This is a genomic window from Paractinoplanes globisporus DSM 43857, from assembly GCF_000379645.1.
Lineage (GTDB): Bacteria > Actinomycetota > Actinomycetes > Mycobacteriales > Micromonosporaceae > Actinoplanes > Actinoplanes globisporus.
The window spans coordinates 1-56,239 of record NZ_KB903329.1; the positions used below are offsets into that span (position 1 = coordinate 1).

The window sequence follows — 56,239 nt, forward strand, 5'->3', positions numbered from 1 at the left end:
GCTGTCCGCCGGTGTCGGAGCCCCACGCGACTTCCATGGCCCCACACACGTGCGGCGAACTGTCCTGCCGGCCGGGCCAGTATCAGCCCTGCCTGCCCTGACCTGGAGTTACGTCAGGGTCTTACCTGCCAACTGCGTGCCTTGCAGTGCCGAGCGAGCCACGAACGTGGGTCCGGGCCCTGCTTGACGCTCGGTCATCTCGTCGGCGTCTTCACTGATCTCTGCTGTCAACGCCAGAAACGTTAGCCAGAGCTGGCAAGAATGTCTAGTACGTTGGTCATAGATTTTCTCGGCGGCCGCCCGAGCTTCCGGATCGCGTCGATGCCCGCACGGGGGTGGGGGCGCCGCTTCATCGGCATGGCCCGGTGAGCCCGCGAACGCCGGGCCGGCGTTCCCGAAATCGATCAACCACCCGTGCGCTTGCCGCGTGAGCTGGGCAAACGACCCGGCAGCGGGTTGCCGGGAACGACCGTGGGGCGGTTCGCATGGTGCAACGTTCGGCCCACCCATCAGCTAACCTGCGCGGGAGTCCGGGTCGAGTGAGGCATTGCGCGAACCACGCTGTCACCGAGTCGAGTTCGCGACGTGCTCACGACAATCGAGCTGGTGAGGTCAGGCGGTTGTCTCCTGCCACGGGTCGATGAGCGAGATGCCGGTATCGATGAAGTCCTTGGTGTTGCGCGTGGCGAGGGTCGCGGCCTGAGATCGGCAGATAGCGGCGATCTGGCCATCGAAGCCGCTGATCGGGTTGCCATCTCCTTCGCGGCCGGCGACCGCGTCCGCGTAGGCGGTGGCCGCGGCGAGGTCAAAGGGAAGAACCTGGCGGGGGAAGGCGGCGAAGATTTCGTTGGCTGCCTGATTCAGGTCATGCTTGCGGCGGCCGTCCGGTAGCCGTGCGATGCCGTAGCGGATTTCGGCGACAGTGACCGCGGTTGTGTAGAGGCCAGTGCTGGACGTCCGCCGTAGCCATGCGCGCACGGCAGGAGCAGGAGTGGCACGCATGAGCTCGGCGACGACGTTGGTGTCGAGGACGATCATCACTCGCCGAAGTCCGCCGCTCGGGGTGGGGTGGTCCGAGCCGGAACGTCCAGGTCCACTCCACCGAGCTGCGTAAAGCGTTCGGTCAGCGCGCTGAAGAGGTCGGTTCGCGGACGTTCTTCCTCGGTGGCGGCCTCGGTGAGGATCAGGCGAATCTCGGCCTCCATGGAACGGCCGTGCCGGGCGGCCCGGAGACGCAGCTTCTCTTTGACGGAGTCGTCCAGATCTCGGATGCTGAGGGCCGCCATTGCCACATCTCCTCGTCAATCGGGGCTGATAGCAATGCTAGCACACGCGTGCGGCGGGCAACCGATGGTCGCCAGCTACTTGCGGTGTGAGCTGGTGAAACGTCCCGGCATTGGATCGCCGGGTACGGCGGCGATGTGGTTCGCATGGTGCAACGCCCGGTCCAGGAGTCGGCGGTAACGCATCCTTAGATGTTTCCGGCTGACTCCGCGGCCCAGCGCTCGATCTCGGCAACGAGTTCTGGTGTGATCGGCAGGTCGGCGGGGTTCACGTCGACGTCACTGTCTCCGGCGGTCCGAGTCAACGACGAGCTCCCGACACGTGCCATCAGCCTGATCCGAAGGTCGCCGCTGTGTTCAACGCGGTGGTACGCAGACCCCCATATCTCGTTCGCCCCTGCCGCCGGGCTGATGGCTCCCCTCGACGATTCCCTGCATCGTCATACGGGCGAGCGACCAGGCCGCCTCGCCTTGCGCGAAGGAAGGCTGACTCCGAGCTCGTCGAGCGCGCGCAGGAACAGATCTGCCGAGTCCCGGACGTCGGCCGGGTCCTGCCCGGCAAGGACGCGAAGCGGAGACTGTCCACCTTGGAGCACTCTGGCCGGCACGCCCGGACAGCGGCCAAATCCGGTTACTGATGGATGCGACGAGTTCCGTGGGACGAGTGCCTGGGCGTTCGGGGCCGCGGCGGAGCAGAGTCGCGGCGGTGTGCGGCACGTTTTCCATGGGAATGGTGGCGCGCTCCAGCCGTCCGGGTCGGCGGGTGTGAGGGTGCGAAGCGCAAGCCGGACGGCTTTGGGGCCGCGGACGTCGGGAAGGGCGGCGACCCCGCCCCGGGTCAGGCGCACCAGCGCGATCTGCCCGATCGACGAGACCGGTTCGTACGCGGCCGGCCGCGTCCGGCGGCGATCAAATACCAAACACCGGCCTTGAGTACGAGTCCCAGCGTGTGCAGCCGCCGGGTGACCTCACCGGGCCGGGGTGCCCAGCGGCGCGACCAGATCTCGATGACCTGGTCCCGCGAGAGTGCCTCGGCGACGGCGACCAGGTGCGGCACCGCGTCGGATTCCCGGTACCAGCCGTGTGCGTCGAGATGGAGGCGCTGCCGAATCCGCATCGACGCCTCCAGCCGCCCTCGGCTCTGCGGCAACAGCACCACGGACAGCAGTCAACTCGCTTGCACCCGAGACAGTCTTCCAGGCCACTGACAGAAGATGTCAGGGATAGCCCGCCATGATCTTCGCCATGAACGACTTCGACTTCCTCATCGGTTCGTGGAACGTGACCAACCGGCGGCTCACCACACTGTTCGCCGGCAGCGACGACTGGGAAACCTTCCCCGGCACCACCACCTGCCAGCCGATCTTCCACGGCGGTGGCAACACCGAAGAAATCGTCTTCTCCACGCTCGGTAGCCGCGGTTTCACCCTGCGGCTGTTCGACACCGAGCGCAAGGAATGGTCGATCTACTGGGCGAACAGCCAAACCGGACGGCTCTACCCGCCGGTCGTCGGCACGTTCACCGACGGCCGCGGCGACTTCTACGGCGACGACACCCACGACGGCAAGCCGATCAAGGCACACTTCATCTGGTCCGACATCACGCCCACGTCGGCAAGATGGGAGCAAAAATTCTCCGCCGACGGCGGACAAACGTGGGAGTCGAACTGGGTTATGGAGTTCACCCGATTCTGACCGGGAGGGCTCGCCGCGCGGCGGACACGAGAAGTGACTGCCGCGCCGCGCCAGCCTGCGATATCAGCGGCAGAGGATGCCTGTTGAATAGGCTCTCGCCCAGCGTCTGTGGTTGCCAGTAGCGCAGGTCGTGCTGGCTGATTGGCCGCCATTTCGCCATATCGATCGGACCGTCCAACTCCGCGGCGGTCAGCCGACAAGGCGCGCGCAAGCGATGGCCCGGGCCGGCCGAGATCACCAAGCTGCCCGCGCCGCACGAAAGTACACCCCGGCGGCCCGGCGGCTTGACACCCGAGCAGTTGGTCGCCGCCGTTCGCGACCTGACCGCTCCGGCCGGCCGAGCGGTGCTCATGCCGGCCCTGGTCGACTCACTTGACCAGCGGCTCCCTTAGGTCGCCCTCGGGGTCACGGGCAATGCAGATGACCCGGCGGTCGTCGGGCCAGGCGCTCTCACCCGGATACATGTAGGTGAAGTCCAGATTGGGGTGGTCGGTCAGGTAACGGTCGAGCAGCGGTTCGCACGCCAACTCCGCCTGCTCCTTCACCGACTCCTCGCCCGGCCACGGCCCGTACGGCAGGTTGACGATGGCGTAGATCTCGCCCGGATGCGCGGTCGTGCACGAGACCGGGTTCGGCGTCGGTCCGTAGAGGTTGTTCAGGCACTCGCCGAGCTGATAGTCGGTCGTGACCGTGGGTACGGGGCTGCCGCCGACGCTGCTGCTGTCCTGGTTCGCGCTCTCCCGGACGCCCTGGACGAAGCCGTACCCGAGAGCGCCGCAGATGAGCAGCACCCAGCAGGCGGAGATGGCCAGGCCGGCGATGGCCAGGCCGCGGCCGCGCTGCCGGCTCTTGCGGATCTGCACCAGCGCGACGATGCCGAAGGCGACGCTCAGCAGGCTCCCGCCGGGAATGCTGGTGATCAGCGCGGCGATGGCGAAGCCGTTGGTGCCCGGGTCGGCCGGGGGCGGCGGCGGATAGCCGGGATAGCCGTACGGCGGCGGATAGCCGGGATAGCCGTACGGCGGCGGCGGATAGCCCGGGCCAGGGTAGTAGCCGGGCGGAGGCTGGTAGCCGACCGCTTGATAACCCGCCGGGTAGCCCGGCGCTGGATAGCCCGGCGCCGGGTAACCGGGTGGCGGCTGGTATGCGGGCGGCACCGGGTCGGGCGGGACGGTCGGGATTTCCGGCGCCGTGGGAATCGGTGGGGCGGTGGGGTCCGGCGGGGGAGCCGACGCGGATGACGAGTTCTCATCGGTCACGCCGGGACGGTACATAACAGTTGATGGCCTGGCGAATCCCGATGGCCGCGGGCGTCTTGATGCCCGGTTCCGCGGTGCTCGAGCGGCCGGCGCTGCTACCGGCCGCCTGCACGTTCCTCACCGAACGGGAGTGGTTCACGGCGTAGGTGGCCCGGGCGCGGCACTCGCGTCGTCCCGCGGTGCGTCGTCCGCGGCGTCGACCTGTTCGGCCACCTGGTCGAGGTCGATGCTGCCCAGAGCCTCGTACCCCGGGCTCAGCGCCTCCCAATACTCCGGAATCGACATCAGCTGGGACGGCGTGACCAGGCCGTCGCGAAGTTGCTCGCCCATTTCGCGGAGCATCGGATCCTCGCTTTCCGCCAGCATCCTGAACACGAGACGCCGGCGTAATTGGTCGTCGTGGAGCAGCGCGCGATAGCGCGAATTCTCGACCCTCGCGAGGAGCGCCTCGATCGTGCCCGAGCCGGCGATCAACGCGGCACCGGCGGGACCGTCGGGAGCTCGGGCACGGGAAACTCACCGTCGACCTCGCCGAAATGTCCCATGGAACTCTTCAGGGTCGACGTCAGCGCGTCGAACTTGCCGACGTAGTCGATGATCTCGATGACGCCGCGGACCACACGGGACACCTCGACGGCGCCACCGATGGCGGCCAGTGCGGCCAGCGGGAGCCCGATACCGGTGGCTGCGGATCCACCCGCCGTCGCTCCGGCTGCCGCCGCGACGATGGCCGCGTCCGCGATGCCGCTGAGCAGCGACCCGATCGTGTCGGCCAGTTCGAACGCGCCCTGCGCGGCCTCGCTGTACATCTTGCCGAGACCGTCCAACGTGGAAGCCGAGGTGTCGAGGGCCTTCGCCATGGTGAACAGGTACGCGGAGGCGGCGTCGCCGGCGTTGCCCGTCCACACCGATCGGGTGCCCTGGGCCGTCCACGCCAGGTTGGCCGCCACGTCGCGAAGGCACCACTCCAGCTGATTCAGCACGTACCCGAGGCGCGCCATCCCCGCCCAGTCGCCACAGATCGGCTTGAGAACGACCTCGTACGGATCGTATGCCCGGTCGCACATGCCGATTTTCGAAGCGAGCGCGGTCACCTCGTAGATCGCGGTGCGGAGCGCGGATGCAGGGGAGATCATCTCGTGCCACTTCGGCTGGTAGTCCAGGCCGTACGCCGAGTCGTCGAACGGAACATGGCCGAGCCGGCCTCCAGGTTCTCGGACATCGTGCAACGGGGTCAGGTCCCGGTTGCCGGGGCCGGGCTGCGGCGCAGGCACATCCCTGCTTTCCGCCGCCACGTTCACGCCGGGCATCGTGGCGTCAATCTTCTCGGCGCCGGCCTGATCGGTCCGCTTGTAGTAGTTGCGGGCGTCCGTTATCGCTTCCGCCGCTGCGGGTAGTGCGTTTTGCCCGACATTATTGAGGAAAGCGAGAAGGCTCCATCTGATCCGATTGCTGTCGTCTTCGACGATGTTGATGATCCCGTCCAGTACCCAGAGGATCTTCCCGTTCTCGTCGAAATGGTTCCTCGCGGCGAGGACGTCGTCCGCGGCACGCTGCACCATTCCTTCCGCGGCGGTCAGTCCGTCGGTCTCGACGTACAAGGTCATCTGGGCTCGTCACCTCATGGATGTTCGACGTGGGCCGGCCAAGTGATACTCAGCCGCATGGCCCCGACGCTACGGATGACTTGGTAGCCTCAACAGGTCCAAATTATGCGATACCGAGCAGACCAAACTTTTGCCTACGTGTTCTCCCTTTCGGGGAAATGGACGCTCCCGTCCGGGTCGACTCGGCCACCCCAGGAATGCACCACGCCATGCTCATCCACTACGTGACCCCATCCGAGGGGAATCACGGTGAGCAGCGCGGAGGCCAGTGCCGCGTTGGCCGGCTCGGAGACCATCCCGGCGATCCGGGTCAGCAGAGGGGCGGCGCCGGTGATCCTGCGGGCGATCTCGGGGATGACTCCGAGGCGCGAACCGTCGGCATCGACGTACGACGAGAAGCCGACCTCCGGTTCATACCCGCCCCACCAGGCTTCCAGTACCGCCAGCGCGACCCACTGGGGATGGCCCGGATAGCTCTCGGCGACCATCACCAACTTCTCGGTCATCGCCACGGCCGCCGGGTAGACGGTGCCGCGGTGATCGTTGCCGACCGCGAACCGTACTAGTGTCCCGGCGTCAGTCCAGTCCTTCGGGTGCGGCGCGACGACGGCTCGCAGAGCGCTCAGGATCTTTCGCCGGTCGTAGTCGCCCGGATCCGGCCAAGGGAAAGCAGCCCAGTCCACGTCGCCGCCCAGCGGCAGTCCGTCGTGAACGAACTCATCCGGCGGTTTCCGAAACCACCTGGACAGGCCTGACAACGCACCCCTCCGGTCCTGCAATCAACGGCGTGCGCTCATGACAGCAGGCTCACCTCGGTTGGCGCAAGATCGTGGCCACCATCGCGCGCTCCCCTGCCTACTCGGCCGCCTCCAGGTAGGTTGGTGGAATGTCAGCCCGGCTCAACGATGCCGTTCGTAAGCTGTTCGACGATCCGAACCCGGCCGTCCTCGCCACCGTGAACCCCGACGGGAGTCCTCAGACGTCGGTGGTCTGGGTCGGCCGCGACGGTGACGAGCTGGTCGTCTCCTCCCAGGCCGGTCGACGCAAAGAGAGGAACATCCGCCGCGACCCGCGGGTCAGCATCTCGGTCTACGACCGTGACGACCCGCAGAAATATGCCGAGGTGCGCGGCGTCGCCACCATCACCGAGGACATCGGGCGTGAGCTGGCGGTGCGCCTGGACGAGGAGTACGAGGGCCCGGGCGCGGGCGCGGAGTATCTGCAGCTGCCGCCCGAGGTCGTCCGCGTGGTCATCCGGATCACGCCGCTGCGGCTCACCGGCTATGCCGCCGGCTAGCGTCTCGTGAGGGTCCTGCCGCAAGCGGGCGGCCTGGTCACACGCCGTCCGGGCTGAGCCACGAGACTGCTCGCTCCGCCGCGGCGTCGGCCTCGACCCGGCTGGCATAGGCAGCGCTCGAGAAATACGCCACCGGTGTCCAGGCCCCCATATCCTCGGGGTCGCGGCGGAACTCCTCGAAACCGAACGAGCCGTCCGGGCGACGGAAGGTGTCTACGCACCGGAGCCCGTCCACCGACTCCCGGCTGGCGAGGACAAACCAACTCGGGTCCAGACGCGCGGACATGAACGTGAGCCTAGTCGTCACCACGATGTCAGCCACAGTCTCCGTGCAAGGCGCGCAGCCCGTCCAGCAGGGGCGTTGCCGGTCGGCCGATCAGGTGGCGCAGGTGGTCGGTGGCGTCGGCGGAGACGCCGTGGGCGAGGTCGGCGTCCAGCTGGACGAGGAAGGCGATGGTGGGCTCGTCGAGGCCCTGCGCGCGCAAGGCCGCGGCGTGCTCGTCGGACGAAAGGTCAAGGTAGGTGACGACGACGCCGGTGATCTCGGAGATGGTGGCCGCCAGGTCGTGGTAGTTCCAGGCGGTGTCGCCGGTGAGTTCGTGGACGGCGTTGTCGTGTCCGGCGGTGGTCAGGACGACGGCGGCCGCCTCGGCGTAGTCGGACTTCGCGGCACTGGCGACCCGGCCGTCGTGCACGCTGCCGATGATGACGCCGGTCCGCGGCGCCGTGACCAGGTGCGACCGGTAGTTCTCGTGGTAGGAGTTGGTTCGCAGGATGGTGTAGGTCAGGCCCGAGTCGCGGATGATTTGCTCGGTTGCCTTGTGCTCGGCGGTGATGGCGGCCGTGCTGGTGTCCGCGTGCGGCGCACTGGTGTAGGCGATCCGGGAGACGCCGGCGGCCTTGGCCGCCTCGATCACGTTCCGGTGCTGCGTCATCCGCTTGCCGAACTCGTTCCCGGAGACCAGTAGCAGGGTGTCGATGCCGGACAGGGCGGCGTCGACCGCGGCGCGGTCGTCGTGGTCGGCGATCCGGACCTGGATGGACGGTGGCAACACGGCCGCCTTGCCGGCATCCCTGGCGACCGCGACGATCCGGTCGGCCGTGGTCCGGCGCAGGAGATGGTCGATGACAAGTGCACCGAGGCCGCCGGTGGCGCCGGTGACGGCGATGAGATCGGACACGGTCAGGCCAGCCCTTCCTCGAAGCCCTTGCGCCAGGACGGGTAGCGCAACTGCCAGCCGAGCCCGGTCCTGGCCTTGGCGTTGGAGAAGCCGCGCCCCTCGGTCATGATCGTTACTGCCAGGTCTCCGGCCAGCAGCCGGGCCAGCCACGTGGGGACCCGCATCGGCGGCTTCGCTCCCGCGCACGCGGCCAGATGGGGCAGCCATTCACTCGCCGGCGCCGGCTCGTCGTCGACGATGTTGAACACGCCCGTCGCCCCCTGCTCCACGGCCAGGACCGTGGCGCTCGCCGCGTCGTCGAGATGCACCCACGAGCTGGAGCCGGCACCGCTGCCGACCAGCGGGAACTGTCGCTTGCGTACGAGCTCGACCTGGTCGTCGGTGGCGCCCGGCCCGTAGAGCCCGCCGTATCGCAGGACCGTGCCACCCGCCTTGCCGACCACGTCCTCGACGTGGCGAAGCGCCGCCATCGTCGCCTGTGCGGCCGTCCCCTCGTACCGGTCGAGTGGGTCCTGCTCGGTTTTGATCCATCCGCCCTGGCGGATCCCGTTCCAGTTGGCGTAGGCCTCCGCGACGAACTGACGTACGCCGGTCGCCTTCGCGGCGGCCAGCAAGTGGTCCGTGCCCTCGGTGCGCAGCCGGTTGGTGACGGCGAACCAGCGGTCCATGTGCTTCAGATCGGGCTTACCGCCGTGGGCAAGACTGATTCCGGTCATCTGGTGCACGATCGCGTCCGGCCGGGCCGCGGTCACCGCGTCGCCGACCGACATCGCGTCCAGCCCGTTCATCACGGCCGCCTCGGCGCCCAACCGTTCCACCAGGCCCCGCTTGGCCGCGCTCGTCGTGGTTGCCGTCACGTGGTGGCCCCGGGCCACCAACTGCGGGACCAGCCGCCGCCCCAGGACCCCGGTCCCGCCTGCCACGAACACCCGCATGACGATCCCCTTCCCGATTCCGGAACTTGCTCTCGGCGCAATTCCACGGCGCGGCCGTGGCGGAGTCGTCACCCGCAAGTGCCGTTCGAAGTGGAGTCGTGCCGACCGGCGGCGCCGGGCCCGATACCCGAAAGTGGCAGGAGCGGCTACGGGAGCAGGCTGAGCTCGCGGGCGCGGGCGGTCGCCTCGGTGCGGTTGGACGCCCCGAGCTTCTCCAGGATGTGGGTGACGTGTTTTTTCACCGTGTCGACCGTGACGTACAGCTGGTCGGCGATCTCCTTGTTCTGCTTGCCCGCCGCCATCAGCCGCAGCACCTCGAGCTCGCGCCCGCTCAGGCCGGCGACCAGTCCGGGAACGGCCGCGGCTTCCGCGTCCGCGTGCCGGAAGGCCCGCATCAGCCGGCCCACGTACGCCATCGGCACTGTGTCGTTCACGGGGAGCCGGCCGAGCAGCGCGGCCATCGGCGGGCCTTCGTCGGCGAAGACTCTGATGTAGCCCTGGGGCTGGGCCAGCCCGACGGCGTCGGTGAGGGCGGCGAGCGCCTCGGCCCGGCGGCTGTCGGCCGCGAGCGCCAGGGCGCGCAGGGCCTGTATCTCGATGACGCTGCCGATCCGGTTCTGCACGGTCGCCGCCGAGCGCAGCCGGTCGAGGAGCCTGAGTGCCTGGCCGGTCCGGCCCTGGGCGAGCAGCACCCGGGCCAGCACCAGGTACGCGGGCTCTCGCGGATAGCGGGGTTCGTCGTCCGCGTCGACACCGCGTCCGGCTGTCCACCGGGCGGCGGCGTCGACATCGCCCTGGGCCAGCAACAGCCGCGCCCGCTGGGCCGGGACCGGGTTGAACAGGTCGACCAGGTCCGGGCCGGGCGCCGCGGCGACGGCCTCGTCAGCTGCCTCCCGGGAGCCGGCCTCGTCGCCCTGGGCATGCCGGATCCAAGCCAGCGTGGCCAGCGCCCGGGCGAGCGATGGGGTATAGACGAGTTGGCGGCACAACGGGAGGGCGGCGGCGAGGTGCCGCGACGCGGCATCGAGATCGTTCCGCTGGTAGGCCACCTCGGCCAGCCCGGCGTACCCGACGCCCGCGGCGGGCGGTGCCGCGCGGCCGGGCGGCGCGGTCATCTCCACGGCCTGCCGGTACGTCGCGGCCGCGGCGTCCAGGTCGCCCCGGGCCGACTGCACCTGACCTAGCAGGCCGCAGACCCATGCGGTCTCATCGCGTTTGTCCAGCGTCCGTAACGTCGCGACCTGCGAGATCAGCTCGCGTTCGGCCTCGTCGACCCGGCCGCGCAGCCAGGTGGCCATCGTCAGGTGCCCGCGCGCGACCGTGTCCAGCATCCATTCGTCCTCGCCGGCCCCGGCCAGCGCCCGCGTGGCGAACCGGGCCGTCTGCTCGGCGTCGCCGCGCGAATACGCGATGAAGGCATGCTCCACCGCGATCCACGCGGGAACGTTCACCAACAAGCTCGCCGCCCGGGCGACGGAGGGCTCGTACGGCTCGTCGGCGACCGGAGGCCATGCCCGCTCCGCGGCTTCCAACAGGCCTTCGCCCTCGTCCAGCCGACCGGCGAGAAAGGCGTAATGCGCCTGCATCAGCAGCAGCCGGGGCCGTGCGGCGATCAACTCGGCGGGGAGGGCGGCAAACCATCGCCGCACGGTCGCGACCTCGCTCCGCATCTGCAGCTCATCGAAGTGTCGCTCGAGCAACCGCGCGGCCCAGGTCGCGTCCCCGGCGGCCAGCGCGTGCCGCACGGCCTCGTCCACCGAGCCGTGTGCCTCGTGCCAGGCGGCGGCGCTGCGATGCAGCTCACGCTGCCGCTCGGGTCGTTGCTGTTGGAGGCGGGCGCGAAGCAGGTCGGCGAACAGCTGGTGGTAGCGCCACCAGCCGCGCACATCGTCCAACGGGGACAAGAAGAGGTTGGCGCGCTCGATCGCCTCCAGCATCGCCTGGCCGTCGACGCGGCCGGTGACCGCGTCGCACAGCGGCCCGGACAGCCGCTCCAATACCGACGTCTCCAGCAGAAACTCCCGTACGGGCTCGGGCTGGTTGGTAAGCACCTCTTCGGTGAGATAGTCCAGGACGTACCGGTGGCTGCCGGAGAAGGTCGCCACGAAGGAGGCGACGTCCGGCGTGCCGAGCAGCGACAGAGCGGCCAGTTGCAGGCCCGCCGCCCACCCCTCGGTACGGGTCGCCAGCGCCGCGACCGCGTCATCACCCAACCCCGCGTTCAGGTCCGGGCCGACCGCCCCGCGCAGCAGGTCGGCGGCCTCCTCGCCGGTGAAGCGCAGCACGTCGGCGCGCAGCTCGGCCAGCCGGCCGCGGGCGCGCCACCGCGCCAGCGGCAGCGGCGGGTCGGTCCGGCTGGCCATCACCACATGCAGGCCGGGCGGCTGATGGCGCAACAGGAACTCGAGCGACGCGTGCACCGGTGGCGCATCGATGAGGTGGTAGTCGTCCAGCACCAGCACCACGTCGTGGGGCTCGGCGGCCAGCTCGTTGATCAACCCCGTGGCGACCCTCTCGAAGGAGCCCGGTGCCGGGCCGCTCAGGAGGGGCTCGGCCCGTTCGGCAATACCCGGCCGCACCTGCTCCACGGCGGCGGCGAGATGCCGCCAGAACCGCGCCGGGTCGTTGTCGCCCGCATCCAGGGACAACCACCCGACCGGCCGCGGGGAGCGCCGGCACAGGTCGGCCAACAGCGACGTCTTGCCGAACCCGGCCGGCGCGCAGACCAGCACCAACTCCCGGGCCAACCCGCCTTCCAGCAGGCCGACCAGCCGCGGCCGGGTCACGAAACCCGGTGGGAGCCGCGGCACGTACAGCTTCGTCGCCAGTAATCCGCTCTGCGTGTCGGCGAGCGCGTGCCGGGAACGGCTGTCCGACAACTCAGCCATCAGGCACCCCCAGCGAAGTCGCCCACCATTGTCCGGGATCTATGCGGCCTCGGCCACCGCGAGGTGCCACCTTCGGGTACCCGCCGTGTCGGCGCCGCCATCGAATTCCACCCGCAACGCCACATGCGGGTGACGACTGTGCCACGGCCGCGCGGTTGGCTGGGTAACCGTGAACTACGAGATCCGCGTCGAAGGCGTCCTCGACCCGCGGTGGTCGACCTGGTTCGACGAGTTGCAGATCACGAACGAGCCCGGCGACGTCACCGTGATCGCGGGCGCCGTCGTCGACCAGGCCGCACTGCACGGGCTGCTCGTGAAGATCCACGACCTCGGCCTCCCGCTGATCTCCGTGGATCGCATCGACGTACAAGAACAACAAAAATAACAAAGGAGACAATGGTGTACGCAGGGATGAGCGACCTTCAGAGCATGGCCGACCGGGTCGAGATCGAGGCGCTGCGCGGTGAGTTCACCGACGCGGGGATGATGCGCGACTACGACCGGTTCGCGTCGCTGTTCGCGCCGGACGCGGTGTGGCGGATCCCCGGCGTCGACGTCGAGTTCGTCGGCCGCGACCAGATCCGGGCCGGGATCGAGCGGCTGCAGGAGGGTCTCTGGGAGTACCTCGTGCAGACCACCCACCCGGGCATCATCCACCTCGAGGGCAACACCGCTTCCGGCCGCGCGTACGTGCTGACTCTCGGGCGGACGCGCGACGGCGGCTCGCACCTGAACTACTCCGCGTATCACGACCGCTACCGGCGCACCCCGGACGGCTGGAGGTTCACCGAACGCGTCGACGAGATCAAGTACCTGGACACCACACCACTGACGGGGGCGCCGCCGACCGTCCCCGCCTAGGGACCACCCGTCCCTGGTTTCGCCGGCAGGCGCAGGTCGCCGATTTCGACCGCCCAGAGGATGTCGGCCAGTTGTTCGAGGGCCTTGGCCAGGTGGCGGCGGTAAGTGCTCAGCGGCAGGTCGAGGACCTCGGCGGCGGCTTCCTGGGTGGGGGCGGCGCGGAGGTAGGTGCGGTACAGGACCGCTCGGAGTTGGTCGCCCTTGGGTTGAGTGCCGAGGTGGTCGACGGCGGCTTCGATGGTGGCCCGGAGCTGGTCGGTGCTCGGGCCGGCCGGTCCGGTGGCCAGAGCCGAGCCGATGAGCGGGCCGGCGGCGAGTTGATCGGTCCGGTGCAGGCTCTGTAGGGCTGCCTTGACCGCAACGCCGAACTGGCCGCGGTCCAGCGGGGGCGGGCGGAGCAGCGCGGCCGGCGCTGGTCCGGTCAGTCCGGAGCGACCCCGCTCGTGCATCAGATCGAACCAGGCGTCGACCGGGAAGCGGCGCCAGTCGATGCCGTAGATGACGTGCCGCACGCCGCCGATGTCGACGTCGGCCAGCCGGGCGAAGGCGAGGTAGTCGAAGTAGGCGTGCCAGTACTCGACGTCGATGACGACGGTGAACGACCAGGCGAGGGGCCGGGTGAGCCACTCGATGACGCTGGAGACGGGCCCGGCCAGCAGGGCGTACGGGTCGCGTTGATGTGTTTGCGCGCCGCCGTTGTAGCGGACGATGTCGATGCACTCGCCGGGGCGGGCCGGCCCGTGCCGCGCGACATGGTCGAGCGCGGCTCGCACGGCCGGGTCGCGTTGTTCCAGCACCGAGCCGCTGGGGCTGAAGACGTGGTAGGCGAAACCGGCGACGCTGTCGCCGATGCGAATGACGCTGAGGTGTTCGGGTCGCTCGGAGAGCCAGGCCCGGGCGAGGTCGGCGCTCGCCCTTCCCTCGAACTCCTCGATGATCGCGCAAACCTGGGCATGGTCGTCCGGATGGCCCGGCAGGACGGTGGCGGAGCCCTGCGCGCGCAGAGAGGCGTACGCGTCGGCGAAGGGGTTGTTGCGCATCAGGTAGAGCAGTTGCTGGGCGTGCAGCTGCCGGTCCTGGTCGGTGGCAGTGCGGAGGCGGTCCACCGCGTGGTGATAGACAGCCCGGCGGTACGTGCGATAGCGCTCGGACATGCGGCGCTGGAACTCGGCATCCAGCACGTCACGGGCCAGGTCGTGGATGAACAGGCCGCGCGCGCCGACGGTGACGAACGGCCGCCGGGCGAGCCACTGCCACACCGGCGCGGCCTCGGCGCCCACCACTCGTACCAGAAGCTCCTCGGTGGTCAGCCAGGCCAGCGCGCAGGTGGCGAGGCCCGTGAGGTGCGCCTCGCTGGGCACGTCACGCAGGAACGATTCCAGCAGTACGGAGATGAGATCCGGCGCGTCGGCCAGGGTTCCGGGGGTCTGGCCGGACATGGCGAGGTCGGCCAGCAAGGCCATGGTGAGCGGGTGCCCGCGGCCGAGGGCGACGAGATGGTCCCGCTCGGACGGCGCCACGCCGGCGTGGGCGAGCAATTCGGTGCTTTCGCCGAGGTCGAAGTGGTCGAGGCGGTGGACCGCGACCAGAAACTGCCATCCCAGGTCGGTACGCCACGGCGCGGCCGGCGGGTCACGGCCGGCCAGCACGACGATGGCGTCGGCACTGAGCGCGGGAAGGCGTTCGTCGCGGAGCCATCCGTCGATCGGGGTGAGCTGCTCGTAGCCATCGACCAGCAGGACCGCGCCGGCCGGATCGTCCCCAGGGCCGCCGGCGAGGCGGATTGCCGCGTCCAGTCCTTCCGGCGACGGGTCGATGTCGCGGCCGTCGACATGCACGACGGTCCGGCCGGCCGAGCGAGCACGCGCGCGGAACTCCTGGAGCAGGGTGCTCTTGCCGATGCCGCCGGGGCCGTACAAGAACAACAACCGCCGCGGTGTACGCCCGGAAACCGCGTCGTCAAAACTGGCCAGTTCGCGGTGCCGTCCCACCAGGCGCTGCCGACGCGCGGTGTCCAACAGATCGCCGAGCTGCGTCGACACGCCGACACCTCCAACCAAGGTTCGGCTCCACTGTCCACCGCCGGGACGCGCTTGGACAGCGATCGACAACTTTTTGACCTGGATAGTGAGCACCCCGCCGGCCGATCCTCGGGCCACATCGCCATCACCGAGCCGAACGGGGACACGACCATGAATGGACGGGCGGCCGGGTTCAGAAACTGGACTGTCAGCCTCGCCGCCACCGTCGCGTCGAGCTACGCGCTGGACGCCTGCGCGGCGGCGGCCGGGGTCGCGCTGGTCGCGTCGGGGCTGCTCGCGGGCCTCGGCCACGCATGGCTGCTGCTGGTTCTGGCGGCCAGCTACGCGGCCTGGGCCGTCGGGTTGCGGGCCAACCTGCGGGCGAACTGGACCCTGCTGGTGACCACCGGGACCAGCACCAACGTCCTGTCCAAGGCGGCGTACGACCTCGCCCGGCGCACCTCGGGCAAGACCGGCGTGTCGCGACTGGCGGCGGCGATCGGGTACGTCGGCACCCAGGTCGTCGCGGAGGGCATCTACTATGCCGGCGCCTTCGGTACCGCGGCGTTCAGCGACAGCGTCACCAGCACCGACGCGCTCGGCTTCCTCGCCGGCGCCAACTTCGCCGCCGCCCTGTACGAGTACGGGCTCGCCCGCATCACCACCGGCCTGCTGCGTCGCTTCCGCCGGTACGCGTCGTTCGACACCGACTGGGAACCGGCGGAATATCTCGCCGGCTACTACCGCGCGGTGGAGCCGGACGAGGTGGCCACCGTCGCCTTCCTCGTCGACGCGATGCGGCACGCCGAGCCCGGCCGGCCGGTGCTGTTCTTCGGCGTCGGGCCCACCCTGCACCACGTGTTCGCCGCGGCCGAAACCGCCTCCGAGATCCACCTGGGCGACTACCTGCCGGCCAACCTGGCCGAGATCCGGCGATGGATCGGCCGCGAACCGGGAGCCCACGACTGGCGCCCGTTCGTCCGCTACACCCTGCAGTGCGAGGGCATCAGCCGCCCGACCGACGAACAGATCGCCGCCCGCGAGGACCTCACCCGAACGAAGATCACCAAGCTGGTCCAGGTCGACGCCCGGCACCCCCGCCCGATCGACCGTCATTACCCCACGGTGATCAGCCCGTACTGCGCGGACTCCGCCACCGCCGACCGTACGACGTGGTTGCTGTTCATGCGCCACATCACCGGCCTGGTCCAGCCGGGAGGCCTGTTCATCACCGCCGCCCTGCGCCGCTGCCGGGGCTACACCGTCGCCGGCAAGACCTTCCCCGGCGCCGACGTCGACGAACACGACCTCCGCGCGGCGCTGCGGCCCGAGTTCGAACCGCTAGACGGCTCGATCGAAGTCCGGGAGACGTCGCAGAGCGCCGCCCACGGCTACGCGGCGATCCTGCTCTGCCATGCCCGCAGGTGCATCCCGCCGCGCCGCCCGGCCTGACCGGTCGGTCGGCTGCCGATCAGTTCTCCGCCGCCGGCTGACCGGCGCTTGGTGGCACGTTCCAGCCGGAGACGGTGACCACCGGGCGGGCGCCCCGCAGATCGTTGTGCCTATAGGTGGCCGTGATGGTCTGGCTCTCCCCCGGCCACAGCGTGATGTCGTTGTCGCTCCAGAGGATCGGCAGCACCTGGTTGTCGCCGGCAAGTGGAGTGCCGGCGGCATTGCCGCGACGGACGTCGGCGCGGGTCAGGAACGCCGGCGTGGGCCGGCTGCTGACGTTGGTCACGGTCACCGTGGTCACGTCGTCGTCGCCGGCGCGGCGCGTCGTCGTGTGGAGCCGCACGGCGGCCGGGCCGAGCGACCGTAGCCCGGTCAGATCGGCGTAGCCGCCCGGCTCGAAGGCCGCACCGTCGCCCTGATCGATGGTGTCGGCCCAGTCGATCTTGTCGGGCGTCGTGGACAGCCAATAGACGTTGCGGCTGACGGTCTTGCCGGCCTGGCTCAGCGTGAGTCGCAGGAAGTACGTCGTGGAGATTCCCGCCGGGACGGTGGGCGTGAGCACCGTCCTGACGTCCTGGCCGGCCAGCGATGCGATGGTCGCCGAACCCACCCCGCGTACGGTGCCGTCGAGGTCGATGAATTCGGCCTTGGCACGCAGTCCGCGCCGGGTCTGGTTGGTGAGGTTGGCGACCTTGATCGAGCCGTTGTCGTACGAGTACATGACGTGCACGGCCTCGTTGGCCTTCTTGGCGCCGAAGAACACGCCCGACTGGTCCAGGTCGTAGCCGTAGAGCTCCCACTGCAGCGACGGCCAGGCCTTGTTCATCTGCCAGTAGATGAGGCCCGTGCTGGGGTTGGCCGGGTCCTTCGCGTGACCGATGTACGCCTCGAACTCGGCCCGCGTGACCTCGTACCCGCCGGCCTGCGCGGCCGCCTGGTAGGAGGCCATGTCCGACCAGTGCCCGTAGCGGTTCCACAGAGCCGTGTTGTACTGCCCCATCCGCCCGATCGCGGTGTAGTCGTTGAACGGGCTGGTGTGGAAGATGTCGGGGCCGGTGCCGGACCCGTTGGTGCTGCTCGGGTCCCACAGCTGGTTCTGATCGGCGGCCGGCAGGAATCGATTGAGAGAATCTCGCGTCGGTACGGTGTTGCCGGGGCTGGTCTCGGTGTCGAAGCCGAACGCGCCCCCGGCGTTGGTGAACGCGTCATCCGGGTTGCTCATGACCGGGCCCGACTCCCACCAGTACGCCGGCGGAGCGTAGTTGTACGGGCCTTCCTTGTTGCCGGACTCGCCCAGCTGTGCCGAGGCCTTGTACTCGGCCGAGGCGATCTGCGGCGTCGGCCAGTCGGCCGCCGTGAACGCGTCGAGGTAGATCGCTTCCTTCGCGGGGTCGGGCTCGTTGTCGCTGCCCTGGTAGAACGTGAGCACGCTCGGGTGGTCGCGCAGCCATCGCGCGACGTTGGCCGCCTGGTTGGCGGCGCTCGCCTTGATCTCGTCGCTCCACCGGGTGGACGACTGCTCCCACTTGTTGCAGCACTGCCAGCCCGGCAGCGAGAGGATGCCCATCCGATCCATCTGCTGGAACATGTCGTCCGGCGGGAAGTTGCCCTCGAAGCGGATCGCATTGAGACCCATGTTCTTGATGTACGCCAGCTGGTCGTGGATGTTGCGCGGCGAGTACCGCAGGAACAGGTCCTGCGACCAGCCGCCACCGCGCACGACGAAGGGCACCCCGTTGATCGCGTACTGCCGGTAGCCGGCCGCACCCAGCGTCTGGCCGGCGACCACCGGCGTCAGGCGCGAGGTCACCGTGCGGATGCCGAAGTCCTCGGCGTACCGGTCGCTGACGTCGTTCTTGGCGCCGGTGGCCGTCACCGCCAGGTGATACAACGGCTGATTCCCCATCTGGTACGGCCACCACACCGCCGGGTGCCGCAGCCGCAACTGGGGGAAGTCCGCCGGGCCGAGGCTCACGGCGACCGTCGCGCCGGCCGGCACGGTGATCCTCGTGCGGGCCGTGATGCGCCGATCGCCGGTGATGACGGCGGTGAGTTCGGCCGACTGCGCCGCCGCGGTGTTGTTGCGCAGGTCCGCCTTCACGGTCAGGCCGGAGGTGCTCAGATCGGGGGCGTTGGCCTGCACGACGTGGGCGTTGCGCACGGACACCGCGCCGTCCTGCGCCAGTTGCGGAGCGAACTGAAGTCCCGTCCAGTTGTCCGGGGACGGCGGGTTCCAGTCGACCATGTTCAGCGTGAGATAGCCGGTGCGGTTGCTGGTGTCGTTGCGGAAGACGTCCAGCGCGATCGCGTTGGCGCCGTCTCGCACGTACGGGCTGATGTCGTATTCGAAGCGTGAGTAGGCACCCTGCAGCTGGGACTGGTCGGCCACCTTCATGCCGTTGACCCACAGGTTCGCGCGGGACAGGACGCCGTTCATGATCAGCGAAGTGTGCTGACCCGGGCGCGGGTGCAGCGAAAACGCCTCGCGGTACCACCAGTTCACGGCGAACTGGTCGGCCGGCACTGACGCCAGGTTGTTCGAGTACAGAACGTCGGGGTAGCGACCGTTCTCGAGCAGGCCGGCCATCAGCGTCTCGGGCTGCGAGATCGGCAACCACCCACCGGTCGGGTAGCCCGGGTCCGAGATGGCGGCCCCGTCGCCGCCGGCGACCGCCGACGACTGGATCTTCCAACCTGACCGCAGCGTCACCGGACCGGCGCCGACGGGCCCGGCATCACCCCGCCCCGCGGTGATCGCCGGCGCGGCCGCGCTGGCGTACCCGGTGCCGGCCGGGAGGATGGCGAGGCACATGGCCCCGACGCTGACCAGGGCGAGCCCCCGACGCACGACGCTGTACACGACCGCTCCCCTCCACGTGGCAACCGTTGTGGGTGGCGTTCAATGGATAGGCAAACTGTCTAACAGATTGACCGCATGCTATCGACGGCCGGGGAAGCGGGTCAACGGGTCAATTCAGCCGACCGTCGTCGCGCGCTGACGGATGCGACGCAGATAGGTCCAGAGGCTGAGGGCGCCGCCGGCGAGCACGGCCCAGCCGATGACGCGGCCCGCGGTGAGATAGGTGGCGGTCGACATGGTCAATGCCAGGACCAGCTGCACCAGGGCGTGCACGACGAGGAACGCGCCGATCAGGACACCGAGCGTCTCGTCGGTCGAGCGCTGGTCGTCGGGCACCTTCAGCCAGCGGCCGACCGGCATCGGGCGACGGATCAGGACCGCGACCAGCAGCGCGATACCCAGGACGAAGGTGATGGCCGCTTCGTGCAGCTTCAAGGGCAGTGCGCTGCCGCCGTCCAGCAGCGAGACGATGCAGGCCAGCGCGAAAGCGGCCGTGGACAGCAACGCGAACAGCTCGATTCGGCGCCAGACCAAGGCGGCAACGATCGCGTACGCTGCTGGGATCGCACCGGCCACGGCGAGCGCGGCCGCGTCCGAATGCAGCAGGGGCCGGGCAAGAAAGTAGACGGCCACCGATGCAAGCGGCGGAAGCAGCCCGCGGGCGGCCCGGCGCGCGGTGTTCACGGCGTCTGCTCCCATCCGGCCAGGGCAGGCTCGAGGGCCTCGCGGACGACATCGACCAGCCGGCCGGCGCGAGCCTGCATCCAATACCGGACCGCGGCGCGTTCGGCGCCGAAGACCACGCCCGCGAGCACGCGGGCGCGAAGCGTGCCGAGCGACGGGACCCGCTTCTCGATCACGTCGCCCAGGTCGCGCTCGGCCGCGGCCATCGCCCGCAGGTATTCGCCCTGCAGGGCCGGCTCGTCGGCGACCAGCGCCCGGAAGTCGCGCAGAAACTCGGGCGGGAGCCCCTCGACCTGCGGTGGCCGGTATTGGCTCAGCACCGCCTCGACGAGCGACGTGCCGATCGGCTCGCCGGCCGGCCGCTCGGCCAGCGCGACGGCAATCCCGCCCGCGTGCCGCCCGCCCAGCCAGGCGATCGCCTGCTCCTTGCTCGCGAAGTAGTTGTTGAAGGTCCGCGTCGAGACGCCGGCCGCCTCGGCCACGCGCGGGACCCGGACGGAGGCGAGGCCCGCCCGCTTGGCCTGCGCGAACGCGGCCAGCGCGAGGTCGAGCCGGGTCTCGTCCCGGTACCGATCGCTACGAGCATTCATGACCCGAAGGTAGCGCTGGTTTGCGTACCGCGCAACCAATGCGTAATACGCAAGTCCGGCTCAGGTCGGAGAGGCCGGGATGCGGGCGGAACGGATCGGCGCCTCGAGCGGCCGGCCCGTGCGGAACACCGCCAGCGGCGACTCGCCCGGGGACAGACCGAGTTTCGCGGCGAGCGCGGCGGCCGTGATTGGGCAGTCCAATAGCTGGCTGAGTGGATGGACGGTCAGACCACGGTCCGACAACGCCAGCCAGACCCGGACGAGGGCTCGGCCGTGCTCGACCACCGACTCCGGGGAGACGGCGCGGCCGACGAGGATCAGAACGCTGCCGTCGTATCGCAGCATGCTCTTGGACGCGGCGGCGAGCAGCGCCGGGCCGCCGAGGCGGCTCGTGACGGGGTAGGCGATCGGCGCGATCATCGCGGCCAGGCCGGTGGCCTCGAACCGGGACAGTGCCATGGCGCGGTCGGTGAGGCCGTCGAGGCGGTACCGCGGATGCTTCGGCGACAGCCGCAACCACGAGCGGAGCTCGCTGACCACCGCCGGCGTACCGAACATCCATCGGTCGGCCTCCGCGAGCGGAGCGACGAGACCCCGGGTCGGCAGCTGACGCAGGTCGGCGCCGAGCGAGGTCAGCGCGGCCAGGGTTGCCGGATCGAGTCGGCCCGGGGCGTAGCCACCGCGGGCGCAGCGCCGCTGTTGCACGGACGCGACGGTGAACGGTGTGTCGTACAACGAGGACGCCGGCACAAGGCGGGCAACCCGCCGCGCGGCGAGGTCGACGGCGATGTCCGCGCGTACCGGCAGACCGGCGGAGGCGGCGACGATCAGACACGTCTCGACGAAGGCGCCCAGCGACAGGAACAGGTCGCGCCGGGTCGGATCCGAGCCCGGCAGCGCGCGCGATGGATCCCAGTGCACGTCGACGGCGTCGTCGGCGTACCGCAAGATCCATGGTTGTGTGTTGTGGGCGCTCGGGGCTCGGCGGCAGGCGTCCTCGTGCGACCGGAAAGACGCAACCCAGGTCATGCGACGGCCCGCTCGTAGAAGGTGTAGCCGTGCAGCGGGTGGCCGCCCATCCGCCGGTACTGCGACGCCGACGCCGGGTTGTCGCGTTCCACGAACGTGCTGCGCAGGGTGCGGTACCCGCCGGCGCGGAGGTTGCGGTGCAGTTCCCGGGACAGCAGGGTCAGGTAGCCGCGACCCTGTTCGCCGGGGACGGTGCCCTTGATGATGAGCACGGCGTCGCGGCGGTAGCGGCCGCGGGTGGCGAGCAGCCGCAGCTGGTTGAGCACGCCGAGCCGGCCGCCGACCCGCATGAAGAACTCCGACACGTCGGGCACGGTGACGACGAACGCGACCGGCGCGCCGTCCTTCTCCAGCCACAGCAGCAGCGCCTCGTCGAGCAGGTACGCCAGGCCGTCGGTCTGCGCGGCGAGTTCGTCGGCGTCGATCTCGGTGTAGTACCCCAGCTGCGCGAACGAGGCGTTGAGCATCGCCCGCAGGATCGGCAGCTGCGAGGCGAACCGGCGTCGCGAGCCGTGGCGCAGAACGAGGCCCTCGGCGGCCAGGCGCGAGTCGTCGAACGAGAACAGCGCGTCGGGATCGGCGTCGGGCAGGTCGCAGCGCCACGTGTCGGCCTCGAAACGGCGAACAAAACCATTCCGCTCGTACGCGCCGGGATAGTGGGCGGGATTCCAGGCCGAGTCGAGGAAACCGCGTTCGCCGAAGCCGGAGGTGATGACGCCGCCGGTCTGGTTGGGAAGCAGTCCGACCGGGCCGAACAGCGCCTCGGTGTCGCGCCCGCGGTTCTCGGCGAGCTCGAACAGGGCGGCGGCGGTCTCGTCATCGCGGAATTCGGTGAGACCGAACAACTGATGCCGGCGGCCGAGCTTGGCGTCGAACCTGGCGTTGCGGTGCAGGATCGTACGGCCGACGGCGATGCCCGCCGCGTCGCGGGCCAGGAACAGCTCGACCTGGTCGCGGCGCCACCACCCGGCGATGACCGAGTCGGCGAGGGGCACGTACCGGTCCGCGGGATGCAGACGCAGCGGCAGGTCGCAGAAGTCGCGCAGCGCGGCCCGGTCGGTCACGGCGGAGACGCGTACGGTCATGGCCTGGTCCGCCGATGCACGCTCGGGCCGGCGGCCTCGCCCGACAGCGGCGTGTAGGTCTCGATGTGGGCCATGCCGGCGCCCTCGGCCCGCCAGACGCCGTTGGTGTACCCGCTCTCCTCGGCGTTGTAGAGCCGGATGTAGCCACCGGTGGCGTTGCGGGTGCCGTGGTCGGTGATCCAGCACATGAGGTCGCGGTGGTGTTTGGTGCGGGCGAACTTCAGCAGCGCGTCCCGGTCGCGGAAGAACGCGATCGTGCCGAGCGTGAACGGCCACTGCCAGTAGACGGTGTGCCAGCAGTAGCCGGGCAGCCGCCGCATCTGCCGCACCATGCGGAACCAGGTGAAGGTGAGGGTGACGATGGAGCGCAGGCCCCGGTACCGGGTGGCGCCGACGAACATCGCGGTCGCCTGTCCCACCGGCGGCACCTTGGAGAAGTCGGTGGTCCTCATGCCGCGACGCTCCTCGCCAGGTAGACGTTTTTGATTTTGCTGCTGCCACCGGCGAACGGGCCGGTCCCGTGCTCGTGGACGCGGATGCGCAGGTCGGCGGCGCTCGGGTCCTCCGCGAGGGACTCGGCGAAGTCGCGGCTCACCTCGGCGAGGTAGCGCACCACTCCGCGGCGGCAGATGTCGGCGAGGGCGTCGGTCGGCTCGACGCCCGCGCGCAGCTGGACGTGCACGGCCGGGCGGCTTTCCAGGTCGGTGTGCTCCTCGAGGGTCAGGCAGAAGCTCTCGATCTGGTGCGCGAACGGGTTGCCTTGATACAGGCCGTTCTCGACGTCCTGCGGGTAGATGTTGGCGCCCATGTACGAGATCGTGCTGTCCTTGCGCCCGTACAGGAAAAGGAGGGGTAGTCGCATCCGGTCGCCACGGCCCCGCGGCAGCGCGCCGGCCCCGACAATCGCGGCCATTTCGTCGTACGACATCAGCCTGCCCTCGTCGCCGATGTTGTAGCGCACCTTGGGGTTGAGCACCGCCGTGGTGTTGATGGTGCACAGGATCTCGTTGTCGGCGGTCGTCTCCAGGTACGTCTCGAGGGGGTTGTACTGAAAGACCATCGGCAGCCGCTGCTCGCCGGGCCCGAGCAGCGCGGCCCGCAGCCGGTGATCGGTGCGCAGGCGGCGGCGCAGCCAGACGGTCAGGTCGGTCTCACCGCCCATGCCGATGGTCAGATCACTGGCGCCGTAGCCGGAACGGACCTTGGTGAACCGCTGCTCCAGGTAGTCCCGCAGCGCCTCGGTCATCCCCTCGCCGCCGACGAGCGCCGACAGCCGGTACGGCGCCCAGTCGAAGCCGACCGTGTCCATCCTGTCCAGCAGATGCTTCAGGAACGGTGGGTACGCGGTGATGACGTAGTCGAAGCCGGGCCCGAAATGACGCAGGGTGTCGATGATCTTGTCGAGGTCGGGGCCGGTGTTCTTCACCATCGCGACGCGAGCCATGGCGATGCCGGTGTTGGTGCCGGTCGCCCAGGCGCCCATCGAATAGGCGTTGATCACGAACCGCCGCTTCGAGGGAAACACCAGCGTCGTGTAGCCGGCGAGATTCTTGTGCACCGTACGCAGTTCCCGGCGGCTGCGGACCCAGTTGTAGGGCCGGCCGGACGACCCCGACGACTCGTCGACGACACTGCCGGCGATCTCGAACCGGCCGTGCCGGCAGCGCTGCTCCTGCGAGTACGCCTTCACGTACGACTGCTTGCCGGTGGGCGGGTAGGAGGTCAGGTCGAACCAGCGGAACTGCCAGCCGTTACGGCGCAGGAAGTCGCCGTAGGCGGGCACGTCGATCGCGGCGAACTGGCACGTCATCCACGCGTGCAGGCGGGCGAACCGAGCCATCCACGGCCGGTAGTTGCGGGCCATCAGGCGCCACACCGCCGGGTGGATGCGGTAGATGGCGTACAACCAGGTCAATCCGAAACTGCTGATCCGAAGCACCCATTGCCGCACGAACGTCACGACAGGTTCCCCTCTTCAACGATCGGGAACTCAGCCTCGCGTCTCCGGCGGCCCGAGCGCCTGAGTCCTCGTACTCGCATGCGGATGAGTAGTCGGACGTCGGTCGGCTACTCAGGCGGCGGCTCCGGTGAGGAGGCTGGTCGCCAGGACGAGCGCGAAGCACCCGGCGGCGACCGCGGCGATCGTCCCGAACGGCAGGGCGGGCTGCGCATGCGGCGCCACAACGCGTTGTGCGGTGGTGGTCGCGACCAGCGTGACCGCCGTGACGGCAAGCCCGAGTCCGATCCCGGTGGCGCACACGTAGCCGCCCTCCCACGTCACGGTCTCGACCGCCTGCCGTGGTGTGGCTCCGGCCAGGGGCAGAGCCTGCTGTCGCCGGTCTCGGCTACCTGATCCTGGTTGATCCGCCTGTGCACGGCGCCGACGGTTGGCGCTGGCTCGGCAGCCCCGGACTGTGCCTGCTCCTCGCCATGAGCCTGTACGTGGTGACCGCCGTCGCGATCGGCCACGGCGCGCTGGCCCGTCTCCTGGTCGGCGGCGACGCCGAGCGCACGGCCCACGACGTGATCCGTTCCCGGGCCCGGCTCGTCGACGCGCTCGAGGTGGAACGCCGGCGCATCGAGCGCGATCTGTACGACGGCGCACAGCAGCGGCTGGTCCGGCTCACGATGGTGCTCGGCCTGGCGGCGCTGGGGCTGGACGGTGGACCACCGGCGGCACGGGCGCTGGTCGACCGGGCGGCGGGTGAGGCCAATGCGGCGCAGGCCGACCTGCACCGGCTCGTCCGAGGTATTCACCCGCAGGTCCTCACCGACCACGGGCTGGCCGAGGCCACCGCCGAGCTGGCCGGTCGTTCACCGGACTGGCCGACCGAATCGCCGCCCAGGACGGCACACTGACGCTCGCCAGCCCCGCGGTCGCCGAACACCGCCCGGACGTGGTCGTCACCGGCATACGCATGCCCCCACGCACACCGACGAGGGACTGCGCGCCGCCGCCGGTGGCACGGTCATCGACCCGACGTGGTCCGGCAGATGCTGGCCCGCGGCCGCGACCCGCCATCTTCACCAAGCTCGACATCCCGCCGTCCGCGGAGGACCATCGCCGGGTACGCCCGGCTCTGGCCTCCGTGCGTTGCCCGGCGTAGCCGGTCCGCGGTGAGTCACAGGTGAAACCGCCACCGGCCTTCGGAAACGACGTCCACCTCGTTGCCGCGTACGCGGACAGCCGTCTGATCGTCGATGAAGTAGATCGGGAAGTCCGCCCGCGCGACGATGCGATCGGCCCAGGCGTCGTCGCGCTCCGGGAAATCGGGCGAGTACAGGTGTGGCTTCAGATACCAGTCGAAGAGCCCGAACGGCGGCTCCACGGTCGTCGCACCGAGCACGTGCAGATCGGCGGCGTCCCCGATCACGTCGGCGGAGTGTTCGGTGAGGTTTCGGCTGAAGATCATCGACCCGGCGCTGACCCCCACGTAGACCCGGCTCTCCAGCGCCTCCCGGAAGCCGTCGGCCAGGTTGTTGCCGGTGATGCTGCGGGCGAGGTGATAGTGGTTGCCGCCCTCGGCGTAGACCACGTCGGCGTGAAGCAGCCGGTCGAGCACCATCGGCCCGGGCAGGCCGTTCAGCTCCAGGACGTCGAACTCCCGCCAGCCGAGGCCGTGCAGCCGGACCATGTCCTCGACGAACCATCCGTGGTCTCCGGGTTCGGCGACGGACGCCGTCGGCACGAACACGATGTTCGCCGATTCGAACGGCTTTCCCAGCATGTTCCGCAGAGCAGCCCGCAAGGTGTCGTTGCGCAGACCGCTCGACGTCAGCAAAAGATTCACCGGACAAGCCAACCACGTACGCCGGGACTGCCTTCTGCCGTGGTCGGCTATGGTGACCGCGTGAGTCCGTCGCCGGACAGCAGACATCGACGTCGTTGGTCGATGGCCGAGGCCGGCACGCGACCCGGTGTGCTCAACGAGCTGATCTTTCTCCTGCTCTGGTTACTGCTCTTCACCCGTCTCGACTCCGCTGTGGGCAAGGACCTCGCGGCCGCCGACGCCAATGCGCTGACCCTCCAGTCCATCGAACGCGCGATGCACATCGACATCGAGTGGAGTGTGAACGATTGGCTGGCCGGGAATCCGATCCTCGGCCATCTGGCCGTGTACCTGTACCGGCTCTACTACGTGGTGGTCGCCGGCGTGCTGCTGTGGGTGTTCCTCCGGCACGCCGACGTCTACCGCAAGGTTCGCCGGACAATGGTCGCGATGACGGCCCTCGTCCTGCCGGTCTACTGGGCGGCACCGATGTCGCCACCGCGTTCTGCCCTGCCGGGCGCCGTCGACGTGGTGGCCAGGTACGACATCCTGGACCAAGCTTCCCGGCAGAGCTGGACGAGTCCCAGCCACTACACGGCCATGCCCAGCCTGCACGTCGGCTGGGCGCTGTGGTGCGCGATCGCCGCGTGGTCCGCGCTCCGCGGCACACATCCACGCCTGGCGCTGTTGGCGTGGCTGTTCCCGCTGCTGATGGCGGCAGACGTCCTCGCCACGGCGAACCACTACGTTCTCGACATCGTGGGTAGCGTCGCATTGCTGGCCGTCTCCGTCGTCGCCGCGTCGGCCTGGGGGTCGAGCACGGGCTGGACGCCCGGCGCGACTCGCCGGACCCCGCCGACCGTTGCCGAGTAACGACCGGCGTTGCCCAAGTCGATCAGGACGCCGTAACAGCCGTCGTCCGGAGTAGCAGCGTCACCCGTGAGCCGCGATCCGGCTATCACTCGACGGTGGTGACGTGGCTCACCCCGGCCGGACGTTGACCTCAACCAAGCTTCAGCTTGGACGCTGGCCGGGACGCGAAGGAGTCAGACACATGCGCGCTGTCCAAGTGGCCGGTTTCGGCGGTCCGGAGGTGTTGACGCCGGTGGACCTGCCCGACCCGGTGCCCGGGCCCGGCCAGGTCGTCGTGGGCATGGCCGCGGCCGACGTCATCTTCCTCGACACCCTGCTGCGCAGCGGCTGGGGCCAGAACTATTTCCCGAAGACCTTGCCGTACGTGCCGGGTGGTGGCGGTGCGGGTGCCGTGGTGCGGGCCGGCGCGGGTGTGGACCCGGCCTGGATCGGCCGGCGGGTGGTCGTCCAGGCCGACGGTGGCTATGCCGAGCAGGTGGTCGCGGACGTCGAGGCGATCGTGCCGGTGCCGGACGGGCTCGCGATCGAGAAGGCGGCCGCGCTGGTGCACGACGGCGTGACGGCTCTCCGCCTGGACCGACTGGGCGCGCCGGAGAAGGGCGAATGGGTCCTGGTCTCGGCGGCGGCCGGCGGAGCCGGGTCACTGCTGGTGGAGCTGGCCGTCGACGCGGGGGCCCGGGTGGTGGCCGCCGCGTCCAGCGAGGTCAAACTGGCGCTGGCCCGCGAGCGGGGTGCTCAGATTGCCGTCGACTACACGCGACCGGACTGGATCGACCGCGTCCGCGAAGCGACCGGTGGCGGCGCCGCCCTCGTCTACGACGGCGCCGGTGGCCCGCTCGGCACGGCCGCCCTGGAGGCGGTGGCCGGCAACGGCCGGTTCGTCACCTACGGCACCTCCGATGGCTTCGCCGCTCCGGACCCCGAGTCGGCCGCGCGCCGCGGCGTACGGGTGATCGCTCCGCTGCTGGACGGCCCGCCGGATCGCAAGACCGTACGCGAACTGCTGGTCGGAGCGCTGGACCGGGCCGCGCAGCGACGGCTGCGGCCGGCGATCAGCGCCACCTACCCGCTCGAGCGCGCCGCCGACGCCCATCGCGCCCTCGCGGCACGCACAACGGTGGGCAAATCGCTATTGCTGATCGAGGGGCACGACTAGCGGATCTCGAAGCCGCGCAGGCCCTCGGCCCGCTCCTCGACCGTGTCGACGGCGGTGACCTCGGCCTCGGCCGGACCGCGGTGGGCCCAGGCGACCAGGTGGGCGACGCCCTCCGGCGGGCCCTCGAAGACGGCCTCGACGCGGCCGTCCGGGAGGTTGCGCACCCAGCCGGCGACGCCCTGCCGGCCGGCCACCCGGCGGCACGTGTCGCGGAAGAAGACGCCCTGGACCACGCCGGAGACCAGCACACGCTTGCGGATCACCGGGTGAGCCTGGAAGAACGTCAGGTCAGCCAGAGCCACAACAGGGTTCCGCCCAGCAACAGCAGGGCCAGGACGGCCAGGATCAGCAGGACGATGATCAGCCAGCCCCAGCTCCGGCGGGCCGGAGCCTGTTGCTGGTAGGCCACCGGGCCCAGCTGACGGGCCTGCGGACGCGCCTGCCTCAGCTCGAAGCCGCAGCGCTCGCACCGTACGCGGGCCTGGTCGTTGGGGTAGCCGCAGTTGCGGCATTGCACCTGGCCTCGCGGGGGGCCGCCGTAACTGCCGGGCGTGAACCGGGGCGTGTCGGTCCGGGGCTGCGGCACCGGTTGCGGGACCACGCGCAGGTTGGTGGCGTCGTCGCCGGGGCGCGGACTGCGCGGGATGGACTGGGCCGCCGCGTCGCCGTCGCCGCCGCCCTTGCGCAGGAACATCAGGGGGTAACCGCAGTTGGGGCACAGCTGTTCGCGGTCGGGGTGCACCGGGTTGCCGCAGTCCGGGCAGGGCATCTGCCGGACCTGGCCGTAGACCTCAGGCATCTCCGTCTCCATTTCCGGCGGCGGCGGGTGGGCGGGCCCGGCCGCGGGCGGGCTGGGGCTGGAAGCGGACATCCAGCTGGACCTTGGCGCCGAGCGGGAGCTCGCTCTGCAGGAACGCCATGACCTGTTTCTCGGTCAGGTGCCCGGTGTGGTCCATCTGGACGACCACCACCGAGTCGGGCGCGGGGACCTGGTCGGTGCTGCCGTAGACACCACCGGCGTCGATGACCGTGACCCTCGCCCCCGTGGCGGCCTGCAGCAACGCCTCCACGCCGAAGCGGGTGCCGCGCCAGCCGAGCAGCTTGCCGACCTCGCGGACGAGCGTGCGGCGGTACTCGGCGGGGTCGGTGGGCTCGAGCATGACGCCGAGCCACGAGCCGAGGAACGCCAGCATCTCGGGGCTCGCCAGGCCGGTGTCCACCTGATATTCAATAGCATCAATTCGCTCGCGTACGGTGTCGTGCACCTGCTCGAAAGCATTGACGAAGTCGCGCAGCACCGGGTCGTCGCCCATCACCCGGGGCAGTTGCCCGATCAGCCAGCCGGGGCGCCCGGTCATTGCTGCACCACCACCCGGTGCTCGTACGACATGAACAGGGCCTCGGGCAGCAGGCGCAGCCGCTGCTCGACCTGGTCGAGGGTGCGCTTGCGGCGCAGGTCGGCCGAGAAGAAGTGGACCGCCTCGACGCCCTGGACGCCGAACGAGCCGTGCAGCACGCCGTAGACGTCGCCGAGCCGCAGGTCGGTGTCGAACGGCCAGCCCTGTCCGCTGGGGCCGCCGGTCAGCGGGTTCAGGTATTCGTAGAGCGCGCGCTCGGCCCTCTCCCGTACGGTCTCGGTGCGGACGCCCGGCGCGGCTCGGACCTCCGCGACCACCTTGACCCCCTGGTAACGCGGGGCGTCGATGCGCAGGCGCATGGTCAGCAGGCGCCGGGGCTCCAGATAGGCCTTGATCTGCTCCTCGAGCTCCTCGGACAAAGCGAGATCATCCAGTACGAGGTTCTCCGGCGCGACGTCGACGCGGGGCACCACCAGCAGGCGCGCGGGCTCGGACGGGTTGACCGGCGGCAGGCAGCGGGCCCGGGCCACGCTCGGCGCGGCGTCGAGGGTGAGCCGCTCGACATCCTCGGCGGTCACCGCGCGACGGCCGCCGCGCAGCAGCATCGGGCCGCGCACCTTGGCGTTCTCGACGGTCTCCGCGTCGACACCGCCGGTCGAGGCGTCGAGATTGGTCACGCCGGCCACGAACGGGATCGACGTGTGCAGGATCGTGAGCCGGTCGGCGGGGACGTTGCCGCGCCGGCCGCCGCCGAAGCGGTACCCGGTCACGTAGATCTGCGCGTCGATGTGCGGGATCGCGCCGTGCTGGCGCACCCGGCCCTCCCGGTCGAGCACCCGCGGCCCGAAGCGGATCTCGCCGGTCGCGCCCGACCAGGTGAAGACCTGGTCGTCGTCCTCGGCGTCGGCGAGGTCGGCGACCTCGGTCCACTCCTGCTCCTCGGGCTCGCCGGTGCGCTCGTGGCGGGGCAGCACGACCCGCACGGTCTCGTCGAACCGGCGCGGCAGCACGGGCACCCGGCGCACCTGGAACACCTGCCCGGGCCGGCCGTTGCTGGCGCCGAGCAGTTCGGCCGGGGCCGGCTCGGCGTGGTGCGCGGAGACCGCGCCGCCGAGGGCGACCGCGGACAGCTGCTCGAGGATCGGCGGGTTCGTGTAGTCGGGCTGCCCCTCGGCCGGCTCGATCAACCGGCAGCGCAGCCAGAACGCCCGGCGGGAGCCGATCGCCAGCGCCTCGTGCCGCATGGGCAGCAGCAGCGTCACCTCACCGGTGCTGTTGAAGCCGGCGCTGGTGTCGTCGAGGATCCGCACGGACTTCCAGGTCTGCCCGTCCCACGCCTCCCAGACGCGGGGCGGCCGGGTCGGGTCGACGCCGGCGCCCTCGGGGCCGGTCGTGACGTCGAGGCGCAGCAGGTTGCCGGCGGCCGACTCCTCCAGCCCGAAGTAGACGGCCTCGTCCGGCTGCAGGGTCGGGAACAGCTGCACGGTCGCGGCCTCGCGGCGCAGCTCCTCCCAGTGGTCGGCGTACCGGTCGCCGGTGTGGGTCAGGCAGGCGACCAACTTGGGCGGGGTGACCAGCATCTCGGAGTCGGTGAGAAAGACGATCGGCGCCTCGTCGTCGCGGCGCTCGGTGCTGACCTGGGTGCCGGCCGGCACGCGCACCACGTCGTCGCGGGGAGCGGTCAGGCGGAACAGCAGGTCGGCGCGGGCCGGCACGGCCGAGAACAGCTCGACGCCGACCAGCTCGAGGAACTTGATGTACAGCCGGTCGGGCACCTGGTTGAGCCGGTACAGCGTCATCTCGGTCATCCAGGCGAACAGCTCGATCAGCGCCACGCCGGGGTCGGAGACGTTGTGGTCGGTCCAGTCCGGGCAGAGCCGGTTGATGCGCCGTTTCGCCTCGTCGACGATGTCCTGGAAGCGACGATCGTCGAGATCGGGTGCGGGGAGGCTCATGACACCGGCTCCTCGGTCGGAATCGTATAAAACGGAAAGACCAGATTTCGTACGTCGTTGGTGGACCTGATCCGGTAAGCCACCGTGATGTGGACCGTTCCGGTCGCCTGCTCGCCCTCCGCGTCCACGGACTCCAGCTCGATCCGGGGCTCCCACCGCTCGAGAGCCTCCCGGACGGCCTGCTCGATCAGGCCCAGGGTGCCGGCGGTCAGCGGGGCGAACAGCTGCTCCCACATCGAGCACCCGAACTCGGGGCGCATGACCCGCTCCCCCGGCACCGTCGACAGGATCATCCGGATCGCCGCGTCCACCTCCTCGGTGCCGGTCACCAGCCGGACGCTGCCGTTGCGGTTGATCGCGGCGGGGAAGGCCCAGCCGTTGCCGATGAAGTCGTCGCTGGCCATGGCTCAGGCCACCATGACGTCGGGCGAGCCCGCGGTGATCACGCTGACCGGCGCGTCGACCGGGTCGTTGCAGGTCGCCACCTGGTCGCCCATCCGGGCCAGGGGCTTGCCGTTGACCAGCACGGTCGGCGAGCCCATCACGACCGTGCCCTGGTTGGTCGGCGGTCGCTGGAACGGGAACGGCGGGATGTGCGGCACCTGCTGCGACTTGCTGCCCTGCGTCGCCGCCGGGCGCCCGTTGATCAGCACGTCGGTGGAGAGCTGCATCGCGAGCTGCCCGGCGTACGGCAGCGGGGTGGGTGTCGGCACCGGACCGCCGGGCGACGGGACCATGAGGATGTGGATGTCGGTCCCGGTGACCGGGTCGTTCTGGCGTGCGGCCGGTTGCGGCATGGCCCCTCCCTTCGAGAACGAGTCTCAGTTCAGCTTGATCGGCTTGCCGGACGTGGTCAGCGGGCCGGACGCGGTGATCTCGATCTGGCTGCCGGAGAGCGTCAGTTTCGACGTCGCCTTGATCTCGATGTTCGTCGCGGACAGGACGAGTTTCTGGTCGCCGGTGAGCTGCGACTCCGGCTTCTCGAGGTGCAGCAGGCACGGCGAGCCGCCCAGCGTCACCTCCACGAACGGCTTGTCGTCGTCGAAGACCATCCGGGAGTCCTTGCGCGACACCAGCATCCGCTGTTTGACCACCCCGCCGGAAAGGACTCCCGGCTCGGGCGGCGTGTCCTTCCGGTTCCACAGCCCGCCGAGGATCACCGGACGGGTCGTGTCGTCGAGCTCGAACCCGACCAGCACCTCGTCGTCGACCTCCGGGATCCATTGCAGCCCGCGCTGCTTGCCGCCGCCCGGGGTGGCCACCCGCGACCACGCGCTCTCGTCGTCCTGGGACAGCGTCGGGAACTTCACCCGCACCCGGCCCAGCTTCTCCGGGTCGTCGTTGTTGGTGACGATCCCGACCACCAGCCCGTTCCAGCCGCGTTTCTCGGGGGCCGAGGAGCCGTTGGTGAGGTCGGCGATGCCCGCCGGTTCCTTCCCGCCACAGACAAATCTCGTGAGGTACGGGCGCGTCGCCCCGTAGGAATGCTCGACGCCGGTCACCCGGTAGGCGCCGGTGAGGCGGGAGCCGACCCCCTCGAGGTGCACCTTGGCCCCGGCCCCGATCAGCGGGTCGCCGGTCGCCTCGCCGCGCAGCACGACCTCCTCGCCGGAGGCCCGCAGCAGCAGCGACCCGGCGAGGGCGTCCGCCTCGGCCTGGTCGGTCACCGGGAACTGGCCGGCGTTGCGCTTCACCCGGCCGAACGCGCGCCTGGCCGCGTCGGTCATGTCCTGCGCGGCCGGCGCGTCGGTGCCCGGGTCGGTGCGGTCGGAGCGCCCGGTGACCGCCTCCTTGCCGAGGTTGTCCCAGCCGCGGATCTCCACCTCGTCGCTGCGCTCGGCGGCCGAGAAACGGGTGCTGAACCGGGACAGGTTCTTGCCGAAGATCAGTTTCGGCGGCGTCGCGGTCGAGCGGGGCGCCTTCTTGAAGTAGAACTTCTTCTCGCTGACCCACACGTCGAACCCGATCCGGGCGGCCCGCCGGCGCAGGAACGCGTAGTCGGTCTCGCCCGCCTGCAGGACGTAGTCGTGGGTCGCGCCGGTCGCGTCCACCTCCGCGTCGAGGCCGTACTCCCCCGCGATGCGCGAGGCGATGTCGGCGTCGGTGACCCGCTGGAAGCTGCGCGATTTCGCGACCCGGGCCAGCCGGTGGGTCAGGTCGAAGCCGGTGAGGACCAGCTCGTGCCGCCCCGACGCGCCCGGCTCCACGCTGATCGCGGTCACCTCGCCCGAGGTCACCACGACCGGGTCGCCGCCGGCCCGGAACGCGATCTCGACCCGCGTCCCGATCGTCCACTGCGCCTTGTCGAACAGCTCGAAATGCGGGTCGTCGAAGTGGATCGCGAAGTAGTCGGGCAGCAGCACCGACTCCTCCACCCGCACGAGCGCGACCTGGGGGTACACCGCCGGCTCGAGCGGCCGCCCGTCCAGCGTGAGCACGACCCCGTCGAGCCGGCGGTTCGCGTCAGCCACGGCGCCGCACCGGAAGCTCGGGGATGATCAGCAGCGTGCCCGGCTCGATGCCGAGCGGATCCATCACGTTGTTCGCCTCGGCGATCAGCCGCCACCGCGTCGAGTCCGCGTAATGCTTTGCCGCAAGCCGATCCAACGTCTCCCCGTACGTGAGCCGGTGCACCGTCTGCAGCGACGGCGTGTGCGACGTCGGGTTCTGCAGCGGCTTGACCGCCTCGTCCTCGTACTGCTTGAGCGCCAGGTCGGCCTTGGCCCGCAACGGCATCCCGTTGGCCGCGAAGTAGGTGAACTTCAGCGTCAGCCGCTCCACCACCGCCTTGAACGAGTGCAGCGGTCCCCAGTGGAACGTCACCCACGGCGGCCGTGCCTTGTTCCGGCTCTTGTCCGAGTCCGGCAGCTTCGGGTCGACGCTGACCAGCTTCATCAGCTTGTCGGTGTAGTCGGTGACGCTGGTCCCCTTGTCGGTGGTGTCCAGCGTGATGCTCAGCGCGATCGTCCCCGGCTGCCCCGCCGAGAACTTCAGCAGCGGCGAGTTGTTCCCCTTGCTCTCCGCCGCGTTCCACGAGGCAGCCTTGGTGATGGTCAGCTCCGCCGGGTTGAACAGCAGCGGGATGACCTCGTTGTTCTCGGTTCGCAGCTCGGCCTTCGCCGGCGCCGTCGGAACTGCCACCATCAGAACGCCCCCATCAGAAGATTCCCGCCCATCGGCCGCCACGCCGTTCGATCTCCCGCAGCAGCCGCCGCTCCACGATCTCCACGACCTGATCGGGATCGAGCGGTTTGCCCGCTCCGGCCGCCGCGCCGGTGATTCCGCCGACGACGTTGCTCACTCCGCCGGCCGCGTCGCTCACCGCGGCGGAGACGCCCTCCTCGGCGTTCTCCACCGCCGACATCGCGTTTCCGGCCGCGCCCTGCACGCTCGACATCGCGTTGTTCGCCAGGCCCTGAAGCCCCGAGAACGCGTCCCCCGCCGCACTCTGCATCCCCGAGAAGGCCTGCCCCATCGGGCTCCCGGAGGCCTCGATCACGGCGGCCCGGGCGGCCCGGGTGGCCACCTCGCTGACTCCGCCGAGCCCACCTCCGCCGACCGGCAGCGAGTCGACGATGCCCGCGCCCGTGTTCATCGCCTCGCCGAGCTTCGACTTGCCGGCCGCGAGCGCCTGCCGCTCGTCGTCGTCGAGCAGCCCCGACATCCCGCCCAGCAGGAACCGCGGCCGCCGCACCGGGCTCTTCGTGTGCGTGAGCTCGTGTGCCAGCACGGCCGAGACCGCGGGCCCGGAGGTCGGCGCGGCCGGAAGGTGCACCACGGTCCCGGTGGTCGCGCCGAGGGCTCCGGCCGCCGCCAGCGCGTGCCGGGTGTTCGGCCCGGTCGTGAACAGTGGCGGCCGCGCCCGCCCGGTGATGGCCGACGCCATGGCGTGAAACGCGACCGGCAGCGCTCGCGGAGCTTCCAGCGGCCGTTGCGCTACCGCGGTCTCCCAGCGTTGGCGCGGGCTGAGTGCATCCTGGTTTCGCGCGTGCGGCGGGGTGGGTGATCCGACCTGGAGCCCGGCCGCCGGGCCGACAACGACCGCCCCGCTCGGATCCGGCACGTTGCCCGGCGGCAACGATGCGGATCCCAGTACCCGAAGCCCTGCCGCGCCCGGATCGCTGACCACCGGCCCCTGAGCGGGAAGCCCCACCAGCGGCTCGCCATGGCGGGTCGCGATCTGTTGTGACGTGCCGGCCGGGTGGCCGGGAGCCGTGGAGCGCCGCGCGCCGAGCCGGCCCGGCGCGAAGCCCTCGGCCCGTGATCCGGCGGCGGAGGAGCTGGCCGACATCGAACCCGTCGCGGCCGCGGAGGGAGAGCCCGGCCCGCGCACGCCCGGCCCGCGGACGGGGTCCGAAGTGGAGCCCGGAGCCCGTCCGGGCATCGCAGCGACCGGCCCGGTGGAGGAATCCGGGGAACGGAATCTCTGGCCGAGGGACGCCTGCCCATAACCGCCGGGGCCGAATCCGACCATGCCCGGCAGTCCCTCGCCGTGGATGGTGGGGCCGACCGCTCCGGCGGCACGCGCGATCACGTCGTCGAGGCCGTTCGCCGACCGGCCGGGCTCGCCCGCATCCCCACCGCGCCCACCGGCCGGAGAACGCCCGGACGGCACGCTCCCGGCCGCGCCACTTCCGGCCGGCTCGCTCCCGGCCGGGCCGCTCCCGGACAGGGCGCTCCCGGACAGGGCGCCTCCGGACAGGGCGCCTCCGGACAGGGCGCTTCCGAGCCGCCCGCGGGCGGCCGCGAGCCTGCCCAGCAGGCCGTCACGACGGCGGCCGGTCAACTCCGCGGGCAGGGGCGCGCCGGCAGGTGAAGCCTGGTCGCCGATTGAGGAAGACGCGCCGGCCCGCGCCCCACCAGTGGCCGCCGCGGCACGACTCGCCGCGGTGCCGCCCGTTGCCGCCGCACGGCTCGCCGGAGAACCGCCGGTCGCGGTGGCCGGGGATGCACCGGCCGAGGTAACGCTCGCCGGTCTCGGTCCGCCGAACGCGCCGATGCCGGGACCCATCGCCAGATCGTGTCCGGGATGCACGTCCGGCCCGCCGGGTGGCGCGCCGATGAGCGATCCGCGAGCGGTCAATGGCGCCCGGGCCACGGTCAACGGTCGCGCGAACCCCGAGGCCGATCCCCGTCCACCGGCCAGGAGGCTGCGGCCGGCGGCGACGTGCCCCGGGCCGTGCCGGTCGACTCCCGACGCCCGGCCGGCCGGCTGACGCTCCGACCCGGCCGGTGGCGGGGACACACCGGCGGCCGGGTGCGGGCGGAGGGCCTGGTACCAGCGCATGAGGGACCACGGCGCCCGCACGCGCAGGCCGTCCGTCACGCCGGCGCCGACCGAGGGACCCACCGCGGCCGGCGGGTGCACGGCGCGGCGGGAGGAACCGGTGAGCCCCGGCCGCAGGGACCGGGGCAGCAGGCGGGTGACGAGTCGGAGGGCGCGCCGGAACGGGCGCTCATTTCCCGACCGTGAAGCCACTGTGGCACACCTCCAGCTCCTCGATCGCCAGGTCGCGGGAGGACGCCGCGAGGCGCGGGCCGCTCCACTTCACCGGTTTCACGTCGATCAGCGACCAGGTGCGGAACGGGTCGCCCGCGGGGGTGAGGACGCTGATCGACCCGGTCTCCGGGGTGACCTTGTTCTTCGCGTCGTTGAAGCCCTCGCCGGAGAATCTCAGCAGCCACGTGAACAGCGCGTTGGAGTCGGTCAGGCCGCGCTTGAGCACGATGTTCGGCCAGCGCATGCGGCCGAGCAGCTTGTGCGTGTACGCGTTCTGGCCGCCCTCGGCCAGTTCCTCCACGTCGACCGACACCGCGAGACCGCTCACCTCGGTGAAGGCCCCGATCTCCAGTGTGCCGATCTTGAAGACGAACTTGCCGACGAACGGCGGATCGATCGTGTGCGCGTCAGCCACCCGTCACTCCTTGCCATGCGCGTTCGTTGAGACCGCCCACCTCCCGCAGGAGGCGGATCCGGTCGCCGTGTTCCAGGTCGAGCAGCCGGTCGAAGTCCCAGTGCAGGTGGTACGCCAGGAAGGCGATCTCCTGCCAGAGCTCGTCGTGCGCGTAGTGCCCTAACCCACCTCCACCGATGCCTGCGGGAAAGGGGTGCCGGGCTCCAGCGTGTCGAGGATGCTCGGGTCCTGGAAGTTGACGATCCGGTACAGGTCCTGCAGGTAACTGAAGTCGGAGACGAACAGCGACTCGATCGTCTTGGTGGTGACCCGCCCGACGGTGCCGAGCTGGGTCACCACCCGGGCGAGCACGATCACGGTCGCGTACGCCTCGTTCTCCTTCACGCGGCCGTCGCGCAGCGGCTCGATCTCGTCGCGCGCGCAGGCCAGTCGCATGACGCCGGTCTTGTGGAGCGTGCCGTCGTCGTCGACGTAGCCCTTCGGCAGCGTGAAGGGGAACTCGGTCTGCAACCCACTCATTTCGACCTGCGCAGCCCTTCGTGGGTGATGACGACCTTTTCGGTGGCGATCTCGTTGCTGCCGGCGTCGAGCTCGGCGCCGGTCCACTTGGAGACCCAGCCGCGGTCGAAGTCCCAGCGGCCGACCTCGGCCTTCATCGAGTCCTTGATGACGATCGAGCCGTTGCGGCGGGCGCTGTCGACGTCGCCGTCCTCGACCTGCTTACGCCACTCCCACAGGGCCGTCGACTCGTCGATCCGGCGCTCCAGGGTGATGTCGCTCCACTTCATCGCCCCCGGCACCTTCCGGATGATCATCTTGCCTTCCTTGGTGGCCTCCTTGTACTCGATGGTCTCGGTCTCCGACTCGACCCCCGAGCACTTGCGGAAGCTGGCCATCTCGATGCCGTCCACCTCCAGCACGAACTGGAAGGTAGTCATCAAATCGGGCATAGGAACCCCTCCTCACTACTCGCTTGCGGCTCCGCCGCCCTGCCACTGACTGATCCGGAAGATGACGAACTCGGCCGGTTTCACCGGCGCGATGCCGATCTCGACGATGAGCTTGCCCTCGTCCACCGAGGACGCCGGGTTGTTGCTCTCGTCGCACAGCACGTAGAACGCCTGCTCGGCGGTCGCACCGACCAGCGCCCCCTGCATCCACAGGCCACGCAGGAACGAGGTGATGGTGCGCTTGACCCGCTGCCACAGGTCGTAGTCGTTCGGCTCGAAGACGGCCCACTGGGTGCCGCGCTGGATCGATTCCTCGACGAAGTTGAACAGCCGGCGGACGTTGATGTAGCGCCAGCTCGGGTCGGTCTTGGCCAGCGTGCGGGCGCCCCAGATCTTGGTGCCGTAGCTGCCGAACGAGCGGATGCAGTTGACCCCGTCGGGGTTCAGCAGGTCTTGCTCACCGCTGGTGATCTCGGACTCGAGCCGGACGATGCCGCGCAGCGCCTCGTTGGCCGGGGCCTTCCACACGCCGCGGGCCGCGTCGGTGCGGGCCCACACGCCGGCGACGTGGCCGGCCGCGGGGACGGTCAGGCTCAGCTCGCCGTTGGTGGCGCCGGGCCGGGCCAGCGGGTTGCTGATCACCACGTTCGGGTAGTACAGCGCGCCGAACGCCGAGTCGCGGGCCAGCCGGGCACGCCACTCCAGGGCACGGGTCGCGTTCAGCCCGGGCGGGGTGTCCAGGATGGCCATCTTGTTGTGGCTGGCCTCGCAGAAGTCGATGAGCTGCTTCTGCGCGCCGAGGTACATCTCCTCGTCGAGGCTGCCGTCGTCCTTGGTGGCCACCGTGACCAGGTCGGGGATGGCGACCATCGTGACGTTCTCCGCGATGGCGAGGCCTTGGTAGCCAGTACGGTCGCTCTCGCTGCCGACCAGGTCGGCCGGGGTGACCGACTTGCTGGAGACCGGAGGGGACTCGAGCGTGTACCGGCCGGGGGCGGGGGTGCGCTCGGCGAGCGAGGCGCCCTGCAGCGGCTGCATCTCGATGCGGACGAACTTGGAGCGGTCGTTGACCGTCTTCTCCACCGTCCGGGTGCTGCGGCCGCTGAACTGCAGGCCGCCGAGCTCCTCGCGCAGCGCGCCGCCCTCGTAGACGCGCAGCGTGTATTCACCGGAGCCGTTGCTGGAGCCGCTGTCGCCACCCTCGCCGCCTTCCTGCGGCTGGGCCGGCGGCGGCGGGACGACCTCGATCTCGAGGTTGCGGCCCGACTCGACGGCGGAGAGCTGGAGGCTCGGGGTGCCGGGGTTGTCGGCGGTCGGCAGCATCAGCCGCGGCTTGCCGCCGGAGGTGTCGTCGCCGTCGGTGGTGGGGATGCGGCAGATGTACGCCTTGCCGCCCCCGTTCTCGAAGAAGCCGCGGACCGCGTGCGGCAGCATGGCGCCGCGCACGAATCCGCCGTAGATCCTCTCGAACTGAGGCCAGCTGGTGACCAGCTGCGGTTTGACACCGGTGGGATCCGTCGGATCGCCCTGCTCGGTGTCGTAGCGCTCGGTGAAGCCCACGAAGGCGGCGACCGCGGTGCCCACCCCCTCGATGGGCATGGAGCCGCTGGGTTGCTCCTCGATGTAGACGCCCGGTGCTCCGTACGACGCGGCCATGAGTGTCTTCCCCCTGTCAGGCCTGCACCGCGCTGGTCAACAGCGCGGGGTCAAGGTCGGATTCGTAGAACTCCCCGTAGTGAAGCGGCGGGAACACGCGCATCATCGGATGGCGTGACGAGCAGGCCACGACCTTCACCCGCGGGAACCGGTGCACGATCACGTGAACCAGTTCGCCGGTGGAGCTCTTGTCGAGGTCGAGAACGATCACGTCCGGCAGTGCCTCAAGAAGCCGGCCGAGGACATCGTCGCCCTTGGTGTCAACAAGCTCGATGCCGTCGACCCGGAGGATCTGCTCGAGCCCGAGGCGGTGCAGGGCCTCGAAATCCCCCATGAGGACCCGCGTCATCGCCTCACCCCCGCTTCTCAGCTGCCGATTCGCCGCCATGGGTGAGCCTCCCTCGCGTATACGCGGGGCCATAAGGTGCGCCGGTGCAGCCTTAGGTGCACCGTTGGTGTCGGAGACTTGTCTGTTCCCAGGTCGGCCCCGGATCCTGGATCCGGAGGTGGGGGCTGGTGAAGCTGTCCGAACGGCAGGTACCGGCTCTCGACGAGGCCGCCGCCTCCACTGCGGTTGTGGACCCTTCCCCCCGTACGATCAAAAAGGAGAATGACCCGGCACTCGCCGGCGGCAATGCGGAGATCCAGCGGCTGGTGTCGCGGCACCCGGCCGGACCCCGTGCCTTCGCGGCGGGAAACCAAGCGGTGAGCAGGCTGATCACGCAACCCAAGCTCACCGTCAGCCAGCCCCATGACGCGTACGAGCGACAGGCCGACGCCGTGGCCGACGGGGTGACGCAGGAGTCGCTCGGGCCGGCGCCGGCGATATCCCGGCTGGTCACGCCCGGGGCGGACGCCGGGGAACCGCCGCCGGAGACGCCGCCCGGCCTGGAGAAGACGGTCGCCTCGCCCGGTCCGGGAACCACGATCCCCGACGACGTGCGGGCGCGGATCGAGCAGTACCTCGGCGCGCCGCTGGGCGGGGTTCGTGTCCACAGTGACCAGCAGGCTCAGGTGGCGGCGCGGCAGCTGGGGGCGCGCGCGTTCACGGCCGGTGGCGACATCTTTCTCGGCGCCGGGGAATCGGCGGGCGACCTGCCGCTGATGGCACACGAGGCCACCCACGTGGTGCAGCAGACTTCCGTGGGCGTCTATCGGTCACCGGTGCAGCGCGACTCGGGCGGGTTCCTGTCGGGGGCGATCGCCGAGCTGGTGCGGACGGTGCCGGGCTACGACATGCTGACCGTGGTGGCCGGGTACGACCCGATCGCGAACCGGAACGTCGATCGCAGCCCGGAAAACCTGACTCGCGGGGTTCTGGGGCTGGTGCCGTTCGGGAACGTCGTGGCCGGCAAGCTGATCGAGCTCGGCGTGGTGCAGGGCGCGTACCGCATGATCGACGACGGGTTGCGCGCGCACAATCTGACGCTGGTGCGCATTCAGGGCGAGGTCGACCAGGCGTGGAAGGAGATCGACCTCACCGACCCCGAAGGCGCGATCGCCATCGTGCGGCGGCACGTGAGCGGGCTGTACGCGGACGCGCTCGGGTTCGTCCGCGGGATCCTCGACGCGATCGTGCAGCTGATCCGGGACGCGGCGGTCGGCCTGGCCGAGAAATACCTGGTCGGTACGCCGGTGTGGGAGCTGGCGAAGAAGGTGCTGCACCAGGACCCGCTGCGCGGGACGCCGGTCGAGGCCTCGACCGTGGAGATCCTGAGCGACTTCCTGACGCTGATCGGCAAGCACGACGCGCTCGCGCAGATGCGGGAACGGGGGACGCTGCAGAAGACGGCGGACTGGCTGGACGCGCGGATCGCGCAGTTCCTCGGGATCCTGGGCGAGTTGTCGGCCCTGTTCCAGGCCGGGTGGGACGCGATTCAGCCGGCGAACCTCGCGGATCTGCCGTCCAACCTGTCCAAGCTGGCGACGCAGGCCAAGGGGCTGATCGCGCGGATCGGCGCCTTCGCGTCCGAGGTGCTCACCGAGGTCGTCAAGCTGATCAAGGACGCGCTGCTCGACTGGCTCTCCCGCGAGGCCGGGAAGATGCGCGGTTTCCGGCTGCTCACGGTGATCCTCGGGCAGGACCCGGTCACCGGCAAGGCGGTGCCGCGGACGGCGGAGAACCTGATCGGCGGGTTCATCGCGCTGCTGCCGGGCGGGGAGGCGACGTACAAGAAGCTGGCCGAGGCCGGGGTGATCGCGGAGGCGGCGGCGCAGATCGAGGGCGCCATCTCTCGCCTCGGGATCAGCCTCGACATGATCGTCGGGACGTTCAAGGCGATCTGGGACTCGCTCTCCCTCGAAGATCTGGTCAACCCGCTCGGCGCGTTCGTGCGGATCCTGGACAAGTTCGGCGAGCCGCTCGGGCGGATCGTGGAGTTCGCCGGTGAGGTGCTCAAGGTCGTCATCACGCTGATCCTGCGGCTGATGAACTTCCCGCCCGACCTGCTCGGCAGCATCATCAACAACGCGATGGCCGCGATCGAGGACATCGAGCGCGACCCGGTCGCCTTCCTGGTGAACATGCTGGAGGCGCTCAAGCAGGGCTTCCTCGGCTTCGTCGACCGGGCCGTCGGCTACCTGCTCAACGGGCTCGCCGACTGGCTGTTCCGGGGGCTCGGCGCGCTCGGCATCCAGAAACCGCCCGACCTGTCGTTCGGCTCGATCCTCACGATGGTGCTGCAGGTCCTCGACGTCACCGCCGACAAGCTGTGGAAGAAGCTGGGCGACCACATCGGCGCCGACGTGGCCGACAAGCTGCGCAAGGGCGTGGCGATGGCCGAGGGCGCGTTCGACTTCATCAAGGACGTGCAGGAGAACGGCGTCGGCGCGATCTGGAAGCACATCGAGAGCCAGCTGGGCAACCTGTGGGACACGCTGCTCGGGATGGTCAAGGACTGGATCGTCGGCGAGATCGTCGAGAAGGCCACGGTCAAGCTGCTGTCCATGCTCGACCCGACCGGCATCATGGCGGTGGTCAACAGCTCGATCGCGTTCTTCAAGGCCGTGCAATCGGTGATCGAGTACGTCCGCGAGATCCTCATGATCGTCAACGACTACGTGACGACGCTGGCCGCGGTGGCCGCCGGCAACGTGCAGGCCGGGGCGCAAAAGGTGGAGAAGGGACTGGCCGCGGCGGTGCCGGTGGCGATCGGCTTCCTGGCCAATCAGGTCGGGCTCGGGAACGTGCCGGAGAAGCTGGTCGAGCTGATCGGCAAGCTGCGCGAGCTGATCGACAAGGCGCTCGACTGGCTCTTTGCCAAGGCCGTGTCGCTGGGGAAGAGCGCGCTCGGCGCCCTCGGATTCGGCGGCGCTTCCGACCCAGCGGCCGCCCCACCGGCGAACGACCCGACCGGAGTCAAGGCCGCGGCCGCTCAGGACCTGGCCGCCGAGACGAAGCAGCAGGCGATCGACGACCCGGTGCAGGTACAGGCCATCCTCGACCGGATCATGGAGAAGCACCGCCCGCAGGGGCTCAAGTCGCTCGAGGTGCGCCTCACCGCCGGCTCGCACTTCACGGTCTTCGCCGAGGCCAGCCCGGCCGACCCGATCGGCGAGATCCTCAACCGGCCGGTCCCGGCCGGCACCACCAACGAGGACTCGATCGAGATGGCCCTGGACGCCGTCAGTCCCGAGACGCATCTGTACGCCGAGTTCGGCGAGGCCGGCGGGGTCGCGGAAACCACCCAGCACTACCAGAACGACCCGGGCGGCCTGCACGCCGAGGACAACTTCATGAACGACCTGGAGCGACACCTCTCGCTGTATCCGGACGGGGCCGTCGTGCCGGTGCGGATCAAGATGAACCGCCTTCCCTGCGAGCGGTGCGCCACCGGCCTGGCCGCCATCGCCCAGCAGCGGGCCAAGCGCATGCAGCTGCGGGTCTCCAGCACGGGCGTCTACGGCGGCCGGCGGCCCACCAGCTGGCTGATCGAGGGGAACCGGACGCAGGTGCGGCTCGACCCCTACGTCAAGGCGAAGGCCGACACGATCCGCAACCTCATGGCCGTGGCCACGGTCGACGTCTGGGACATCTGGAGCACGATCCAGGCCGCGGTGGCGACGGACGCCCGACTGGCCGGCCTCGACCCCGACCTCGTCGAACGCAACCTGCGCGCCGCGCCCGCCCTCGAGGGCTACCTGCGCCACGTGATCGCCAGCACCGGCAAGTCCTTCGCCGGCCTCCGCAGCCGCTAACCGGCGACACCCAACCTCGCGCCCCCAACGCGTCAGTCCCCCACCCCCCGCACCCATTTCCCGCCCCTTTGCTCTGCTCACCAATACGCGCACCCGCTCACCCCCCCGCTCTGCGCACCAAGACGCCCCGCACTGCACACCAAGACGCCCCGCTCTGCGCACCAAGACGCGCCGCTCTGCGCACCAAGACGCCCCGCTCTCGTTGGCCGTCCACGGTCCGCGCCGTCGCCGGTCCCGCGGTCGCCGTGGGGGGTCCCGGGCGTGCTAGGGGCGAACAGGGAGGTGGTGCGTATGGGTGAGCAGAGCAAAGGAGCGGGGAATGAGTGGTCGCAGCCGGCCGAAGACGGCCGGGCTGGGCGTGGATTGGCGCGTGGCGGTGCCGGGCCGGGCCGACGGACCGGGCCGGGCCGGGCGGCGGGCCGAGGCGGGCCGGGCGGCGGGCCCAGCCGGGGCGGGCCGGGCGGCGGGCCCAGCCGGGGCGGGCCGGGCGGCAGGCCCAGCCGGGGCGGGTCAGCCGCGGTCGACGGCGCGGACGGTGATGGTTTCGGTGGGCGGGCCGGCGGCGGCGCGGAGGGCGGCGTCGACGGTGACCGTGACCACCAGGTCCAAGCCCGGTTTCAGCTGGCCGCCTAGGGCCGACCAGAAGTCGGAGTTCTCGCTGCCGTCGCCGCTGCGCAGCCGGAGGGTGGGCAGGGGGCGGACCTCGGTGAAGGCGCCGCGCAGGTGGTCGATGCTGATCACGGGGTTCAGGAGCAGGGCGTTCAGGACGTCGCCCAGCAGGGAGTGCTCGTCGCGGACCTCGCTGGTCCAGGCGGTGACCAGGTAGCGGCAGTCGACCCGCGGGAGCGGGTCGCGGCGGAAGCGGCGGCCGTCCTGTTCCTCGATGATGACCTCGCCGTAGTCGCGTTCGGCCAGGTTGGGGCGGATGTCCCAGAGGTAGAGGTCGACCGTGGGGCGGGTGGAGAGGGCGGCCGACCACTCGCCGTCGGGGGCGTCGAAGGCTATGTCGACGTCGCGGGCCGGCAGGGGCACCACGTCGCGCAGGAAGGCCTCGAGCGTCTCATCCAGCAGGTGCAGCATCGGCGGCGTCCCGGTTCACTAGGTCGAAGTAGCGGTCGAACTCTTTCTCGGTGCGCAGGCGGCCGAGCTTCTGGAACTCGCGCCGCACACTCAGGACGGTGTGGCGCATGGTGATCGGGCTGTTCTCGGCGGCGGCCAGGAAGGCGGCGCCCAGTGCGGCGTTGCTGATCACGCCGCCGGTGATCTTGAACTGGCGGGCCAGGAAGTCGACGTCCAGGTCGCCGGCGACCGGGGCGGTGGACGGGAAGGCGCGCTGCCAGATCTTGCGGCGCTCGGGTTCCTCGGGGGCCACGAAGTCGATCGCGACCGAGATGCGGCGCAGGAAGGCCGGGTCGATGTTGCGCTGCAGGTTCGTGGCCAGGACCACGAGGCCGTCGTACGTCTCGAGGCGCTGGAGGAGGTAGGCGACCTCGATGTTGGCGTAGCGGTCGTGCGCGTCGCTGACCTCGGAGCGCTTGCCGAACAGCGCGTCCGCCTCGTCGAAGAACAGGACCAGGTCACCGGCGGCGGCCGCGTTGAAGATGCGCTCGAGGTTCTTCTCGGTCTCGCCGATGTACTTGCTGACCACCGCCGAGAGATCCACTTTGTACAGGTCGAGGCCCAGCTCGCCGGCCACCACCTCGGCGGCGAGGGTCTTGCCGGTGCCGGACGGGCCGGCGAACAGCGCCACGACGCCGGTGCTGGGGGCGGAGCGGAAGTGCCACTGGCCGTAGACGGTGTCGCGCTCGCGGTGCCGGGACGCCAGCTCGCCCAGCTGGGTGGACTCCTCGGCCGGCAGGATCAGGTCGTCCCAGGTGCGACGGGGGCGGATGCGCACGGCCACACCGTCGAGGTGCCCACCGGCCAGGCGGCGCACGGCCGGGGCGACCAGCCCGCCGTCGGCACCGGCCGCGGCGGCCACCAGGCGCAGCTGCTCGCGGGTGAGGCGGTAGGCCGGATCGGGGTCGCGGCCCATCGCCCGCTGCCAGTCCTCGGCCTCGGCCACACCGTCGTGGATGGCGATCTCCCGCCACGGGCGGTCGGGGACGGACTCGAGGGGCTGCTCACCCTGCGACGACAGCACCCAGGTCAGGTGGGTTGCCCGCAGGATCACGTCACGGCCGGCGAGCGGGAGCGGCGCGGACAGATCGAGGACAACCGTCGATCGGGTGAGCGTCGCCTCGCGGACCACGGCCTGCCAGGCCGTGTCGGACTCGGGCGGCGGGACGATCAGCAGGCGGCGGTCGCCCAGCGCGTGGAGGCGGCTTTCCCGGTCCCCGCCGTGCACCAGCACCATCTCGGAAATGTCGGAAGCCTCACCGGTACGAGCCGAACTGCCGGCCGGCAAACCGGGGTCGGGAGCGTCGTCGCCGCCGAGATGCCAGACCACGCGCGCGGCCGGTTCGACGGTGAGAGTCCCCCACGGACCCTCGCCGGCGAGCCGGGCCAGCGCGGCGCGGATCAGTCCGCCGCGGGGCGACAACGCGCGGGTCCCGATGTGGTCGTCCTCGAAGAAGATCCGGGCCAGCGTGGCCAGGGTCAGCCGGGGCAGCTGCACCGAGTCCTGGATGTACCCGACCAGGCGCTGCCGGGCCGGCGAGATCTCCACGGCCAGCAGCAGCGCGAGGACCTCCGCCTCCCCCGTGGTCAGCCCGGCGTTGGTGACGACCGAGCCGAAGCGGCCGGTGAGCTCGAACTCCTCCCGCGCCTTCAGAACCGGTGCGGCGGCGCCGGCGCGCACCGCGGTGACCCGCTCGACGCCCGGGCCGTCGAGGCCGGGCAGCGTCGCGAGCAGCCGCTCCACCTCGTCGTCGGCAACGTAAAGACCGGCGAAGTCGCGCGGGGGGCGGCCCTCGGCGAGCCGGCAGATCAGGGCCTCGCGCTGCAGGAGCGCGTCGGCCAGGACGGTCCAGGGCTCAACCACCGGAGAAGACTGGGCCACCGGATCAGATCACGCCCTCGCGGGTGGCGACGGCGACGGCCTGCGCCCGGGTGCGGCAGTTCAGCTTGGTCAGCACGTCGTGCACGACGTTTTTCACCGTGCGCTCGGAGAAACAGAGGTCCTCGGCGATGCCGCGGGTGTCCATGCCGTCGGCCAGCAGCCGCAGCACCGAGCGCTCGCGCGTGTTCAGCCCCTGCGGGCCGAGGTGGGAGGTCTGGGTGACGTGCAGCAGCAGGCGGGACAGCATGTCGCCGGGGAGCGCGACGTTGCCCGCCACCACCGAGCGCAGGCTGGTCACCAGATTGTCGGCGGTGAGCGTGCGGTGCGGCAGGATCGCGCAGACGCCGGCGTCGACCATCTCGCGGACGGCCTGCTCGGTGACGTCGCGGACGGTCGCGACCAGGCGGGTGCCCCGGCCCTCGGCCAGCCGGACGGCACGGCGCAGAGTCGGTCCCGCGTACTCGAAGACCAGCACATCGAGATCGGCGATCACCGGCTCGGGGGACAGCACCGCGCTCTCGCCGCGGACGACGAAGTCGGCCTGCTGCAGGCAGGCCGCCATGCCCCGACGGACGATGGCGTGACTGTCATCGATCCAGACCGTCGGCGGCCTTGATGAGATCATGCGTTCCCCCTGGTCAGTGCCCGACGAGCGGGCGACCGCCCAGACATGATGGCCCGGAAAAGTCGATCAGAACAATAGCTCGATCGGCTCTGTCGTTGATCCAACTCTGTTGCCCCTTTCGCTGCCCTTTCGTGCAACCGGGTCGGCACGTATACAGAGTGGATTACGGTGTCTACCCTCGTGACATGCCCAGGTACTCCGCCGAACAGATCTACGGATTCGCTCGCCGGGCCGGCTTCTCGCCCGACGAGTCGGCCACGATGACGGCGATCGCGCTGGCCGAGTCGGGCGGCAACTCCAAGGCGCACAACCCGGTCGGGGAAGACTCGCGTGGCCTGTGGCAGATCAACGGCAAGGCCCACCCGGACTTCCTGACCAAGTACAACCTCTACGACCCGCTGGACAACGCGAAGGCGGCGTTCGAGATCTCCCACCGCGGTGAGGACATCTCCCCCTGGACGACCACGCACGGCGGTCTCAGTTCGCGTTATGTCCGGTTCAAAGAGGACGCTCAGGCCGCCGCGATCGCGTACGGCGACGGTCCCGGCCGCGGCATGTTCAACGGCACCCGCGGCTACGGCGACCACGAGCCGGCACACGACGGCTTCGACCCGCCGGGCGCCGCGATCCACGACGTGGCCGGCACCCCGGTGGCCGAGGCGTTCGCCGGCCCGGCGGCCCAGCCCGGCAACAACGCCGCTCTCGACACGTTCCTGAGAGTTGCCAAGGCGCAAATCGGCGACCGCTATGTGTTCGGCGCGAAAGAAGATCTCCACAATCCGAATCCGTCGGTCTTCGACTGCTCGGATTTCACCGAATGGTCGGCGTTTCAGGCCGGGACGAAGATTCCGCGCACCGCCACCGAGCAATACCTGTTCTTCAAGAAACAAGGCATGCTGATCGACCCGGCCAAGGCCAAGGACACACCGGGCGCTCTGCTGTTCCATTTCGACCGTGAACCGCGCGCCGGCGACGGCCGCACCCCGGGCGCGCACGTCGCGATCAGCCTCGGCAACGGCCGGGTCGTCGAGGCGGCCAACCCGCGCGCCGGCGTCCGCGAGTCCAACGCCGGCAACCGGTTCGAGTTCGCCGCCGTCATCCCCGGCATCTCGGACGGCACCGCCACGCCGATCGCCAACCCGGTGATGCAGCCGCTGTCGACGCTCGTGCCGCAGACCGCGCTGCCCGAGACGCCGATCGCGCCCGCGCCCCCGCCGCCCGACCTCGGCGGCCCCGACTCCGACCACGACGGGCTCAGCGACGCGCTCGAGCGCCGCTACGGCCTCGACCCGCTGCGGGCCGACACCGACGGCGACAACCTCACCGACGCCCAGGAGATGGTCACCTACGGCACCGACGCGCGGAAGGCCGACACCGACGGCGACAGCCTCAACGACGCCTTCGAGCTGGCCCAGGGCCTCGACCCGCGCTCGCCCGACTCCGACTCCGACGGCCACATGGACGGCTCGCTCACGCCGATCTCGCAGACCGATTCCGACCAGGACGGCCTCGACGACAACCTGGAGAAGGTGCTCGGCCTCAACGCCCAGCTCGCCGACACCGACGCCGACGGCTTCAGCGACGCGCTCGAGTACCACTCCGGCTCGAACCCGCTCGACCCGAACGACAACCCGCTGCTGCACCACCCGGGCGGCGCGACGACGGCCGGGCAGCAGCCGCTGGGCACCTCGGCGCTCGACCAGCAACCGCTCGGCACCTCGGCGCTCGGGCAGCAGCCGCTGGGGACGGGCGTGGCCGACCAGATACCGGGCGGTCAGCTTACCGACGTGACCGATCTTCACTGACCGGGTTGATGCGACGATCGTGGACGTGGAGCTGACCCTGCCCGATGAGCCCGTGGCCCTGGCGCCCGGCGTGCCCACGCGCGTGCCCGTTCAGCTGCGCAATCCGTACGCACAGCCGCTCGACCTGCGGATCTTCCTGGCCCGCGGGCGCGCCGCCGGGTGGGCGACCGTCGACCCCGAATCGGTGAGCCTCGGTCCGGGCGAGACCGCCGAGGTCGCCGTCGTCCTGCAGACTCCGCCCGAGCAGCCGCCGAGCTCGTCGCTCGTGCCGTTCACGGTGCACGCCGAGGAGGCCTCGACCGGGGAGCCGGCCGGGTTCGCCACGGCACTGCTCAAGGTCGCGTTGCCGACACCGGTGACCGGGTCGCTGGTCGCCCGGCGGGAGAAGAACACCTACGATCTCTGGCTGGCCAACGACACGGGTACGCCCGCTCCCCTGCGCGTCACCGCCCAGCTCGACCCGCCGTCGGGCTCGGTCCAGGTCGATCCCGACGCGGTGCTGCTCGAGCCGGGCATGCGCGTCTCGGTCGCGGTGCGGGCCAAGCCGGCCCGCCCGATCACCGGCCAGCCCCGGTCGTTCGCCCTCGTGGTCAAGGTCTCCGACGTGTACGACGCGGAGCGCGCCCCCTACCTCACGCAGGTCGCCACCGGGATCAGCAAGCCGCTCGTCCGGGCCTTCGTGCTCGGCACGGTCGCCGCGCTGCTGTGCGTCGCGTCGGCGGCCGCGATCGCGTTGCACGGCGGTGGGAGCAGCCTGTTCTCCGGGCGGCTGTTCAAGGGGCGCGACAAGGCCGCGGTGGCGACCCAGCAGCCGGTCGAGCAGGTCACGGTCAATCGGCCGTACGCGCTGATCGAGGTTTTCCCGCATCGCGGAGCCGATGGCGGCAAGGCCGCCGCCCAGGCCGAGCAGGCCAAGCTCGCCGGCCGGGGGATGCAGGTGCGCCTGGTCGACAGTCTCGCCTCCGACGCGCTGTCCGACGAGGACGGCGGGTTCTGGGTGCTGCTGCAGGACGGGTTCAACGGGTTGGCGCAGGCGGAGGCCTACTGCGCGCAGTGGCGCACCGTCGCCCCGAAATGCCAGGTCACGTCGTAGGGTCGGGAGTGTGGCAATGCGGTACGGGTTGGGGATCGACCTCGGCACGACGCACACCGCGGCGGCGGTGCTCGCGGACGGCCGGGTCGAGGTCGCGCGCCTCGGGAGCCGGCGCGCCGAGATCCCGTCGCTGGTGTTCGTCAAGCCGGACGGCGGCCTGCTGATCGGCGAGGCCGCCGAGCGCCGCGGGCAGTCCGAGCCGGCCCGGCTGGCCCGCGAGTTCAAGCGCCGCATCGGCGACCCGGTGCCGATCCTCGTCGGCGGGGCGCCGTTCTCGGCCCACGCGCTGACCGCGAAGCTGCTGCGGCACGTGCTCGACACGGTCACCCAGCTGCAGGACGGGCCGCCCGCGGCGATCACGGTCACCCACCCGGCGAACTGGGGGCCGTACAAGAGGGAGCAGCTCGACCAGGCGATCCGGCTCGCCGACGCGGGACCGGTGCAGATGCGCAGCGAGCCCGAGGCGGCGGCGCTGCAGCACGCGACGGCCCGGCGGATTGCGAACGGCGAGACCGTGGCCGTGTACGACCTGGGCGGCGGGACCTTCGACGTGGCGGTGCTGCGCCGCGAGGGCGACGGGTTCGTGCTGCTCGGCGAGCCCGAGGGCATCGAGCAGTTGGGCGGCATCGACTTCGACGAGGCGGTCTTCGGGCATGTGCTCGGGGTGCTCGGCAGCATGGCCGACGCGATGGACCCGGCCGACCCCGAGACGGTGGCCGCGCTGTCCCGGCTGCGGCGCGACTGCGTCGAGGCGAAGGAGTCGCTCTCCTTCGACACCGAGACGATGATCCCGGTGGCGCTGCCCGGGCTGCACACCCGGGTGCGGCTCAACCGGTCCGAGCTCGAGGGGATGATCGCGCCCTCGCTGGACGACACGGTCACCGCGACGCAGCGGGCGCTGCGGGCGGCGGGGGTGCCGGCCCAGCAGCTGAGCGCGATCCTGCTCGCGGGCGGGTCGTCGCGGATCCCGCTGGTGTCGCAGCTGCTGTCGACGGAGTTCCAGCGGCCGGTGGTGGCCGATCCGCATCCGGAGCACAGCATCGCGATGGGCGCGGCGTGGGCCTCGGCGGTGGCGCTCGGGGGCGGGTCGCCGTTCAACGGCGCGGCGGTGCCGCAGCCCCGGCCGGAGACGTCGACGCTGGTCGACCTGCCGGCCACGGGCGGGTATTCGCCGATTTCGACGCCGCAAAGGGGCGATGCGGCCGTGGCCGGCGCCGCGGCGGCAGGCGCGGCGGCCGGTCTGTCCACGGCCCCACCGCCACCGGTCAACGGCGGCGGACCGGCCACGCCCACCTACGGCAGCGCCGCGCCCGTCACACCCACCTACGGAAGCGCCGCGCCGACCTACCCGGCCACGCCGACCTACGGCGGCAACGCCCCGGTCAGCGGGCCGCCCGTCAGCGGCCCACCCATCAGCGGGCCGCCGGTCAGCGGAGCGCCCGTCAGCGGAGCGCCGCCGGTCGGTGGCGCGCCGATCTCGCCCGGGCGTGGCGCCGTGTCGTTCTCGCGGGGCGCGGCCGCCATTCCCGGCACGACTCCGACGCCCGGGTTCGGCACGCCTCCGCCCGGGAGCGGTGCTCCGGGCGTACCCGGAAATGGCGGAACCAATATCCCCTGGCCGCCACCACCGCTCCCGGCGCCGCCCGGCGGCGGAAAACCCGGCCTGGCCAAGCTGATCGGCTTCGGAGCCCTCGCGGTCGCCCTGCTCGCGGGCGGCACCACGGCCGCGCTGGTCCTCATGAACAACAAGGACGACAAGACCAGTGGCGCGACCCCACCGGTGACGACCACGCCGCCCGTCTCCGCCGCCGCGCAGGAACCGGCCCAGGCCTTCCCCTCCGACACGATGCTGATCCGGGTCGACACCGGTCCCGGTCTCCCGCCGGCCCGCCAGTCCAAGGTCTACTACTTCACGCCGGGCAAGCCCGAGCGCACGCTTCTGCCGAACACGCAGGTCGGCGACGTGTTGCCGAAGTGGTCGCACTCGCGCCAGCAGATCGCGCTCACCCACGCCTCGGCCGACGGCAAGAAGAGCTCGATCTACGTGATGAACAAGGACGGCAGCGACCGCCACCTGGTCGCCGACGACGCCGGCGGCCGGGTGGCCTGGTCGGCCGACGACTCGAAGATGGCGTTCATGAAGAGGTTCAACGGCGTGCCCCAGATCGCCGTGCTCGACCTGGAGACCCGCGAGATCAAGCAGCTCACCTTCTCGAAGACGTCGAAGGACGACGCGATGTGGTCGCCCGACGGCAAGACGATCCTGTACTGGCTGGACAAGGGCGGCATCAAGCAGATCTACGAGCTTCAGGTGGCGAACCCGAAGGAGCCGGGCCGGCGGATCACCGGGCCGAGCGTCGGTCCCGCCAACGACCCGGTCTACTCCCCCGACGGCAAGCAGGTGCTGTTCACCCGCGAGCTGAACGGCAACAAGACCTCCGACATCTGGCTGGTCAACATCGACGGGTCCAACCCGCATCGGGTCACCACGAACCCGGCGCGCGAGATGGACCCGACCTGGTCACCGGACGGCAACTGGTTCGCGTTCGTCCGCGGCGAGTACGACAAGCCGATCATCGTGATCGCGAAGAAGGACGGCACCGACGAGACCACGCTGACCCAGGGGACGGCGCGGGAGGCTCATCCCTGCTGGTTCTGATCCGCCAGGATGCCCTCGCAACTGCGGGCGACCGCGCGAGCCGCCGTCTTCAGCTCGCGGGCCGAGAAGGGGTGCTCGGCGATCTGCTGCCAGCGGGACAGAGCTTCCCGGGCCGCCGCGGCGATGCGTCCGGGTGCGGCATCCGGGGGGAGACCCATTCGCGCGTACGCCGCTCCGCCCGCCCCGCCGAGCAGCAGGTCCATCTCGGCGAGCTGCTGGTCGGTGGCCGGCAGGCGGCCGGAGCGCACCTGGTGCAGCAGCCGCAGCTCGACGAACTCGTGGGCGCTGGCCCGGATCCGCTCCGCCTCGGCCGCCATCGGTGACCCGACCGGGATGCACTCGTCGAGCACGGCCAGGGCCGAACGCGCCTTGAGCACCTCGCTGCGCCCGACGAACTGCGCCGCGAACACCTCGCGGAGCCGGTCGATGCCGCTGTGCTCGGTCAGCGCGCGGGCGAGCGCCCCGGAGTCGGCGACGCTCCGCTCCCGGATCAGCCGCACCGACAGCCGTACGCCGAACAGGCCGAGCCGGGACAGCACGCGCGCCCGGTCCTCGCCGGACGCCGCGAACCGGTCGGCGGTCAGCAGCAGCTCGACGACCTCGTCCATCGGCGCGGCGGCGACCGCGGCCAGCACGCGGTACTCGTCCTCGCGCAGGGTCGCGCCCGCCGCGCCCAGCAGCCCCGCCACCGGGACGACGACCGGGCACAGCCGGCGCAGCCGCTCGTCCTTGGCGTAGCGGTCCGCGACCCGCGACGCCGAGTCCATCGCGTCCAGCCGGCAGCCGCCGATCTCGTCGGCCCGGGAGAGCACGCCGACCGCGTTGACCGGGGTGCCGCTGGACAGCCCGTCGCCGTGGAACGACTCGAGGAACCGCACGTCGCTGCCGTGCATGTGGCGCAGCAGGTAGATGACGGCGTCGGTCTGCGCGGCCCGCTCGCCCTCGGCCTCGAGGAACGCCATCGTGCGCAGCGAGACGTCGGTGGAGAGCGAGGCGATGCCCGGCGTGTCGATCAGCGTGTGCCGGCGGAGGCGGCTGCTCGGCACCCTCACCTCGAGGTGGTCGACCTGCTCGGCCGGGCGGCCCAGGGAGATCTGGACGGCGCCGTCGCGGCGGGTGAACGGGCGCGGCTCGGCCGACCCGTCGGTCAGGTAGGCGGTGACGGCGTAGGTGGGGCCGTCCGCGTACCAGGTGACGATGCGGGTGCACTCCCCGGCGTCGGTGGGCGCGAGCTCCTCGCCGACCAGCGCGTTGAGCAGGGTGGACTTGCCGGCCTTGACCTTACCGGCGATGGCCACCCGCAGCGGCTCGTCGATGCGGCGCCGGGCGTCCATCAGGCGCGGGTCGCGGGTTTCCTGGACGGCCCGGTCGAGCAGTATCCGGACCTGATCGAGAAGTCTCACGCGGCCAGCCGATCCAATCGACGACGTTGCTCGGCCAGTTGCTGCGCTTTCGCCTGGCGCTGGTCGGGGGGCAGCTCGGCGATCTCGCGGACCGCGGCCGCCGTCGCCGCCGCCGACCGCTCGACGGCCTGGGCCCGGGTCGCGAACTCGTCGCGCAGGAACCGCTGGGTGCGCCGGATCGCTTCCCGGCAGTCGCGCCCGACGTGGAAGCCGACGTCGTCGATGTACCGGCGCAGCTCGCTCTTGGCCTGCAGGCGGCGCTGCACCACCTGCCGCTCCCGCTCGCTCTTGATCATGCGGCGGCCCAGCGTCATGCCGGCCAGCAGCCCGAGCGGCGCCAGCGCGAGGCTGAAGAAGGCGCCCACCGCCCCGATCATGTAGATGCCGCCGTAGGTGACCCGGGCCGCGGTGAACGCGCCCAGGAACTGCTGCATCCCCGATTTCTGGAAGCTCACGTCCAGCTCGTCCACCTTGCGCAGGGCCAGCTCGGGTGCCGGCAGGTCGACGTCGAGGCTGTCGTACTCGAGGCCGAACCGCTCGGCCACGTCGTGCGCGAGCTGCTCGGTGCGGGTGACCAGCAGCATGAGGTTGTCGACCGCGGCCGAGGCCGCCTCACGCTCGGCCCACGCCTGGAAATCGCGCCACGTCTCCTTCGGGTCGGACTCGTCGATCAGGTCCTCGCCCCGGCGCAGCATCAGCCGCAGCCGTTCCCGCAGGTCGTGCTCGACGTCGGAGCTGAGGTCCTGGATGCCGTCGCCGAGCACGGTCTGCCACGACCCGCCGGCCAGCCAGGCGCTGCGGCGGGTCTTTTCCGCGAACCGCTGGACCACCTCGGGCGTTTTCGCCGGCGTGGTGGCCACGGCCCGCTCGGCGTCGACCCGTTCGCGCAGCTGCGACACGACGAAGGCCAGTTCCGCCCGCGCCGCCGCGACCTTGGTGGTCGCGGCCGCCCCGAGCACGTCCCGGCGCAGCACGTCGACCAGCCGCGGGAAGCCGGACTCCTGGTTGAGCTGGGTGGAGTCGCGCGCCTGCGCCCGCATCCGCAGGAACGAGGAGACCGCGACGATGGGGATGTCCAGCCCGGCCCGCTCGAAAT

At 70.7% G+C, this 56,239-nt stretch carries 55 protein-coding genes (1 of these 55 cut by a window edge); 13 read left to right on the forward strand and 42 right to left on the reverse strand.

The window, feature by feature from the left end:
• Window positions 1–612: 612 nt before the first annotated feature.
• The 4 genes from A3CQ_RS0139000 to A3CQ_RS62325 form a co-directional block, all read right to left on the reverse strand.
• The gene (locus A3CQ_RS0139000) at window positions 613–1,038 is read right to left on the reverse strand and encodes a type II toxin-antitoxin system VapC family toxin (RefSeq protein WP_020516402.1); all 426 of its coding nucleotides are present in this window, start codon (window positions 1,036–1,038) and stop codon (window positions 613–615) included.
• A complete protein-coding gene (locus tag A3CQ_RS0139005; protein ID WP_020516403.1) occupies window positions 1,038–1,286 on the reverse strand; it encodes a FitA-like ribbon-helix-helix domain-containing protein in 249 nt (82 codons plus the stop codon). Before A3CQ_RS0139005 ends, A3CQ_RS0139000 begins: the two co-directional genes overlap by 1 nt.
• Before the next feature lie 185 nt (window positions 1,287–1,471).
• Window positions 1,472–1,612 carry a hypothetical protein gene (locus A3CQ_RS64450; RefSeq protein WP_020516404.1) on the reverse strand — a complete coding sequence of 47 codons (141 nt, stop codon included), beginning with the start codon at window positions 1,610–1,612 and terminating at the stop codon, window positions 1,472–1,474.
• A gap of 509 nt (window positions 1,613–2,121) precedes the next feature.
• A complete protein-coding gene (locus tag A3CQ_RS62325) occupies window positions 2,122–2,400 on the reverse strand; it encodes a WYL domain-containing protein (protein ID WP_211216766.1) in 279 nt (92 codons plus the stop codon).
• A 116-nt stretch (window positions 2,401–2,516) separates the two neighbouring features.
• Between A3CQ_RS62325 and A3CQ_RS0139020 the strand changes: the two genes are divergently transcribed.
• Entirely contained in the window at window positions 2,517–2,978 is a 462-nt protein-coding gene (locus A3CQ_RS0139020) for a hypothetical protein (protein WP_020516406.1), read from the forward strand.
• Window positions 2,979–3,346: 368 nt separating this feature from the next.
• On the opposite strand, the gene A3CQ_RS58160 is transcribed toward A3CQ_RS0139020, so the two are convergent.
• Window positions 3,347–4,237: a DUF4190 domain-containing protein gene (locus A3CQ_RS58160; RefSeq protein WP_211216767.1), complete on the reverse strand. Its 891-nt coding sequence runs from the start codon at window positions 4,235–4,237 to the stop codon at window positions 3,347–3,349.
• Window positions 4,238–4,260: 23 nt separating this feature from the next.
• Here A3CQ_RS58160 and A3CQ_RS63805 point away from each other — a divergent pair, with 23 nt between their 5' ends.
• Complete coding sequence (locus A3CQ_RS63805; protein ID WP_281171534.1) at window positions 4,261–4,383, forward strand: hypothetical protein; 123 nt, start codon at window positions 4,261–4,263, stop codon at window positions 4,381–4,383.
• Here A3CQ_RS63805 and A3CQ_RS0139035 read toward each other — a convergent pair.
• From A3CQ_RS0139035 to A3CQ_RS0139045, 3 genes are all read right to left on the reverse strand, one after another.
• Complete coding sequence (locus tag A3CQ_RS0139035; protein ID WP_020516409.1) at window positions 4,373–4,711, reverse strand: hypothetical protein; 339 nt, start codon at window positions 4,709–4,711, stop codon at window positions 4,373–4,375. The genes A3CQ_RS63805 and A3CQ_RS0139035 overlap by 11 nt on opposite strands.
• A complete protein-coding gene (locus A3CQ_RS0139040) occupies window positions 4,708–5,844 on the reverse strand; it encodes a hypothetical protein (protein WP_020516410.1) in 1,137 nt (378 codons plus the stop codon). Before A3CQ_RS0139040 ends, A3CQ_RS0139035 begins: the two co-directional genes overlap by 4 nt.
• Before the next feature lie 134 nt (window positions 5,845–5,978).
• Window positions 5,979–6,527, reverse strand: a complete 549-nt coding sequence (locus A3CQ_RS0139045; protein WP_020516411.1) for a hypothetical protein — start codon at window positions 6,525–6,527, stop codon at window positions 5,979–5,981.
• Window positions 6,528–6,730: 203 nt separating this feature from the next.
• On the opposite strand from A3CQ_RS0139045, the gene A3CQ_RS0139050 reads away from it, so the two are divergent.
• Window positions 6,731–7,141 carry a PPOX class F420-dependent oxidoreductase gene (locus A3CQ_RS0139050; RefSeq protein ID WP_020516412.1) on the forward strand — a complete coding sequence of 137 codons (411 nt, stop codon included), beginning with the start codon at window positions 6,731–6,733 and terminating at the stop codon, window positions 7,139–7,141.
• Window positions 7,142–7,178: 37 nt separating this feature from the next.
• Here A3CQ_RS0139050 and A3CQ_RS0139055 read toward each other — a convergent pair whose 3' ends face one another.
• From A3CQ_RS0139055 to A3CQ_RS0139070, 4 genes are all read right to left on the reverse strand, one after another.
• The gene (locus A3CQ_RS0139055) at window positions 7,179–7,427 is read right to left on the reverse strand and encodes a hypothetical protein (RefSeq protein WP_040433893.1); all 249 of its coding nucleotides are present in this window, start codon (window positions 7,425–7,427) and stop codon (window positions 7,179–7,181) included.
• A 28-nt stretch (window positions 7,428–7,455) separates the two neighbouring features.
• Window positions 7,456–8,322, reverse strand: a complete 867-nt coding sequence (locus tag A3CQ_RS0139060; protein WP_020516414.1) for an SDR family oxidoreductase — start codon at window positions 8,320–8,322, stop codon at window positions 7,456–7,458.
• 2 nt (window positions 8,323–8,324) lie between these two features.
• Window positions 8,325–9,257 (reverse strand): NAD-dependent epimerase/dehydratase family protein, encoded by a 933-nt coding sequence (locus tag A3CQ_RS0139065; protein WP_020516415.1) that lies wholly within the window; start codon window positions 9,255–9,257, stop codon window positions 8,325–8,327.
• Window positions 9,258–9,403: 146 nt separating this feature from the next.
• Window positions 9,404–12,145, reverse strand: a complete 2,742-nt coding sequence (locus A3CQ_RS0139070) for a winged helix-turn-helix domain-containing protein (protein WP_020516416.1) — start codon at window positions 12,143–12,145, stop codon at window positions 9,404–9,406.
• Window positions 12,146–12,314: 169 nt separating this feature from the next.
• On the opposite strand from A3CQ_RS0139070, the gene A3CQ_RS0139075 reads away from it, so the two are divergent.
• Window positions 12,315–12,530 carry a DUF8691 family protein gene (locus A3CQ_RS0139075; protein ID WP_020516417.1) on the forward strand — a complete coding sequence of 72 codons (216 nt, stop codon included), beginning with the start codon at window positions 12,315–12,317 and terminating at the stop codon, window positions 12,528–12,530.
• 26 nt (window positions 12,531–12,556) lie between these two features.
• Entirely contained in the window at window positions 12,557–13,006 is a 450-nt protein-coding gene (locus A3CQ_RS0139080; protein WP_020516418.1) for a nuclear transport factor 2 family protein, read from the forward strand.
• On the opposite strand, the gene A3CQ_RS0139085 is transcribed toward A3CQ_RS0139080, so the two are convergent.
• Window positions 13,003–15,048, reverse strand: a complete 2,046-nt coding sequence (locus tag A3CQ_RS0139085) for an AAA family ATPase (protein WP_020516419.1) — start codon at window positions 15,046–15,048, stop codon at window positions 13,003–13,005. The genes A3CQ_RS0139080 and A3CQ_RS0139085 overlap by 4 nt on opposite strands.
• A gap of 150 nt (window positions 15,049–15,198) precedes the next feature.
• Here A3CQ_RS0139085 and gntF point away from each other — a divergent pair, with 150 nt between their 5' ends.
• Complete coding sequence (gntF, locus tag A3CQ_RS0139090) at window positions 15,199–16,479, forward strand: guanitoxin biosynthesis pre-guanitoxin forming N-methyltransferase GntF (protein WP_020516420.1); 1,281 nt, start codon at window positions 15,199–15,201, stop codon at window positions 16,477–16,479.
• 19 nt (window positions 16,480–16,498) lie between these two features.
• Here gntF and A3CQ_RS55630 read toward each other — a convergent pair whose 3' ends face one another.
• The 8 genes from A3CQ_RS55630 to A3CQ_RS0139130 form a co-directional block, all read right to left on the reverse strand.
• Entirely contained in the window at window positions 16,499–19,339 is a 2,841-nt protein-coding gene (locus A3CQ_RS55630) for a glycoside hydrolase family 2 protein (RefSeq protein ID WP_020516421.1), read from the reverse strand.
• A 114-nt stretch (window positions 19,340–19,453) separates the two neighbouring features.
• On the reverse strand, window positions 19,454–20,023 hold the full coding sequence (locus A3CQ_RS0139100; protein WP_020516422.1) for a DUF3159 domain-containing protein: 570 nt from the start codon (window positions 20,021–20,023) through the stop codon (window positions 19,454–19,456).
• Window positions 20,020–20,613, reverse strand: coding sequence for a TetR/AcrR family transcriptional regulator (locus tag A3CQ_RS55635; protein WP_020516423.1), 594 nt, complete (start codon window positions 20,611–20,613; stop codon window positions 20,020–20,022). The genes A3CQ_RS0139100 and A3CQ_RS55635 overlap by 4 nt, the downstream gene beginning before the upstream one ends.
• Window positions 20,614–20,673: 60 nt before the next feature.
• Window positions 20,674–21,561 carry a nitroreductase family protein gene (locus A3CQ_RS0139110; RefSeq protein ID WP_020516424.1) on the reverse strand — a complete coding sequence of 296 codons (888 nt, stop codon included), beginning with the start codon at window positions 21,559–21,561 and terminating at the stop codon, window positions 20,674–20,676.
• 77 nt (window positions 21,562–21,638) lie between these two features.
• Window positions 21,639–22,727 carry a GNAT family N-acetyltransferase gene (locus tag A3CQ_RS0139115; protein WP_020516425.1) on the reverse strand — a complete coding sequence of 363 codons (1,089 nt, stop codon included), beginning with the start codon at window positions 22,725–22,727 and terminating at the stop codon, window positions 21,639–21,641.
• Complete coding sequence (locus tag A3CQ_RS0139120) at window positions 22,724–23,179, reverse strand: DUF4188 domain-containing protein (RefSeq protein WP_020516426.1); 456 nt, start codon at window positions 23,177–23,179, stop codon at window positions 22,724–22,726. Before A3CQ_RS0139120 ends, A3CQ_RS0139115 begins: the two co-directional genes overlap by 4 nt.
• Entirely contained in the window at window positions 23,176–24,687 is a 1,512-nt protein-coding gene (locus tag A3CQ_RS0139125) for a phenylacetate--CoA ligase family protein (RefSeq protein ID WP_020516427.1), read from the reverse strand. Before A3CQ_RS0139125 ends, A3CQ_RS0139120 begins: the two co-directional genes overlap by 4 nt.
• A gap of 111 nt (window positions 24,688–24,798) precedes the next feature.
• Window positions 24,799–25,008 (reverse strand): hypothetical protein, encoded by a 210-nt coding sequence (locus A3CQ_RS0139130; protein ID WP_020516428.1) that lies wholly within the window; start codon window positions 25,006–25,008, stop codon window positions 24,799–24,801.
• Between the two features lie 89 nt (window positions 25,009–25,097).
• Here A3CQ_RS0139130 and A3CQ_RS55640 point away from each other — a divergent pair, with 89 nt between their 5' ends.
• Window positions 25,098–25,586 (forward strand): histidine kinase, encoded by a 489-nt coding sequence (locus A3CQ_RS55640; RefSeq protein ID WP_020516429.1) that lies wholly within the window; start codon window positions 25,098–25,100, stop codon window positions 25,584–25,586.
• 263 nt (window positions 25,587–25,849) lie between these two features.
• On the opposite strand, the gene A3CQ_RS0139140 is transcribed toward A3CQ_RS55640, so the two are convergent.
• Window positions 25,850–26,518, reverse strand: a complete 669-nt coding sequence (locus tag A3CQ_RS0139140; protein WP_026206698.1) for a Type 1 glutamine amidotransferase-like domain-containing protein — start codon at window positions 26,516–26,518, stop codon at window positions 25,850–25,852.
• Window positions 26,519–26,578: 60 nt separating this feature from the next.
• Between A3CQ_RS0139140 and A3CQ_RS0139145 the strand changes: the two genes are divergently transcribed.
• Window positions 26,579–27,370, forward strand: coding sequence for a phosphatase PAP2 family protein (locus A3CQ_RS0139145; RefSeq protein WP_211216768.1), 792 nt, complete (start codon window positions 26,579–26,581; stop codon window positions 27,368–27,370).
• Between the two features lie 181 nt (window positions 27,371–27,551).
• A complete protein-coding gene (locus tag A3CQ_RS0139150) occupies window positions 27,552–28,526 on the forward strand; it encodes a zinc-binding dehydrogenase (protein ID WP_026206699.1) in 975 nt (324 codons plus the stop codon).
• Here the strand turns inward: A3CQ_RS0139150 and A3CQ_RS0139155 are convergent.
• Genes A3CQ_RS0139155 through A3CQ_RS0139225 form a run of 15 tightly spaced genes read right to left on the reverse strand, consistent with a single transcriptional unit; the run spans window position 28,523 to window position 40,709 of the window.
• Window positions 28,523–28,789 carry an acylphosphatase gene (locus tag A3CQ_RS0139155; protein WP_026206700.1) on the reverse strand — a complete coding sequence of 89 codons (267 nt, stop codon included), beginning with the start codon at window positions 28,787–28,789 and terminating at the stop codon, window positions 28,523–28,525. The two genes, A3CQ_RS0139150 and A3CQ_RS0139155, sit on opposite strands and share 4 nt — an antisense overlap.
• 20 nt (window positions 28,790–28,809) lie before the next feature.
• Entirely contained in the window at window positions 28,810–29,325 is a 516-nt protein-coding gene (locus A3CQ_RS0139160; protein WP_020516434.1) for a zinc-ribbon domain-containing protein, read from the reverse strand.
• Window positions 29,318–29,884 carry a phage tail protein gene (locus A3CQ_RS0139165; protein ID WP_020516435.1) on the reverse strand — a complete coding sequence of 189 codons (567 nt, stop codon included), beginning with the start codon at window positions 29,882–29,884 and terminating at the stop codon, window positions 29,318–29,320. Before A3CQ_RS0139165 ends, A3CQ_RS0139160 begins: the two co-directional genes overlap by 8 nt.
• Window positions 29,881–31,839 (reverse strand): putative baseplate assembly protein, encoded by a 1,959-nt coding sequence (locus A3CQ_RS0139170; RefSeq protein ID WP_020516436.1) that lies wholly within the window; start codon window positions 31,837–31,839, stop codon window positions 29,881–29,883. The genes A3CQ_RS0139165 and A3CQ_RS0139170 overlap by 4 nt, the downstream gene beginning before the upstream one ends.
• Entirely contained in the window at window positions 31,836–32,243 is a 408-nt protein-coding gene (locus A3CQ_RS0139175; RefSeq protein WP_020516437.1) for a GPW/gp25 family protein, read from the reverse strand. The genes A3CQ_RS0139170 and A3CQ_RS0139175 overlap by 4 nt, the downstream gene beginning before the upstream one ends.
• 3 nt (window positions 32,244–32,246) lie before the next feature.
• A complete protein-coding gene (locus A3CQ_RS0139180; protein ID WP_020516438.1) occupies window positions 32,247–32,636 on the reverse strand; it encodes a PAAR domain-containing protein in 390 nt (129 codons plus the stop codon).
• A gap of 24 nt (window positions 32,637–32,660) precedes the next feature.
• On the reverse strand, window positions 32,661–34,310 hold the full coding sequence (locus tag A3CQ_RS0139185) for a VgrG-related protein (protein WP_020516439.1): 1,650 nt from the start codon (window positions 34,308–34,310) through the stop codon (window positions 32,661–32,663).
• Window positions 34,303–34,983, reverse strand: a complete 681-nt coding sequence (locus tag A3CQ_RS0139190) for a CIS tube protein (protein WP_020516440.1) — start codon at window positions 34,981–34,983, stop codon at window positions 34,303–34,305. The genes A3CQ_RS0139185 and A3CQ_RS0139190 overlap by 8 nt, the downstream gene beginning before the upstream one ends.
• Window positions 34,984–34,996: 13 nt before the next feature.
• Window positions 34,997–37,318, reverse strand: coding sequence for a thioesterase domain-containing protein (locus tag A3CQ_RS61355; RefSeq protein ID WP_157296872.1), 2,322 nt, complete (start codon window positions 37,316–37,318; stop codon window positions 34,997–34,999).
• Window positions 37,296–37,754, reverse strand: coding sequence for a phage tail protein (locus A3CQ_RS0139200; RefSeq protein WP_020516441.1), 459 nt, complete (start codon window positions 37,752–37,754; stop codon window positions 37,296–37,298). Before A3CQ_RS0139200 ends, A3CQ_RS61355 begins: the two co-directional genes overlap by 23 nt.
• Entirely contained in the window at window positions 37,747–37,932 is a 186-nt protein-coding gene (locus A3CQ_RS64130; protein ID WP_084699424.1) for a DUF6760 family protein, read from the reverse strand. Before A3CQ_RS64130 ends, A3CQ_RS0139200 begins: the two co-directional genes overlap by 8 nt.
• Window positions 37,914–38,273: a hypothetical protein gene (locus tag A3CQ_RS0139210; protein WP_026206702.1), complete on the reverse strand. Its 360-nt coding sequence runs from the start codon at window positions 38,271–38,273 to the stop codon at window positions 37,914–37,916. Before A3CQ_RS0139210 ends, A3CQ_RS64130 begins: the two co-directional genes overlap by 19 nt.
• Complete coding sequence (locus tag A3CQ_RS0139215) at window positions 38,270–38,692, reverse strand: phage tail protein (RefSeq protein WP_020516444.1); 423 nt, start codon at window positions 38,690–38,692, stop codon at window positions 38,270–38,272. Before A3CQ_RS0139215 ends, A3CQ_RS0139210 begins: the two co-directional genes overlap by 4 nt.
• A 27-nt stretch (window positions 38,693–38,719) precedes the next feature.
• The gene (locus A3CQ_RS0139220; protein ID WP_020516445.1) at window positions 38,720–40,360 is read right to left on the reverse strand and encodes a phage tail sheath family protein; all 1,641 of its coding nucleotides are present in this window, start codon (window positions 40,358–40,360) and stop codon (window positions 38,720–38,722) included.
• Window positions 40,361–40,376: 16 nt separating this feature from the next.
• Complete coding sequence (locus A3CQ_RS0139225; protein WP_026206704.1) at window positions 40,377–40,709, reverse strand: ANTAR domain-containing protein; 333 nt, start codon at window positions 40,707–40,709, stop codon at window positions 40,377–40,379.
• Between the two features lie 167 nt (window positions 40,710–40,876).
• On the opposite strand from A3CQ_RS0139225, the gene A3CQ_RS55645 reads away from it, so the two are divergent.
• Window positions 40,877–44,557 carry an eCIS core domain-containing protein gene (locus A3CQ_RS55645; protein WP_020516447.1) on the forward strand — a complete coding sequence of 1,227 codons (3,681 nt, stop codon included), beginning with the start codon at window positions 40,877–40,879 and terminating at the stop codon, window positions 44,555–44,557.
• 510 nt (window positions 44,558–45,067) lie between these two features.
• Here A3CQ_RS55645 and A3CQ_RS0139235 read toward each other — a convergent pair.
• From A3CQ_RS0139235 to A3CQ_RS0139245, 3 genes are read right to left on the reverse strand one after another with little or no spacing between them, the layout of a single operon-like run.
• Window positions 45,068–45,637 (reverse strand): Pvc16 family protein, encoded by a 570-nt coding sequence (locus A3CQ_RS0139235; protein WP_020516448.1) that lies wholly within the window; start codon window positions 45,635–45,637, stop codon window positions 45,068–45,070.
• The gene (locus A3CQ_RS0139240; RefSeq protein ID WP_020516449.1) at window positions 45,618–47,540 is read right to left on the reverse strand and encodes an ATP-binding protein; all 1,923 of its coding nucleotides are present in this window, start codon (window positions 47,538–47,540) and stop codon (window positions 45,618–45,620) included. Before A3CQ_RS0139240 ends, A3CQ_RS0139235 begins: the two co-directional genes overlap by 20 nt.
• Before the next feature lie 22 nt (window positions 47,541–47,562).
• On the reverse strand, window positions 47,563–48,183 hold the full coding sequence (locus A3CQ_RS0139245) for a response regulator transcription factor (RefSeq protein WP_063713658.1): 621 nt from the start codon (window positions 48,181–48,183) through the stop codon (window positions 47,563–47,565).
• 185 nt (window positions 48,184–48,368) lie between these two features.
• On the opposite strand from A3CQ_RS0139245, the gene A3CQ_RS58165 reads away from it, so the two are divergent.
• From A3CQ_RS58165 to A3CQ_RS58170, 3 genes are read left to right on the forward strand one after another with little or no spacing between them, the layout of a single operon-like run.
• On the forward strand, window positions 48,369–49,988 hold the full coding sequence (locus A3CQ_RS58165; RefSeq protein WP_020516451.1) for a transglycosylase SLT domain-containing protein: 1,620 nt from the start codon (window positions 48,369–48,371) through the stop codon (window positions 49,986–49,988).
• Between the two features lie 25 nt (window positions 49,989–50,013).
• Window positions 50,014–51,081 carry a COG1470 family protein gene (locus A3CQ_RS61840; RefSeq protein WP_026206706.1) on the forward strand — a complete coding sequence of 356 codons (1,068 nt, stop codon included), beginning with the start codon at window positions 50,014–50,016 and terminating at the stop codon, window positions 51,079–51,081.
• A gap of 16 nt (window positions 51,082–51,097) precedes the next feature.
• Complete coding sequence (locus A3CQ_RS58170) at window positions 51,098–53,740, forward strand: Hsp70 family protein (protein ID WP_051115489.1); 2,643 nt, start codon at window positions 51,098–51,100, stop codon at window positions 53,738–53,740.
• Here A3CQ_RS58170 and A3CQ_RS0139265 read toward each other — a convergent pair.
• Both A3CQ_RS0139265 and A3CQ_RS61845 read right to left on the reverse strand, forming a co-directional pair.
• The gene (locus A3CQ_RS0139265; RefSeq protein ID WP_020516452.1) at window positions 53,722–55,143 is read right to left on the reverse strand and encodes a dynamin family protein; all 1,422 of its coding nucleotides are present in this window, start codon (window positions 55,141–55,143) and stop codon (window positions 53,722–53,724) included. The genes A3CQ_RS58170 and A3CQ_RS0139265 overlap by 19 nt on opposite strands.
• Window positions 55,140–56,239: the 3' portion of a dynamin family protein gene (locus A3CQ_RS61845; protein ID WP_169516344.1), read on the reverse strand. The gene runs 670 nt beyond the window's last position; the window shows 1,100 of its 1,770 coding nt (coding positions 671–1,770); its start codon lies off the right edge, out of view — the gene reads right to left on this strand; it ends in the stop codon at window positions 55,140–55,142. The genes A3CQ_RS0139265 and A3CQ_RS61845 overlap by 4 nt, the downstream gene beginning before the upstream one ends.

Bases quoted from the DNA above. Each gene is read 5' to 3' on its own strand.
- A3CQ_RS0139000 (WP_020516402.1), bottom strand. From the start codon at position 1,038: ATGATCGTCCTCGACACCAACGTCGTCGCCGAGCTCATGCGTGCCACT.
- A3CQ_RS0139005 (WP_020516403.1), bottom strand. From the start codon at position 1,286: ATGGCGGCCCTCAGCATCCGAGATCTGGACGACTCCGTCAAAGAGAAG.
- A3CQ_RS64450 (WP_020516404.1), bottom strand. From the start codon at position 1,612: ATGGCACGTGTCGGGAGCTCGTCGTTGACTCGGACCGCCGGAGACAGT.
- A3CQ_RS62325 (WP_211216766.1), bottom strand. From the start codon at position 2,400: ATGCGGATTCGGCAGCGCCTCCATCTCGACGCACACGGCTGGTACCGG.
- A3CQ_RS0139020 (WP_020516406.1), top strand. From the start codon at position 2,517: ATGATCTTCGCCATGAACGACTTCGACTTCCTCATCGGTTCGTGGAAC.
- A3CQ_RS63805 (WP_281171534.1), top strand. From the start codon at position 4,261: ATGGCCTGGCGAATCCCGATGGCCGCGGGCGTCTTGATGCCCGGTTCC.
- A3CQ_RS0139040 (WP_020516410.1), bottom strand. From the start codon at position 5,844: ATGACCTTGTACGTCGAGACCGACGGACTGACCGCCGCGGAAGGAATG.
- A3CQ_RS0139050 (WP_020516412.1), top strand. From the start codon at position 6,731: ATGTCAGCCCGGCTCAACGATGCCGTTCGTAAGCTGTTCGACGATCCG.
- A3CQ_RS0139055 (WP_040433893.1), bottom strand. From the start codon at position 7,427: ATGTCCGCGCGTCTGGACCCGAGTTGGTTTGTCCTCGCCAGCCGGGAG.
- A3CQ_RS0139065 (WP_020516415.1), bottom strand. From the start codon at position 9,257: ATGCGGGTGTTCGTGGCAGGCGGGACCGGGGTCCTGGGGCGGCGGCTG.
- A3CQ_RS0139070 (WP_020516416.1), bottom strand. From the start codon at position 12,145: ATGGCTGAGTTGTCGGACAGCCGTTCCCGGCACGCGCTCGCCGACACG.
- A3CQ_RS0139080 (WP_020516418.1), top strand. From the start codon at position 12,557: ATGAGCGACCTTCAGAGCATGGCCGACCGGGTCGAGATCGAGGCGCTG.
- gntF (WP_020516420.1), top strand. From the start codon at position 15,199: ATGAATGGACGGGCGGCCGGGTTCAGAAACTGGACTGTCAGCCTCGCC.
- A3CQ_RS55635 (WP_020516423.1), bottom strand. From the start codon at position 20,613: ATGAATGCTCGTAGCGATCGGTACCGGGACGAGACCCGGCTCGACCTC.
- A3CQ_RS0139115 (WP_020516425.1), bottom strand. From the start codon at position 22,727: ATGACCGTACGCGTCTCCGCCGTGACCGACCGGGCCGCGCTGCGCGAC.
- A3CQ_RS0139120 (WP_020516426.1), bottom strand. From the start codon at position 23,179: ATGAGGACCACCGACTTCTCCAAGGTGCCGCCGGTGGGACAGGCGACC.
- A3CQ_RS0139150 (WP_026206699.1), top strand. From the start codon at position 27,552: ATGCGCGCTGTCCAAGTGGCCGGTTTCGGCGGTCCGGAGGTGTTGACG.
- A3CQ_RS0139160 (WP_020516434.1), bottom strand. From the start codon at position 29,325: ATGCCTGAGGTCTACGGCCAGGTCCGGCAGATGCCCTGCCCGGACTGC.
- A3CQ_RS0139165 (WP_020516435.1), bottom strand. From the start codon at position 29,884: ATGACCGGGCGCCCCGGCTGGCTGATCGGGCAACTGCCCCGGGTGATG.
- A3CQ_RS0139170 (WP_020516436.1), bottom strand. From the start codon at position 31,839: ATGAGCCTCCCCGCACCCGATCTCGACGATCGTCGCTTCCAGGACATC.
- A3CQ_RS0139175 (WP_020516437.1), bottom strand. From the start codon at position 32,243: ATGGCCAGCGACGACTTCATCGGCAACGGCTGGGCCTTCCCCGCCGCG.
- A3CQ_RS0139180 (WP_020516438.1), bottom strand. From the start codon at position 32,636: ATGCCGCAACCGGCCGCACGCCAGAACGACCCGGTCACCGGGACCGAC.
- A3CQ_RS0139190 (WP_020516440.1), bottom strand. From the start codon at position 34,983: ATGGTGGCAGTTCCGACGGCGCCGGCGAAGGCCGAGCTGCGAACCGAG.
- A3CQ_RS0139210 (WP_026206702.1), bottom strand. From the start codon at position 38,273: ATGAGTGGGTTGCAGACCGAGTTCCCCTTCACGCTGCCGAAGGGCTAC.
- A3CQ_RS0139215 (WP_020516444.1), bottom strand. From the start codon at position 38,692: ATGACTACCTTCCAGTTCGTGCTGGAGGTGGACGGCATCGAGATGGCC.
- A3CQ_RS0139220 (WP_020516445.1), bottom strand. From the start codon at position 40,360: ATGGCCGCGTCGTACGGAGCACCGGGCGTCTACATCGAGGAGCAACCC.
- A3CQ_RS0139225 (WP_026206704.1), bottom strand. From the start codon at position 40,709: ATGACGCGGGTCCTCATGGGGGATTTCGAGGCCCTGCACCGCCTCGGG.
- A3CQ_RS0139235 (WP_020516448.1), bottom strand. From the start codon at position 45,637: ATGCTGCACCTGCTGGATGAGACGCTCGAGGCCTTCCTGCGCGACGTG.
- A3CQ_RS0139245 (WP_063713658.1), bottom strand. From the start codon at position 48,183: ATGATCTCATCAAGGCCGCCGACGGTCTGGATCGATGACAGTCACGCC.
- A3CQ_RS58165 (WP_020516451.1), top strand. From the start codon at position 48,369: ATGCCCAGGTACTCCGCCGAACAGATCTACGGATTCGCTCGCCGGGCC.
- A3CQ_RS58170 (WP_051115489.1), top strand. From the start codon at position 51,098: ATGCGGTACGGGTTGGGGATCGACCTCGGCACGACGCACACCGCGGCG.